A 57,530-nucleotide genomic window follows, 5' to 3' on the forward strand; every position below is an offset into this window, starting at 1 on the left:
ATTATCTGGTTGGCTAAACCTTGGATAAACCGGAATCCCACCGGCTTGACTACACACCCTTAGCTGGGCGCACAACTTGAATTTTCAAATTAGTCTTTGCAAATAACCTTTGAATCTTCACCATCAATTACAATTCCCTGACGGTTGTTAATTGGGGATAGATTCAAATCCGAAAATTCAGTCATTATTTTCTCGGTAACTTTCTTAAATGGTGCTGTAAGATAATGCGGAAGAACATAGAAATCAATCAAATCAAGCCCTGCATCATCTTCTTGTGAGTAGTCCTCCGGCTTTTCATCCATTTGTTCAATATATTGGATAGTTGGAGCGCATATAATCGCACCTGCCGATTCACCGATCATCAGTTTTCCCTTTTCCAATTCCTTCTTCAATAGCTCATCCGTTCCCGTTTTACGGAGCTGGTCCATAAGAAAGAAAGAATTTCCACCAGTAAAATATATCACATCCGCATCTTCAAAAACAGACTGTATCGTTAAATAAGCCTCCGTTGAAATATCAATTTCCGTTACGGTTGCTCCCAGTTTATTGAATAGCTTTCGAGCCGAGCCGACATAACCGGTATAGCCTTCACGCAGCGAAGCTGTGGGAATAAATGCGACTTTCTTGTTATCAATTTCTTCTTTTATCAAACTTCCTACACTTGAAAAGTGCGAACATAAAAACAGTTTCATCCATATCCTCCTTAATAAATTCCGATTTGTATTTCTGTTTGTTTTAAAAATGGGCAACTCCGATTGGAATTGCCCACTCATTGCACTAATTATGCGATTTTTTCTTGCTTGCACCGATTTCTGCATCAATTGATGTAAATCGCTGTTTTTTTAGTTTTTTATCAAATGAAGTACGTCCCGTCTATTTGGTAAAACGGTACATCTTTACATCATCTTAATAGAGCTTTGCACCTGCTGGAATGTGATCATCAACCATCAGAAGATGGAGCTTTTCTTCGCCTTCTTCTTCGTGAATAGCACTGAGGAGCATACCGCAAGAGTCAATGCCCATCATCGCTCTCGGTGGAAGATTTGTGATAGCGATAAGAGTCTTTCCAACCAGTTTTTCCGGCTCATAATAAGCGTGAATACCGCTTAAAATGGTTCTGTCTGTGCCTGTTCCATCATCAAGAGTGAACTGTAACAGTTTCTTTGACTTCGGTACTGCAACACACTCTTTAACTTTTACTGCACGGAAATCTGACTTGCTGAATGTATCAAAGTCTACCATTTCCTCAAACAAAGGCTCGACTTTTACCTTAGAAAAATCAATCTTTTCAACCGGTTTTTCAGCCTCTGCCGGAGCTGCTTCAGAAGTCTTGGAAGCTTTCTTATCAGCGTCCAGGGACTTCATCGTCGGGACGATTTAGGACATCGTTTCAATTCTTGCTATAACCCAACATAGTTCAAAATAAGTCGCAAATCAGATTTTTTCAAAATCCTACTTTACTTTATTTTCGATTAGTTTCGTGGGGGCTTTGTGTAAGAATTGATGTAAATGATGTAAATGCTTTTATCCACCAACTATGAAGTCCGTATCAATTTAATCTGTCAAACCGACACTTTATTATACTCATTTTTGAAGTAGGAGTCAAGACCTTCAAATTCGGACTTCCTCAGCTCCTTTGTTACATCGGTATAGATGTTGAGCGTAGTTGAAATATCCTTATGACCGAGCGTGTCCTGAATGACCTTAACATTTACCCCTGCTTCGCACATTCTTGTTGTGAAAGTATGCCTTAAAGAATGGCAGCTAAAATGCGGGAGCAATACTTCTGCATTTTCATCTTTCAACAACTGCTCATCGTTACAGTCACGAATAATACGGCGAATTGCTTTGTTGAGGGTTGCCTGATGTTGCGGCTGTCCGAAACGGTTGATGAAGATAAAATCGGTGTATCCGTCAACAGTCGCTTCACAATGAAGGTCAAGTAATTCCTGTCTTTCTTTTTCCATTAAAAATGCTTCTTTGACGAAACCGAGCATAGGCACTTTTCTTCTTCCTGCCGGGGTTTTGGTCGTATTAACATTGAAGTAACAGCCACGCTTACTGCCCTCGGTACGATGGTCATAGTAAACCAGCGTGTGGTTCACATCAATGATACCTTCTTCCAAATCAATATCGCACCATCTTAACCCTGTAACCTCTCCAACACGAAGTCCCGTACCAATCATAACCGCAAACACCGGATACCAATACTTTGATGTCGGAGAGTTTTTCAAATAGTCAAGAAACAACTCTTGCTCCGGCTTTGTTAAGGCTCTACGCTTCTCGGTCTGAAAACAATGGGACTGTTTCAACTCTTTGAGCACATTGTTTGACGGGTTATTCCTGATGTAGTCATCATCGACCGCCATATCCAAAATCTGATGGAGAACCGTATGAATATTATCAATGGTCGCCGGCTTCAGATGGCGTTCGTCTGCAAGGTAATTATAGAACCTCTTTATATCTGTTTTTCTCAGAGAAGATACAGTCTTTGAACCTATCTGATGACGGACAAAGGTCTCATACATATACTTATAGTTTTCAAAGGTGTTGTTTTTCAGACCTCGCTTCAAATCCTTCCAAAGCTCATAAATGTCATTGACCGTTGTGTATCGAGCTTCTGCCTTAATGCCATCGCTCTTGTCTTTTGCGATTTGTTCCTCTTTGTATCGCAGTTCATCAAGTGTCTTGGCATACACATAACGCCTTTTGTGGTTGGCGTCCGTCCAACTGAAATGGTATGTACCATCGGCTCTCTGTGATTCGCCTGTACGAAGCACTACTCTTGATTTGTCTTTTCTTTTTGTTCTTGGCATAACTTTTTCCTCCCTTAAATACTAAATTGCTTATCAAGATAATCAATAAATTTGTCTCGGATTACACAGACCTGAACACCGTTAGTGACAGCAAAGGGACAATCGCCCCTCATTATGATTTGCCTGATTTTTGTCCTGCCGATACCGGTGTACTCGGCTGCTTCCTCAACCGTTAAAACCTTCTTCTCCCAAAAGGGAGCATTTTCTTTTCGCTTTTCGAGTAAGACTCTGTAAGCTAAAACATCGTTGTCCATAAGCCCTCCTTCCTATATTGAGTACATTTTCTCAATGTACTCATCAAAAACTCGTCTCTTAATCATTCGTCTGTTTCCTACCCACAGAACAAACGGACATTTTTCTCGGCTTGTCATCTCATAGAGTTTGTCTCTGCCTATGCCTGTGTAAGCGGTCGCTTCATCAATCGTAAGGTAAGGCTTTACCCAAACCGGCACGGTTTCCACCTGATTACCTGAATTATTCAATTCAGTCTGCTTATTTCCCATAACACCACCTCCATCAGAGGGAATACTGCGATGACAGGTATTCCTCAAATTGTTTCCTTTTAATCAATCGCTTTGCCCCGTTCCAAAGAACGAAAGGACAATCTTCGCAATTCGATAGTTCTTTTATCTTTGATGTGCCAATGCCCGAATATTCCGAAGCTTCTTCAACCGTAAGGTTCATCTTCTTCCAAATTGGGACACTCGACATATTGGATTTAAGTTGTTTGTCAGACATACGCTGTAACCTCCTTGCCTTTGGTGATTACAGCATACTCAAAAGTCTGCGGTAAGCCAATTATGCGAATCGGCTCATCGCAGACTTGACTTTTTCCTTAAATCGAGTATTGCCTTTCGATAAACTCGTCAAAGACTTTCCTTTTAATCATTCTTCTGCTACCAATCCAAAGAACAAAAGGACAATCCTGACTTTCCGTCATTTCATAAAGCTTTCCCATTCCAATACCGGAATAAGCTGCCGCCTCCTCAATAGACAGGTTTGGTTTACACCAAAGAGGAATGTTGTAACGCTTCTTTTTTTCACTGCTATTTGACATTCCTGCACCCCTTTCCTTTGACCGAGGTGCGTTTGTCATAAACGATGTAATCCCAACCGCTGTTATTGCACTTATCGCAGTGGTCTTTGCTTTTCGCAAACGGGTCAAGACGCCTGACAACATAGTTTGGGTCGTGGATATAGTCGCTCAGACACTTGGGGCATAAGCAACGAACATCTCCGTTTCTGTCTGTGTTGTAAATCCATAAACCGAAAGTCTTTTTAAGAGCTGCGTTAATTTGCTTCCAAAGCCTTTCATCGTTTACCGAACCAATGTAGTCTGTCAGTTCATCCTTATTGACGGTCTGTATCTGTTCAAGAAGAACCATTGACGGCTTCTTCAGACCGAAGTCCTCACCCAAAATGATGTGTGAAGGAAGATACTTCTTTTTCATCACAGCTGTAACAGCCGCAACAATAATTGTCGGAGCGTTTGCATTAAAGTTGTCCGCCTGAATTACCATTACAGGTCTCTCTCCCGACTGGACAGACCCCTCCCTTTTTCCAAAATCGTAGTAGAATAAATCTCCACGCTGAATTTCTTTTCTCTGCATATATGTATAACCTCTCTGTTCATTTAGTCTTGAAAGTGCATTTCGTATCCGGAATTGAAATAACCCCTTCACTCATTTGGACAAAGGGGGTCAAAATGCACACCCAAAATCAGAGGTTTTCATAAAATTTCTTGAAATTTTTTCTTGCGGCGGCAATCGACTTATCTACAACGCTGTAATATACGCCTTCTTCCTTTGCGATTTTTCTTGAACTCATACCTAACAAAATCGCTTTAATCATTCTTTCTCTCTGAACGGGTTTCAGCATTTCCAATACCTTTCTGACTTTTGCAATTTCTAACTGTCGAAGCTGTTCCTTTTCTTCCTCAATCCGTTCTTCCTCCGCCTGCTCAAACGGGTCAACAAACGGAGTAATCAGTTCCCGGTGGAACTGTTCAGAGATGTCATCTTCATAGCCGTACACATCGATTGTTCTTTTTGCTCGCTTTTCGTACTTATCATTGTTTCTGTATGACTCGTCAATCACTTCGCCCTGAGCCATAGAAAGCAGAATGAACGGGGTGTACCGGCGGATAACATCAGGGTATTTAACCCACAATTCTTCTTCCGCCAGTTCTGTTACAATCGCCCATTTCTCCGTGCCGGTGTAACCGTGGTATTCATACCGCAGATTGATGAGTTTGCAGTCGTTCGCAAATAATAATTCCTGTTGTTCTAATGTAAGTTTTGTCATTGTCGTAATCTCCTTAAATTTGAATTTTTGAATTTGGTTGAAATCAAAAATTCGGAGATTACGGATACTTGGCGATATATGCCAGCCACTTATATGTCACGGTCTTGCTCCTTTCGGGAGCGACAAAAAAGCCGGACACCAAGAACATTAGGATATTTCTATCCCTTAATTCTCAGCGTCCGGCAATTTGATGACTCAGGAGCTTTCGCTCAAGGACTCGTGGCTCGGTACATCTGCCCGATATTTAATTGTTCGCTCTGTTATTACTTCTTGTTAATCTGTACTTGACCGTTCCCTTGCGTAGGGACAGGTCAACCTCTACTACTCTGTGGCAGTTCGGACATTTCAGTTCAATAACACCTGTTGTCATTGTTACCTTGTCGAAAATACGCCAGCCACAGTTTTTGCACCTTACGATTATCTTTTGTTCCAACGATTTCATAGCTCGCTCACCTCCGGATAAACCGTAACCAAATCAAAAGGATTATCAAGATACTCCTTTTTCAGTAGTCCGAGCTGTTTCATTCGTATGGCAAGTGCTTTTTTGGAACACCCTAAAAAATCGGCAAGTGCGTCAAACCTTTTATATACGCTCGGATAGTATATCTTGTTCAGGCATTCAATCTTTTCGCCGAGACTGAACAGATACATTCCTTGTTTTATGAGGTTTTCAGGAAGAAGAATAGCAGCTCCAAGCGTGTTTGCCTGCCATTCCTCCCAATCGGATATTGGCTTATTCCTCTCGGAATTTGCCTTGCAATAATGTACTCCGGCAGATTTCTGTGTTACACCGTAATCATGCGGGAACAACATCTTGAATATCTGATGGCTGCCCTCGTGCATTAAGGTAAAGTTCTTTCTGCCTTTCAGCTTGCTGTCAAAGTTCAAGTCCTTTTCCACAAGAACGGTTTTCCCGTCCAAAAAGAAAAAGGCTTCGTTATCATCATCTTCAAATACCTGAACACCCATTTCCGTAAATGAGGTCATTCCGAGAATACTACCGTCATAGGATAGGTGCTGGTATTCGACATTCAATCCGAGAACCTTCTCCAAGAGAAGCTCCGGGTCAATTCTGTATATTTGTGTGTTACGGACATCAGGAAGTGCCATATATGCCTGAACATACTTGTCGGCAATCGCTTCGATGTCAAATCTCGATAAATGTTTCAAGTTACAAAACCTCCTACCATTAGGATTTTGCTTCTACAAACCACTTTCCGTTTTCTTCGTCGAACAGAAATGTGGGCTTGCCGCAAATCTGTACCGTGTAGCGGATACCGGTTCCTCCGACTTTGGTGGAAGCCGCACGGCATTTCTGAATTACACGGTCTATCTCATATTTTTCATCATTCTCAAACTTGATGAAATTCGGACGAGCCGTCCCATCAGGTCTGTGTGTTACATTTACTTCAACATAAACTTTTCTTCTATCGGATTCCATTTCTATACCTCGTAATTTCTCAAAGTCAAAACCAATCTTCCCAAGTGCTTGTATCCGTCGATGTTCTTATCCGACACCCTGTACTTAGGTCGGTCATCTCCGGCAGTATTGATGTAACAGGAAAGCCTTCCTTTCTTAAAGCGTTTTTTCCGGTCAAAGAACAGGAACATTCCCTCATATATACCGTAGTCGGTAAAATGGTTTCCGCCGTCCGCACGGAAGATAACAATATCTTCGCTGCACCCCTGCAAAAAGCAGTCGGGTATCGTAACATAAGCCGTAACCTCTTTTTCGTCAATCACATTAAGCCCTCCTTAACCGACCATACCTGTCGGCATAGTGATTTCAGCTTTTTTCGGTGGTAGCCGCAGGTTCTGACACAGAACCCCATTCCTTATGCTGTCCTTTCCGAAACGCCGTCTGATTTCTTCAACACACTTTTCCATTCGCTCCAATTTGTCCTGCTTGGCGGCGTCCATAAACATATCTATTTGACGGGGCGTGTCTTGTGGAACAAGATTTATGGCTTGTACCGTCACAGAACGGATAGGGTTATTCCACCCATATCTTTTTTCAAACAACTGAAAAGCGGTCTTTGCAATAATCATCGGAGACTGTGTAGGAAGTGCAATCTTCGTCTGCCATTGCCTTGTATTGAGTGTGTTGTCTCTAATATGTATTGCGACACCTTCTGCACTCAGTCCGTGAACACGGAGCTTGTGTCCGATGTCTTGGGTTAACTCGAGAAACACGGGCCACACCTGCTCCGGTTTCTCTAAGTCTGCTACCGTTGTTATACCGTGTCCTACGCTTTTTATAGGAGAAACGAAGTCTTTCTTGGCAACAAGGGAAAGGTCGTTACCATTGGCATAGTTCCATAAAACTACTCCGTTCTTTCCTAATCTTCTGCGTAAGAACTCAGGGTCGGTATTCGCTAAATCCCCGATGGTACGAATACAATAGCTGTCAAGCACTCGCTGGGTTGCCCGTCCTACACCGAGCAGGTCAGCGGCAGGAAGTCCCCAAATCTTTTCTTTGAATGTGTCCTTTGGAATTACGGTTACTGCGTCCGGTTTCTTCATATCCGAGCCGAGCTTCGCAAATATCTTATTAAAGGAAACACCCACAGAAATCGTCAAGCCGAGTTCAAACTTCATAGTCTCACGAATTTCATTTGCCACCTTTTCCGGCGAACCGAAAAGGCTTTCTGTCCCGCTAATATCCAGCCAACACTCGTCCATACCATACGGTTCAACTTGGTCGGTATATCGCTCATAAACGCTTCTCGCAAGCTTTGAGTATTTGATATACTCCTCATAATGGGGCGGCACTACAACCAAGTCCTTGCACTTCTGTTTAGCCTGCCATACTGCGTCCCCGGTTTTCACATCAAAAGCCTTTGCTTTGTAGTTCTTTGCAAGCACGATACCGTGTCGTTCCTCCACAGAGCCGCAGACAGCAATCGGATATTTCTTCAATGCGGGGTCGAGCATACATTCGACGCTGGCATAGAAGTTATTCATATCACAATGAAGTATGCTTCGTAACATTTTTAGAACCCCCTTGACATTTTGGGTAGTTTGGTGTACACTATGTGTAGTTCAACTTCCCAATTCATATTATATACACTTCAACTGTACTTGTCAAGAGCAAATGGGTAGTTCAACTGTAAATATTCTTTTAAGGAGTGAAATCACAATGACATTCGGTGAAAAAGTCAAGGCTGAAAGAACAAAGCTTGGTATGAGTCAAGATGAGTTGGCAGCTAAAATCGGCGTAACCCGACGCATAATTGGTTCTTATGAAAATGATAAATCCCGTCCGAGAGGAATGGAAAGATATAAGAAGCTGGCAGAATCCTTAAATGTAAATGTGAATTATCTGCTGTCTGAGGACGACGCTTTCATCGCCGATGTAGAGGATAAGTACGGACGCAGAGGAGCAAGACAGGCTCAGGAGTTGCTTGCAGAAGTTACCGGTCTGTTTGCCGGCGGCGAAATGGCTGACGAGGATATGCGTGAAATGGTTGACGCCATTCAGGAAGCCTATCTTATTGCAAAGAAAAACAATAAAAAATACACCCCGAAGAAATACCGCAAAGACGAGTAATCCTCGAAGTGAACTAAGTCCAATATATGGGACATATAATAGTTTATAATTTATTATAGGGTTAATATCCGATATACTATAATATGGGAGGTGAGCCGGATTGGGGTATTACACTACGGCTGAGATTGTGAAAATCGTAAACAAGCTCATTGACCGCTGCGGTACTCGTGACCCATACAAGGTCGCAAAAGAGCTTGGTATCAATATAATCTACCGAAATTTTGACAAGCAGCGTGGAGCATATAAAGTTATTCTGAAGAACCGCTTTGTTTTTCTTAAAAACGGTATGCACCCGGTCGTGGAGCAGATAGTGCTATGGCACGAAATCGGACACGATGTTCTCCACAGGCAAGAAGCGGTTGCTGTCGGCGGGTTCAAAGAGTTCAACATCTTTGATATGAGAGAGAACCGTATGGAGTATGAAGCAAATATCTTCGCTTCTCAGGCTTCGCTCCCGGACGACACCATTTTGGAATACATTGAAAACGGCTATGACATTCAGCAGATTGCACGGGCAATGTGTTCTGACATAAACCTGATTGCTCTGAAAGTGGATACGCTGATTGCACAGGGCTATCAACTTCGCAAACAGGAACACCAAAACGATTTTCTTAAATACAATCACAAAATGTAAGACCGTCAAGTCTCGAATGTTGAGATTTGACGGTCTTTTCGTTATTTATTACATTTTTCTTTATAATCTTCGCCCCAACTCCACATAGCGTCGAGAATAGGTTTCAAGCTTTGTCCCAATTCTGTCAGAGAGTATTCTACTCTCGGCGGAACTTCAGCATACACTTTTCGATTAACGAGTCCGTTTTCTTCCATATCACGAAGCTGAGCAGTCAAAACCTTTTGAGAAACGCTGCCGATTGATTTTTTTAATTCACCGAAACGCTTTGTACCCGGCAGTAATGCTCATGTACGGTAAAGAAGCAAGCAACCGAAAACAATAGATAGACCGCCAGCACTACACTATTCCGAACCAAAGACCAAAAGATAAGCATTTTGAGAAAATCTAAACTTTTGGATTTTCCTACAATGCCGACTACGGCGGAATCCCTCCCACTCCTTATATATTTCTTTCTGTATACATTGAATTTGTATTTAGTAAAATGCAGACAACACCACGGATCGGCTTTTGGCTGGACAATTCCAACCAAACACCGCAGCAGACAGTAGAAACCATTCTGAACGTTAGGAAGCCGGTATGATTGTTACATATAAGGGGAAGAAAAATTTCTTTTAGATACTTGTTTTCCTAAAACTGATGTGATATAATAATTCTATTACAGAAAAGGAGTAAAAAATATGCGGCAAGGTATTCTTAAATAAAACTATAATCAAATAGTGGGAACAAAGGATTATGATAGTCCCTTTTGTAGGGGCTGAGTTTTTTGTACCCAATTTAAGAATACTTTTGCCTTATCAATTTTGACATATCCCCAAAAACAGCACTCACAAACAGGTGTATGCTGTATATGTGTATGTCCGCAACTTATAATCCCCAGTGGTAAAAGTATTTTACTGCTGGGGATTTTTATGCCCTTTGGGGCTGTAAAGGGAGGACAATCACATGAAAATAATCAATATTGGAATTCTTGCCCATGTAGACGCTGGAAAGACGACCTTGACGGAGAGCCTGCTATATGCCAGCGGAGCCATTTCAGAACCGGGGAGCGTCGAAAAAGGGACAACGAGGACGGACACCATGTTTTTGGAGCGGCAGCGTGGGATTACCATTCAAGCGGCAGTCACTTCCTTCCAGTGGCACAGATGTAAAGTTAACATTGTGGATACGCCCGGCCACATGGATTTTTTGGCGGAGGTGTACCGCTCTTTGGCTGTTTTAGATGGGGCCATCTTGGTGATCTCCGCTAAAGATGGCGTGCAGGCCCAGACCCGTATTCTGTTCCATGCCCTGCGGAAAATGAACATTCCCACCGTTATCTTTATCAACAAGATCGACCAGGCTGGCGTTGATTTGCAGAGCGTGGTTCAGTCTGTTCGGGATAAGCTCTCCGCCGATATTATCATCAAGCAGACGGTGTCGCTGTCCCCGGAAATAGTCCTGGAGGAAAATACCGACATAGAAGCATGGGATGCGGTCATCGAAAATAACGATGAATTATTGGAAAAGTATATCGCAGGAGAACCAATCAGCCGGGAAAAACTTGCGCGGGAGGAACAGCAGCGGGTTCAAGACGCCTCCCTGTTCCCGGTCTATTATGGCAGCGCCAAAAATGGCCTTGGCATTCAACCGTTGATGGATGCGGTGACAGGGCTGTTCCAACCGATTGGGGAACAGGGGGGCGCCGCCCTATGCGGCAGCGTTTTCAAGGTTGAGTACACCGATTGCGGCCAGCGGCGTGTCTATCTACGGTTATACAGCGGAACGCTGCGCCTGCGGGATACGGTGGCCCTGGCCGGGAGAGAAAAGCTGAAAATCACAGAGATGCGTATTCCATCCAAAGGGGAAATTGTTCGGACAGACACCGCGTATCAGGGTGAAATTGTTATCCTTCCCAGCGACAGCGTGAGGTTAAACGATGTATTAGGGGACCAAACCCGGCTCCCTCGTAAAAGGTGGCGCGAGGACCCCCTCCCCATGCTGCGGACGACGATTGCGCCGAAAACGGCAGCGCAAAGAGAACGGCTGCTGGACGCTCTTACGCAACTTGCGGATACTGACCCGCTTTTGCGTTGCGAAGTGGATTCCATCACCCATGAGATCATTCTTTCTTTTTTGGGCCGGGTGCAGTTGGAGGTTGTTTCCGCTTTGCTGTCGGAAAAATACAAGCTTGAAACAGTGGTAAAGGAACCCACCGTCATTTATATGGAGCGGCCGCTCAAAGCAGCCAGCCACACCATCCATATCGAGGTGCCGCCCAACCCGTTTTGGGCATCCATCGGACTGTCTGTTACACCACTCCCGCTTGGCTCCGGTGTACAATACGAGAGCCGGGTTTCGCTGGGATACTTGAACCAGAGTTTTCAAAACGCTGTCAGGGATGGTATCCGTTACGGGCTGGAGCAGGGCTTGTTCGGCTGGAACGTAACGGACTGTAAGATTTGCTTTGAATACGGGCTTTATTACAGTCCGGTCAGCACGCCGGCGGACTTCCGCTCATTGGCCCCGATTGTATTGGAACAGGCATTGAAGGAATCAGGGACGCAACTGCTGGAACCTTATCTCTCCTTCACCCTCTATGCGCCCCGGGAATATCTTTCCAGGGCTTATCATGATGCACCGAAATACTGTGCCACCATCGAAACGGTCCAGGTAAAAAAGGATGAAGTTGTCTTTACTGGCGAGATTCCCGCCCGCTGTATACAGGCATACCGTACTGATCTGGCCTTTTACACCAACGGGCAGAGCGTATGCCTTACAGAACTGAAAGGGTATCAGGCCGCTGTCGGCAAGCCAGTCATCCAGCCCCGCCGTCCAAACAGCCGCCTGGACAAGGTGCGCTATATGTTTCAGAAGATAATGTAACGTCTTGCGCAATGCAAGCGTTCATTGCTGGCTATTGCGAAATATCATTGATAAAATCAGTATCAGAGAGGAGAAACTATTTTGAACCAGGAACAGACGAATATTACAACAGGAAAGCAAATACGTCATCTGCGAACACAATTGGGAATGACACAGGAAGAACTAGCCGGGGAATTGAATGTTACCCGGCAGGCACTATCGAATTGGGAGAGAGATGTTAATGAACCCGATTTAAATATGTTGAAAAAAATTTGCTTTCTTTTTGGAGTCAACATGGACGATTTTGCGAAGGAGGTAATAACAAAGATGGAAACATATGAAAAAAAGGAGAAACGACAATTTAATAAGTACGATATGGCAATTGGACTTTTTTATGGTGTTGGTATATTTCTTGGCATTGGTATTTTCTTTGTTGGCGGTTTTATGACAATGTCAGGTGCAGGGTGGGGAGCATCACTATTTGGCGGTGGCTGTTTTTCTCTTGTATTTGGCTTGATATGCCATGCAGTTATTACATTGAGAAGAAATGAAAAACGAGAATTATGACGATAACGAAAACTCGATGACAGCGGAAGAATTTCTTGATTTTATACGGAAGAACAGAAGGACTGTCCCCAATGAAAAGCGTATAGCTAATAAAGATAAATTTATATGGGCAGTCAGTGAGTTATCGGAAACCTATGAAATTGACGCAGATTTGATAGAGGACGATGACGGATATACCGCATCTCTCTATATGAACTATGCTTCATATAACGGATATATAAAGAAACTGCTTGGACTTATTTTTATCCTGTCCGATGACTTTTCTGTGTTCGAAGCGAAAGATAATAGAGACAGCGATTTGTTGATGTGTTTTACTTATCACACGCACAATGTCTATCTGAAAGATAGAGAAATAACAGATTTTGAATAATGTACTTGATGGCTACTCGAACGAGCAGCCATCTTTTTTTAATATGCCGGAATACCGTATCCGTAGATAACAGAACTTCCAACCGGGTATGTTTTGGTTCTGCAAGTATCGCCTGAGTTGCCCTCAACGGTATAGACTGTACCGTTCTCGCATTTCTGAACAATACCGGTGTGGTCTGTTACACCGTCGCCCTCCCAATCAAAGAAGATGATTGTACCAGGCGAAGGCTCATACGAACCGTCTGCCCATTGTCCTCGGTCTCTGAACCATTGTACGCCGTTTACACAACCGGCATACTTCGGGATAATACCGGCGTCGATATATCCGCACTCGTTGGCACACCAAGAAACGAAGCAGGCACACCATTCTACACGGGAGTCAAATCCGTACCAAGACCAGTAAGGCTGACCGCCTACATTACCTACCTGAGACAAGGCAACCGTTACGATTTGGTCGTCGCTGTATCCGATACCGTAAAGCACCTGTGACCATAGCTGATTGTTTTCGTCCTGCAATAGCTCGGCAAGATAATCTTTCTGCTCTTGATTAAAGCCATACATAGCCGCCATTTCATCAACAGTCTTGTGCGTTACCGTGATATACAGAAATGTTTCGGTTACTGTGGTTTCGGTCTGTACGATATTGCCGTGTCCGTCGTCGCTTTCTTCGATTTCGGTATGGGTTTTCGTTTCCGTTCGGGAAGAAATGTCGTTCATTTCCCAAAAAATATCCGACAGTAGCTGCTTCTTGGTTTCATCAACCGTAGCAACTTCCATCGGATTGTCGGGGTCGGTATTCACTTTAACAGAATAGACCGCAAGAACCTCTTTCCACACAGCTCGGCTGCCGCTCATTTCAAGGACATCATAGCTTACGGAGTTCTTTTCCTGCTCCAACCGGTCATCATATTCCTGATTGATTTCCTGAACGACTGTCTGCATTGACATTCCCGTGCCGGAATCCTCTCCTGAAAAGAAGATACCAAACACTGAACCCGCAATCAGAGCAACAAGGCATAGAACAATAATAACAACCACCGCAACCCAACCGCCGGCAGCGATAGCGGCAATAATACCTTTTACCGCCGCTATGATTGCTTTGACTGCGGCAACGGTGGCTTTGGCTGCGGCTTTAATCGTAGCGGCTGTTGCTTTGGCGGTGGCTTTTGCCGCCTGTGCCGCTTTCTGCGAAGCCTTAACTGTCGCCTGAGCTGTTTTCTGTGCCGCTTTTGCCGCTTGCTGACTGGTTTTTATCGCTGTCTTTGCAGTCTGTTCAGCCGTCTTAACTGATTTCTGTGCAGTTTTCGTTGCTTCTTTCCCGGCAAACTTAATGGTTTTCTTTCCGGAGGAAGTAGCCGACTGCTTAATGGTCTTTTCAGCCTTATCGACAGTCTTAATTGCAGAGCTTGTATTCTGCGAAGCCTGTTTTCTCAACAACTGCTCGGCTCGCTGTTGCTTAAAACGCTGAATACCGTCTTTTGCAGTGCGGATATTCTCTTTTGTGGTTTCAAGTCCTTTTCGTCCCGCTTTGTCAAACGCATAAGCACCATCGTGAACCACCTCGTCAATGCCGCTTTCCAGTTTATCGGAAGCATATTCCTCGGCAGAGCTGCTGTTGGCATTTACCGACCGCTCCGCCTTTTCTTTTGTTGCGATATACGCCTGCTTCATTCGTTGGGTTGCAACGGCAGCCTTATCTATGGTTCGTATCGTACCTTTTGCATTGTCTTTCGTTTTAATATCAGCCATACAATCCCTCCTTCCTATGCAGGCTGAACCACCTGTTGCGTTATTCGTTAATGAGCTTTGCCACTACAACAAGTCTGCCGTTTGTCCGGGAATACTCACAGGTGGAAAGGGTCAGGAGCTTGTCGCCGTATTTAGCGGTTACACCCGTATCGTAAAGTGACAGTTCCTTGCACTTCTCAACATAGGCTGTGAAATCCTCATCGGTCTCCGCATTGATAAAATGATAGTATTTGAAGCTGTCGGGGCTGTCCGTATATACTACGGTTTTGAACACGGCAATCACTTCGTAGGTCTGTCTGTCAGTCAACGTATCAAAGGACACCGTTTTGTGCTTTTCCCAAAAGTTCTTGTCCTTGAATTTCATAAGACCGGCGAACATCGAGCCATCGTTCATATGATGACCGTAGATAATGATATTGTCGCTTGGCAGCTCCATATCGCAGTTTTCCTGAACATAGGGACAGCCGTAGTCGGTGTACGCTTTATCAAAGCCGTGCTTCAGATAGAAGTTCGGGTTGTCCTTTGACTGCATAACGGGATAATTGATTTTTGTGTCCTCAATCTTTATCCAGCCGACCATATCGTTGTTTTGTAAATAAAGCTCCTGATACTCTGGGATAAAGGTCTTTTCTTTGGAGTAGTTCATCGGCTCTTGGGTATCTTCAGGCTCGGTCTCCACAACCTCAATCAGATTGTCGTACATTTCCGCCTGCTTTGCAGAGTCATAATAGTGCTTGATGAGAAAACCTGAACTGACGGCAAATACAATGCTGAAAGCACAGATTATGGCAATATAGATTTTGTTTTTCATAGGTGTTTCCTTTCTCATTTACAGAATAGGGCAAGGGTTATGCACCCTCGCCCGGTTTGGTTGTCATCAGCTTATACAGCTTCGTATTCTTCGGGAACTTATTTGCAAACGGTACAAGCGAACTGCCGACCTTAATCAGTCCGTGTCCTGCGTCAACATTCGTGATATACGAAAGCTGAAGGTCAGAAATGTTAAGGAGCTTTGCAAGCTCAATTCTGTCGGTTGACGCCTGATTGAGCATAATCAAAAACTCGCTGTTTGCAAGCATAGTTCTCGCCGTATGGCTCTGCAAAAGGTCGTCCACATTCTGCGTAATGCCAGTAGCATAAGCACCGTACTTTCTTACACGCTTCCAAAGAGTAAACAGGAAGTTTGCGGAGTATTCGTGCTGGAAAAGGAGATAGATTTCATCAATAAAGATGAATGTCTGCTTACCTTTAGCACGGTTCTGTGTAATACGGTTCAGAATAGAGTCGAGGACGACAAGCATACCGATAGGCATAAGCTGTTTGCCGAGGTCAAGAATGTCATAGCAGATAAGGCGGTTATCTGTATCCACATTGGTCGGCTTTGCAAAGGTATTCAAAGAACCGTGAGTAAACAACTCAATAGCAAGGGCGATTTCCTTTGCTTCCGGCTCGTCCTGTTTCAAAAGCTCCGCACGAAAATCCTGCAAGGTAGGAACAGTACCGGTATATCCTCTCTGCTGATAGTCTCTGTAAACGCTCGCCGTACAACGGTCGATGATAGATTTCTGCTTTGCTCCGAGGTTTGTGCCGCCGATAAGCTGTTCGCAGAGGGACATTATAAACTCGGATTTCAAAATAACCGGGTTTGCACCGTCGCCGTATTCTTTGTTCATATCCATTGCATTGATATGACTCGGAGAAGTTGCGGAAATATTGATGATTTCACCACCGAGAGCCTTTACAAGTTGCGAATACTCTCGCTCAGGGTCGATGATAATAACATCTGCGTTGGAGGAAAGAATGATGTTTTCAATCTCTCCCTTAGCCGCAAAGGATTTACCGCCGCCGGATACACCGAGGATAAAAGAGTTACCGTTGAGTAGCTGTCTGCGGTCGGCGATAATCATATTTTTGCTGATGACATTCTGACCGTAGTAAATGCCGTTTTCGTGGTAAATATCCTGAACCCTGAACGGGATAAATACTGCAAGGCTTTCTGTGGTAAGGGTTCTGAATGCGTCAATCTTGCGAGTTCCGAACGGCATAGCCGTATTCAGTCCGTCCATCTGCTGATATTTGAGAACGGCAAACTGGCACAAATGCTTTCTTGCAGTCGTAAGCAGAGCTTCGGTGTCGTTATCAAGCTGTTCTTTGGAGTCCGCAGTATGAACCATAGTGAGTACAGCGAACATCATTCGCTGATCACGAGTGGTGAGGTCATCAAGGAACTCTTTCATTTCCTTTTTCTGCTGTTCCATATCATAAGGAACGGTGGCGGAAAAGTTGTTGTTCTGATTCTGTTTTCTCTGCCAGTTGGTAATGTTCGTCTCAACACCGAGCAGTCTGCTCTCTGCTTCTCGCACGGCTTCATCGGTCGGAACGGGTACAATGTCAATGGACATCATAAGGTTGCGGTTCAGGTCGGTAAGCTCGGCTACCATACTGTCCTTGATATAGGAAGCGTACTCACGAAGAAAAAGGACTCTCCCGTAACGGTTTCCCATTTTGAAGTAGTCCTTTTCAAATTCCATTGTATCCGGGCAAACATAATCTTTGAAATCGTGTCCCTTTTTTCTCGTTTCCTTAATATTGAAGTGGTAGGCGGTTTCCTCACCGACACGGAAGAAATCGTGGACAATTCTCAGTCTCTCATCGGTTTCAAGCTCCACACATTTGCTTCCGAGTCTTGCAAAGTGGGCAATAAGGTCAGCGCCGACACGGGCAAAATAGGTTCTTGCGTCCTCTACGCTCTTTTTGTTGATAGAGATAGTAACATACTTATCCTGAACGATTGCATTTGCACCGGTTGCCTTGTCGAGAAGCATTTTGTTATATTCCTCTCGGTAAACATCAAGCTCATCGCCGGTTTCGGGGATAAGAATGGTTTTCTCAAAGTCAAGACGGTTAAGCCGTCTGTTGTTGATAGTCAGCTTTGTAGTAGCTCCGCTGTCAAGAGAGTTGAGAAGCTCGGAATATTCAAGGAACATCGCTTCCTTATCCTCACGGCTTGCTACGGCAAAGTTAATATCCGTGAACTTAAAGCTCTTGGAATACTTGTCCTTGCCTACACGGAAAATGCCGTCGTCATAAATTGCGGTAATGGGAATACAATCCTGTACGCCCTTTGGTACTACAAACTTTTCTTTGTCCTGCTTTAACAGGTTCGTAAGGGTTTTAATCATTGTTCTTGTATGCCTCCTTTTGCATAAAAAAATCGCCACTTAATTAAGTGACGATAAAAATTAGTGTTGTTAAGTTTTAATCCCAGTGCTTTCTTGAGTTATAAACATTGTTTACAGCTTCAATATAACAAATAAACGAAGAATGGTTATAGTCATTTGAGGTCAAATACTTGTTTTTTATTCTTTTGTACTGTTCTCTGACTAATGCCCATTTGCCTTTGCTTTTAATATAATCAGCCTTTTCTTTGAGTCGCCTTGAATTAGGTGCTTGATTCCAAAAATACTTATCATAATAAGAAAAGCCTGTTTTTTCGTGAATTAAGCGGTGATAATTGCCGTCAACATCCTCACAGACAATACAGACATCTATTGAAAAATCTGTATCATTGCCCTGAGTGAAACAGCGCTTCTCCGTAGTTAGTGATGATGTTGAATCTTCACAGTCATTCCATCCGTGTTTCCGAAGAACCGTATTAAAAGCCTTTCTGACACACTCCTTGATGTTTCTACAATCCTCCCAGTCATCTATTCTCGTGATTTCAAGGTTATAGTCCAAGTCAATAGGTCTGTTGGCATTTTGCATTATTAGATTTTTTGCACCGCTCCCCACAAGGTAGAATGAAGCACCAATGTCATATTCTTCTTTCAATGTGTGACAAAGGTCTTGCATTATATCTCCACAAAGAGAACGCATACGGCTCAGAAATTGTTTGTCATTTACATACTCGTACATAGTAAAACTCCTTTCTTCCCAAGCCGTCCATTCAGCTAATGCTAAATCATATTATTATAATTAAACAATGCTTACTTGTCAATCCCGAAAAACTGTTCAATTTTCCTTTTTGATTTTTTGTTTTTGTTCGATTGTCGATTTCATCAATTCGTAATAGGTGTTGGTGGAATGAAAAACCAGCTTTTTCGGCATAAGGAACTCGGACTTAATCCACGCCCATATAAATTTCTCAGCTGTCATTCCGTTGTATTTCACAAAGCCTAGAGCCGCAAAAGGGGCAGCTCCCAAAATGCACACCCACGATACGGTTTCTGTTCCAAGGTACGGTTTTAAGAGAAAGTAAAGTCCTACCGCTACCGCACAGGCGAGAACAGAAAAAATGAACTGTCTGAGCGACAGTCCAAAAAACATTGACTCTGTATAGTTTCGTATCTCTCGGTTAATTTTGACTTCCATCAAAAGCTCCTTTCTCTGCGATATGCCTGTTTTGCGTGACGGATTTCATCAGAGCAGACGCAGGCGTCCGCAAGGCAAATTACATTGCCGTTTTTCTTTCCTCCGTAGTACACACAATATTTGCAGTCGCAGTCGGCAGGCGTATAGCCCTGCCATCTATCGTTATTTTTCTTGTTTTTCTTCATCAGAGAACCTCCCGTTATAAGCCCATCATTTCACGGATAATTCGGTCGCTCATCTTTACTGCACCGACAAGCACAAGCATATTGAATACCAGTTCGCCGATATATGCCCATACCTGAGTAACGGCTGCTGCGTCAGGGTTTACTACCGGCGGCGTAGAAGCAAATAGGGAGAAGATGATACAAGCAAGTACAATTACTGCTCCCTCAAGCAAAACGGCACAATAGCTCTTTATAAAGCTCTTACCCACATTCTGCGACGGCTCTCCGGCAAAAGTGGAAAGCGGTATCGGAGCGAGAGCCGTGTACATATACAGCTTGAAAAATCGTCCGTACACCGTCATTATCATAATGAACGACAAGACCGTGATAAACAGTCCGCCGATAAGAGTAACCGCCCACAATGGGATACTCTCAAAAAATCCGCAGCTTTCAATGGTTGTTACCATTTCAGCAGGCAAGGTTGTTTGATTGGGCGTACCGAATCCCGCAGATGTCATTATGGTTGAAATCGTACCTTGTACGATGTCGAACAGGGCAAGCATAAGCTCCAGCCCGTAGGTAATCACACCTTTGGCAATGGCAAATCGAATGAACAGCTTTAATGCGTGTTCCGGTTTCTTTACATCGGTAAAACTGCCGCAGGTGCGAACCACACCGACAACAAAAAACAGAACAAGCAGGGCAAGACCGATAGCCTGAACTGCACCGTTGATATTCACCATTACCGACCAAATACTGCCGCCTTTGAACTGCTGCGGTGAAGTGGTTAGTAACTGCCATATTTCCGATAGCTTGCTGTTCCAAGTTTCAAGGGCATTTTCGAGGTTCTGAACCACCCAGTTATCACTCATCTGTTTGCACCTCCTTTAAGATTAGGGGCATACCTGAAACGCCAGGTATGCCCCGTTTGATAACTGTGTTCTTTTAGCCGGTAATAAGGGTCAGGATTTCCTTGGCAAAGGTGATGATGATACCTCCCGCAAGGGTCAGGAAGCCGTTGGCTCTCTGAGACGGGTCGTGAGACTTCAAAGAGAGACCGACCTGAACGATACCGAAGCCAAGCAGGATAAGACCGATGGCACGGATAAGTCCGAAGATGAAATCGGACAGATTGTTGACTACGGTAATCGGGTCGCTTGCGGCAAAAGCGGTAACGCTCATGCCGCAGACAAGAGTTGCTGCTGCGATTACGGCGCAGTAAGCACGGAAGCCTTTCTTAACCTTTCCGGTCATAGGCAGCTTCTGAGTAGTTTTCTTTTCGTTGTTCTTCTTAAAAATAGTCATTGTGTTTTCCTCCGTTAAAATAAGTTTTTATTTACTTCAAAATCCTCATCGGACAGAAGCTCGTAATTGGTTTCTCCGTAGCTTTCCTCCGGAAGTTCTTCCGGGTCAATAGAAAGAACGGAAATTGATGAGTGTTTGATGGTAACTTCGCCGTGCTTATAGGCAGAAGCCTTTCCATCGGTTGTAAGTGCCACATTCGGGTGCTTCAAGATGTCATACTTGAAATCCATAACGGGGCGTTCTCCACGAATAAACAGAATTGCATATTGGTTATCAAGCATACGAACTTCATCGGGGGTAAGAAGCTCTCGACCGCTAATCTGATAATTGGTGGAGTAGTTACCGCTTCGCCCGGTACTTTTTCCGAAAGTGTTGGTATCAATGGTTTCCTTGCCGAGAAGCTCGGACACATATTTGTGAGTGCTTTGCTCGTTACCGCCGAGATATAAAAACTCGTCGCAGTTGCCGACAATACTTTCCCATTGCTTTTCAAACAAGGCTTTTAACTGAGCCAAGTTCTGCAAGATAATACTTACCGACACTCCACGGGAACGCATAACCGACAGTATCTTGTCAAAGTCATCGGGCAGGCTCACATTTGCAAACTCGTCCATCAGGAAATGGACGGGAACGGGAAGCGAGCCACCGTGAATATGGTCGGCAGCATAAAACAACTGCTGAAAAAGCTGTGTGTAAAGGATAGATACCAAGAAGTTAAAGCTGGAATCGTTATCCGGTATCAAAGCGAACAGAGCGACCTTTTTCTCTCCGAGTGATGGGAGGTCAAGCTCGTCTGTGGTGGTTAAAGAAGCAAGACTTTCAAGGTTGAACTTTTCCAGTCTTGCCGCAAGGGTTATCTGTATGGACTTTAAGGTTTTCGCCGCACCCGAATGATAGGAACGGTAATACTTCAAAGCGATGTGGTCGGGATTTGACATTTCCAGTTCCGCAAACAGTTCATCAAGAGGAGAAGGTCTTGTGTCCTCCTCGTCCTCAATCGAACCGGCTCTGAGCATTTCCATTACCATTGCAAAGTTCTGTTCATCTTCGGGTGCTTCGTAATGAAGATAAAATACAAGTGCAAGCAGAAGCATTGAAGCCGAGGTGTCCCAAAAAGGGTCTTGTGCCTGACTGCCTTTCGGAGTGGTACTCTTAAAAAGGTTCGTCACGAGCTTTTGCACATCGTTGTCATTCTGCAAATAGACAAACGGGTTATAGCAATGGCTTTTCTCCATTGAAATCAAATCGAGAACACGAACTTCATAGCCTTTGCTTTCAAGCAGCTTTCCGGTGTCTCTGAGTATTTCGCCCTTTGGGTCAAGAATGACAAATGATGTGTTGCACTGCATAAGATTCGGCTTGCAGTAAAACCTTGTCTTACCGGCTCCCGAACCGCCGCACACAAGAGTGTTTAAGTTTCTTCGGTGCTTCTTCGCATTGAGTCCGATACAGACATTTTGCGTCATCAGCTTATTCTCTGAAGCCGGAGACTGTCTGTATTTTTTATTTACGGCTCTTGCGTTGCCCCATTTCGCAGAGCCGTGTTCTTCACGCCTTCGATAATTCTTCTGTGTCGAGAAGTAAATCCCGATACCCATTGCATAGCAGAGAAGCAAAACGAGGACAGTTTTTAGGCTGTCCTCGCATAGCTCAATATGAAATGGGTTGTTGAACGCTGTTAATAGGCTTGGCAGTATTTCCGGCAATCCTCCTTTTACAGAAGGTGCAATCAGAAGTGCCAGCCATACGACCGGGATAATACCGATGACGGAAAGAATAATAGCAGACTGCCTTTCGTTATCTCGATTCACAGGAGCGTTCCTTTTCGATAACTCTGAACTTTTTCTTTGGGGCAGTTCCGACCTTGATGATAAGGTCGTCCACCGCATCGGTAGATTTCCCTTCGTTCATCAAATCTGTTTTCTCATCGTTGAGAGAACGGATTATAATGCCGTGTTCATAATCGTCCAATGCGATATGATACATTTCTTCCTTCGCCATAGTCTCACCTTATCTTTCGTAGTCTTTGCTTCGTTCCTGCTTTTTCTTGTAAAGCTCATCGGAAACACGGGAGTGAATATCCGCCATCGCATTTCTCGTTTTGGAAAGCTCATAGCGAATGTCCTTCGGCTCTTTGCCGGCAAGCTTCTCAGGAATACGGTTGATAGCAAAATTCTGTGTATCGACGCCGTACTTCTTGCAAAGCATATAACCGATACATACCGCTTGAAAGCCCATATCCGCTCTGCTGTAACTGTCGCTGTTGATGGAGAGCTGTGCGTGGCCAAGTTCCTGTGCTACGCACTGAGCGACCGCAACGCTGTCTCCCACATCACGCTTCACATACAAGGTCTGCTCCTCGTTGTTGTAAAACGCCGCCATATTGGGATACGGAAGTTCATTTGTGGCTTCCACTTCAACCGGGGAAGAATCCAGCATAACGGTAATGAGAGCTTTCGGGTCACGGTTTACAGTAGGTGCAGGCGGTCTCTTGCCATTGGTCTGCGAAACATCAAAGACCTTTTTCACATTGTAGGAAATGCCGGTCGTACCGTCTCTCTTGGCATACTCGACAGGTTCAAGAATGGAAATGCTTTTCGCACCTTTCTGAATTTTCACATTGTCTTTGCTCCAGTCGTCAAAGTTTTTGAGCTGGCTTGCTTCGGGAAGCTGCTTGAAAATCAGAAGTGCGTTGACCGCAGAATATCGGTCAAGACGGCTCTGCGTATCAAGGAACGCTTTGAACTTCTCCGGGTCGGAAACGATAGCCTTTGCGGTTTCGTCCGCCATCTGATATACGGCTTCCTTTTCTGCCTTCATCTTATCGGCGTATTCCTCTTTGGAAAGTCTGTTTCTCTGCTGTCCTGCCTTAGCAGGGGTAAAATTGTTTGTCATTGTGATTACCTCTCTTTCACATTTTTGCTTTTGGGTTTCGGCTGCTGGTGTACGGTCTGTGCCGGGGCGTTCTTAACCTCCGGCTTTGATACCTCCGGCTCTTTGCGTTCTGCTTCTTTCTGCTGCTTGGACTGTGCCTTATATCGGTCGAGCTTTGCTTTCACCGACGGCTTTCTCTGTCTGTCGCTGACAGTACCCTTATCAGTTTGCATATCTACCGGCTCTGAGTTTTGCCTTGACGGAGGGTTTTTGTCCGTTTTGGCGACTGTGGGGTTTGACTGGGAGTACCCCTCTTTCTGAATAGGCTTTCTGACTGCTTCCTCTGTGATGATTTCGTTCTTGGATTTTGTCGGCTTGTCTTTTTCCAAAGCATCACGATTTTCGACAGCCTTCTGAGACTCGGTAACAATAGCAGCCTTATCAACCTTGCCGAGTTCAAATCTCTCAACGATTCTCTGAATTTTGGAAGCGTCCTCAGCACGGGCGATAATATCAATCGGTACATTATCGCCCTTTGTGTTTTTATCTCTGAGTACGCAGTAGAGAACGCCGTAGCGTTTTGCCTGCTCGGTAAACTTCTTCAAGTCCTTGTTGGGGATAGAAAACACTTTCAGCTCCTTGCCCGATTTAATCATATTGGTAAGTCGAGCCTTGCCTTTTGTTTTTTGTTCCTGTTTGAGAACAGAGACTAAAAGAACGGCAATATTCTTTGCTGCCGCTCCGCTTAATTTTGCGGCTACTTCAAAGCCCTCAAGCGATAGCCTGACGACCTGTTCTGCCGCATCACCTCCGTTTGTCATTACGGTTCTGCTCCTTTCGTTCTTGTTTTTCTTCGTAAGCTCTTACCGTTTCAAGGTTGGCTTCAATGACCTTTGACCTTTCGGCTATGTCATCACAAAGACCGACCTCTTTTCGGAGAGTCCACAGCTTGCTCGTGATTGCCGTAATCTGCTCTTTGACATTTGATAGCTCATCGTCACTCAAATTTCTTCTTAACTGTTTTCGCAGGTGCGTTCTATCGTCAGTCAGGGATTTGATTTGCGACAATACGGACTCTTTATATGAGAAAAGCTGCTCGTCGGTAGAAATGTTCTCCCGTCCAAGCAGCCTTGTCTCCTGAGTGATTTTGTCCAGCTTCAGTAAATCTTCTTTCAAAAGATAGTGAAGCCTTGCGGTATTCTGTTTTTTATATTTCGGCAGATAACCGAGTTTATAGCAGTAATGCAGATACAGCCCATACAGTCCGCCGACCTTTTTGATTTTGTGTTCTCTTGTGGGCAATCGGTACTGTGTGACTCTTACCGTTTCCTTTACAAAAGGAACGATGAGAACCTTTTGATTTTCCGTCAGCCTACGCTTGATTGCGTCCTCGGTATAATTCTCTCCGAGGGATTTAAGTCGTATCGCCTTCTTGTATCCTTTCGGAACAATCGTCCAATACTTTCGGCTGTCGCTGAGACAATGCTCATAGCCCATCTGCGTCAGGATATAATCAAAGGTCTTTAAGTTAGTGCTGTGTGCAATCGCTTCATCAATGGCGTCACGGGTAATGGAGTATCGGCTCGGCATACCGGCTTGTTCCTGCTTGTAGTAATATGAGGATTGCTTACTGCGGTTCGGGTTCGGATTGTAATACAGTCCGTACTTTTCACAGAGACGGTCGGCAACCAAGCGGAACTTGAACCACGCTTTTTCGTCTCCCCATAATCGCTTACCGTCCACAAAGGAAACGGAATTGATTACATAGTGGCAGTGCAGGTGCTTTGTGTTCAGATGAGTAGTAACCACCACCTGAAATCTTTTGCCCCACACTTCGTTTGCAAATTCCATTCCGATTTTCTGTGCAAGCTCCGGGGAAATATCCTGTTCCTTAAAGCTCAGGTATCCGTGATAGGCTTGAATGCCATCGTCTTTGCCGTATGCTTTTTTCACAGACACAAACTGGTCTCTTGCGGTCGCCGGATTGCAGTTGATACCCTCAACGAAAAACTCACGCTCAGTTTTTTCTTCGTCCTTTGCATAGCTGAGAACATCACGGAGAGCCTGATACTGTTCCTCGGTGTAAATGTCTGTCGCAGTCTTTTCGGGATTGGCGGCATAGTCGATTACCTGACCGAGCCTTGATGTGACCGACCACAATTTACTTACTGCCATTTCATATCGCTCTTATCGGGTCTTAAAAAAGTACGCTCCACATCAGCCTGAAACTTGTGCCAACGCTCGGCTTCCTTTTTGAGCTGCGGTGCGTCAACAAATCCGAGGGAATTTGCTTTTACCGCAAGCTGATTGATGTTGTTCCCGATAGCAGATAACTCACGCATAACATCGTAAAATCTTTCGTCGGGCTTTTCTCTCGGCTCGTATCCTTTGAGAAGCAAACGGATAAGACCGCCTTCGGAAAGACACGCCCGCTTTGCTTTTTTCTGCAAATCCTGAGCTTCTGCCTTGTTCATCAGAATGTGCTTTTCAATGTTTCTCTTGCTCATTTTTATCGCTGTCCTTTCTGTTAATATAGTGCCTGTCCCGGTTTATCTGAAACAGGCACATTGTTGTTACTCCGAAAAAGCCGCCGATGATTAACCCGGCGGCAACCAATACTATCTCCCGCATTGCTTTACTCCTTTCTTGCTTGGGGTATTAGGGGCAACCCCTAACGAGTGTACCGTTTTGGACATTCCTGTCCATAAATGGTCTGCTCGCTAAGATTATGCAGACACTCAGGGTTGCCCCATAGATTGACTCTTATCTCTCCATATCCTTTGAGACAGGCTTATACGGCTTTGCTTCAATACCGTCCATAGACTTGTAAAATCTCTCCGGGTATTTGAACTTTTCCTCGTACTTACGAGCCAGTTCTTTCGGCATACTGAGAAACTTTTCCGACTCAATCGGTGCGTATGCAATGAAAAACTTGCCGGCAATAATGTCGAGCATTTCACGGTTGCTGTCATCTTTCACATAACATTTTTCAATCTTCCAACCGTCCTTGCCGCCGTGTTCATCAGCCATATACGCTTCCAGTCGCACACATTTATCCGAGCCGTCGAGGGAAGAAGCATAGATAGAATATCCGCCCATACCCTCAATGAAAGCCTTATTGTTACTGCTGACAACATAGGTTCTTTGTTCCTCTGTGTATGGCTTGTCAAAGCTGTCTGCCGTAAAAACAATATATCCGGTCGTGTGGTTTCTTTCTTTTTCTGCCTGCCGGAAATGAGCTTTCAACTGCGGATAACTCATCTCAACATTCTCAGGTTCGGAATAAACAGCCCTGTTCAACGGCAAACCGTTCATCTTTCCTTCCTCGTTGCAGATGATGGCAACCTCGTCCTCAAAGGGCATATATTCTTCAATATCTCCCTCCACAAGAGACTGCATTGCTTCCAGCGTATCCTCAATCTCAATGAGCTTCGGATACCTGCCCGGCTCAACAAGAATGACAGAAATCTTCTCAGGTGCTTCGACCTTTTCAAAGGTATCCTCGTGAATATTCAAAGCAAGAGAGCTGCCGTTTTCCCAACTCATATGAATCTGTCCGGCGTCGTCAACGAACTTAACTGTTCCTTTCAGACCGTAGGGCATTTGACTTTCGCCAGCCATTTCAGTGAGTACAATCTGCGTACCCTCCGGGTACATTTCTCTGATTTCTTTTAGTTTCATCGTGCGAAACTCCTTTCGGTTTTATCCTTTATCCCTAAGCGTTTACAAAGAAAATCGTTGACATCTTTCCCGTATTGGGGAGGGTCGTCAACGACTTCATACTTATCTGAGAGAATAGTCTGCAACGCTTTGGTAGCTTTTCTTCCGGCAATATCATTGTCCAAATGAAGAACAATTCGCCTGATTGTTTTGTCCTTTTCAAGCAGCCTGCCGAGTGTAACAGGCACTTTCGAGTCCTCAATTTTCTGCTTTGGGGAATACACTCCCGCAAGAGAAACAAGGTTAAACTGTCGCCAGTCTTTGCCCTCCAGCTTCATCAAAGTTGCATAGGAAAGCAGGTCAATGGCACACTCAAAAAGATGAACCTCTCCGGTGTTCTCGGCAGTCAGGCGGAAAGAATATTGCTTTTTACTGCCGGTGCAGTCGCCCATAATCCTTGATTGATTTGTTGCTCTGTAAGCGGCGTATTTAGGTTCTTTGCTTTCGTCATAGCCAATAAAAACAGCATTGTGATATGGAAGCGACTCAATGATTAGTTCCTGTTCCAAGCAGTGGTTGATGATTTCATAATCAATCCCACGCCCGAAAAGATAATCAAATACCACATCGGTAGTGGGGCTTTTTTCAGGCAGAAGCAAAGGCTGTTCCTCATAGCTCTTGATGTTTTCGCAAGTCGGAAAGTTGACTGAACCGTTTCCCATAATGGTCTGAACCGCCTGCACAAAATCCATTCCACGGACTTTGATAAGGTAATCGAGGGCGGATTTGCCCCCGATACCTCTCGACCACCACATCCATTTTCCGTTGGATATCTTCAAGCTGTCGTGGGTTCTTGTGGTGTAGGTGTTACTTGAAAACTTGACAAGCTCGCCCGGTTCATACTCTCTGAGATAGGTTAATAAGTCCATTCGCTTGGCTTCTGTTATGACTTCCGGTGCTATATACGGCATAGGTATCACCGCCGTTCTACATCAGCAAATCGGCAACAGCTTTCTGTATCGGTTCGTTGATACTGAGCTTTGCAATGATGATAAGTATCTTGTCAACAGGGCAGCCGATGTCATTCCAAACAGTCCAAGCATCTTCCGCAAGGTCGTCATTTTCATACAAAGCAATGATTTCTTCCGGCGAAAATACCGTTTCAATGCTCTGTCGAACCAACTCTCCATAGAAAGAAAGCTTTGCATTTCTAAGAGCAAATTCTGCTTCCTTTGCGGGTGGTTTGCTTCTTTTCAATTCGAGATATGCTTTATCAAGTCTCCTGACCACAACCATCATCATTGCGTCAAAAGGGTTGATGATTGCTTTTCTGCAAGGGCAGTTTTCTCTTTCCTTATCGGGTGTCATTTTATCTTTCATAGGTTTTCTCCTTTCGTGTGTTCGGCACTTCGCCCTCATCGGGTTCGCCGCCGACAATTTCGTTTTCTCGCTTATCCATATTGAGCAGAATATTCAGCTCGTCCAGTCGGGCAAGCTTTGTCTTGAGTTCTTCCTCTTGGATAAATGGTTTTTGGACTTCTTTCTTTGCGGTTTCCAACTGATTTTTGGTGTTCTCAAGGTCATTTTCCGCAAGCGACAAGCTCTCGGCAAATCTATCAATACCGTTATCGAGACGGATAATATTGCCGTGTGCGTCATCGCCGAGAGAAACATTTCTGCTTGTCTCACCTTTCAGTCGAACCTCATAATTTCGCTCTGCGGTATTAAAAAGCAGCTCCGTTTCAAACCCTCGGTACTTGCCGAGAGGAATAGGGTCGGGGCTGTTCATCTGCTTGCAGGCTTCAATGATTGCTTTGCCGGCGTCGGCTTTTTCGGAATAAAAAACACCCTTAACCTCCATACCGACAAATCGGTCATCCGTTGGTTTCGGGTGCTGTTTCGCAGTTTCTACATCTTGCTTCAAGCCTTCAATACGGTTTTCCAAAGCTGTAATTCTCTGCGGATAATATTTGATTATCTTATCCTCCAAAGCGTATTTTTCTGATAGAAAGTTGGATTTTAAGAGCTTCAGCTTTTGGACTTGAATATCCAAATCCATCTTTTCCTTAATATACGGATTGCCGGTGGCAAGCATTTTAATCTCTGCATAGGACAGGGCGGTTTCATCAATATCCTCGGCAGAACGCACCGGGGATTTGCTCGTCATAATCTGACTGGCGAACTTTTGCTTTCCCTCTACAAGCTGATAGAGATATGCGTCAAAGGTCTGCTCCGTTACATAGCGGTAAATATCTACATCAGGGTTTGAGTTACCCTGACGGATAATTCGACCGGAACGCTGCTCCAAGTCTGACGGTCTCCACGGGCAATCCACATCGTGAAGTGCGATAAGTCTGTCCTGAACATTCGTGCCGGCTCCCATCTTTTGCGTAGAACCGAGAAGCACTCTGACCTCGCCTTTACGGGTCTTTTGGAACAGTTCTTTCTTCTTCACATCGGTATCTGCTTCGTGGATAAAACGGACTTCGCTTTCGGGGACACCACGCTCTATGAGCTTCTTTCTGATGTCGTTATATACCGAGAATGTGCCGTCGTTTTTTGGCGTTGAGAGGTCACAGAACACAAGCTGTGCTGATTTTTTATTGGCTGTTTCCTCCCAAATACGGTAGATGTTATCGACGCAGGCGTTGATTTTACTGCCCTCAAAATCAGGCAGCATATCGTTGAGCATACGCTGGTCAAGAGCCAACTTTCTGCCGTCGTTTGTGATTTTGAGCATATTATCTATACTCGAATCCACACCGCCGCCACGGACTTTCTCGGCTCGCTCCGCAAGGGAAGCAACCATTTCTTTCTGCATTTCAGACGGCTTGACTGCAACATTGTGGAAGTGTGCATCCGGCACAGGCAATTCCAACATATCCGCCGTCTTAATGTCGGCGACCTCCTTAAACATCGCCATAAGCTCCGGAAGGTTATAGAATTTTGCAAAGCGGGTTTTCGCTCTGTAACCCGTTCCCTCGGGGTCGAGTTTGTCAAGATACTTTTTGTGGATTTTCTAAATTAAATGATTTGTCCATAAAGAAATCGCCCAAAACCTCGTGCTTGCAGATGTCTTGAAACACCGTATTCAAAGGCTTTTTGGCACTTTCGGACTGCTTTACATTTACGATGAATGTTGTCTTTCCAATTCGCTGTGAATAAGAATATTTCTGTTCTTTCATATAGTCAGTTCCTCTCTTTCATAAAATTTGATTGCTGGGCATTCACATTAGAGCACCCAGTAACCGCAGATTTTCAATATATCAAGAAGTCATTAAGTCGTGAGTATAATGGAAATGCTTATCTTTCCATACCACGCTTGTTTCTTCGAGCCTTGATACGCTCCTGTCGTTCTTTTTCCCTTGCTTCTTTTTCGGCTCGTTCCTGTGCTTCCTTAAAAGAAAAAAGTTGCTTCACTTTTTCGGTAAAAAGTTTAGCAACTTCGGGGAAATGCTCCAACGCTTGAAGAAAAGGTCTGCACTTTTCTTTCAGTTCGTTGTATTTAGTTTTCATTCTTTCGAGCGCGTTTGCACAGTCAAAATATTTCTGTCGGTAATAGTTGACACTCTGTTCTAATTCGCTAATTTCCGCACGACTTGTAATGCCCTCTTTGGCAAGGGCAGTAAGCTCAGAATAATCCTCTTTGGAGATTGCCATTTTACCTGTGATTGTTTTCTGCCCCATACGGTCAATCTCGTTATAGGTTTTAGAAACATTACGGGCAGGCTCATATTTTATCTGTTCACGCTGAATGCGCTTCTGCAACTTCTCCAAGCGTTCCTTGTCCTGCTTGATTTGATATTGCAGGGAAGTCAGGTGTTCTGCTGTACTTCCGTATTCGCCACGCTGAAAGCCTTTGAAGCCTTGCTCCGTCATATGGTTAAACAATTCATCTTGCAGAATACTGTATGAAGCTCGGAACATCGGTTTTCCGTTCTTTCTGAGAAGCGGATTGCCTTTTTCGTCGGTCAGCGGAATATCCGATTTCCATTTCTTTGAATGGCTGATTTGATGAACAACTTCCTTAACCGTTCCTCGCAGTTTTTCATCTTTGCAACGCTTGCTCCATAGGATTTCTTTCTCCACCACAGGCAAAACCATAGCGTGAAGATGATAGTGGTAAACCTCTTTTCCAAGTTCCTCGGTTGCCGCTACATTGATTTCATCAGCGTGCATAACAGCCGATATGACATTATCAGCACCGAATTTTTCCTCGATAAAATGGAATGCTTCTTCGTAAAACTGCTTTGCATATTCGTAGCCGCCGTTACGCTCGAAGTACATTGTGTTCACATCAATCACAATCTCATTGAACAGCGTTGCGTCTTTCCTCAGCCCTCGAAGCGACACCATACCGTCAGTTTCCATCTGCTTTAATTGTTCCATATAGGTCGGGGCAAAAGGCTTTTTGAAATGCACATTATAGGGTATGCGTTCCTCAATCACATTCATATTTTCATAGGTTTCATTCTTGCGTTCGTTGTGCCTTTCTGCCTTGCTCACATCAGAAGCGGTATACTTTTTAACCCTTGCACAACTCATATCCGCCTTGTTGTTTTTCGCCATTTTTGCTCTCCTTTCTCGGCAGGGCGAAGCCATTACACAACATTCTTTGAATGTGTGTAACCCACTATGACACTTTCAGACTTCGTCTGCAAAGATGTCGTGGGCAAGGGTGTTCCCCCTTGACCTCCTTTGATACCTCAATCATAAAAACAGACTGTCCCATCAGCAGACAGCCTGCATTTATTCTCTCGGTATATCGCCCATCGGCAAAGACCAGTACCACAGAAAACCTTTCTTTCGGGAGATAACTCCTGCGTTCTTCTTTGCCTTTTTAATGGTCGATTTCCTGAACCCTGCGGCTTCAAGTTTTTCTTCACAATCTGAAGAAAGCATTTCTCCGTCTTTCAGCATTTCCATCAGAAATGCTTTCGCCTTGACTTCCTTATCGTTGGGTCTGCCAATTTTCGGGGCAAGGGACTGGAACGCTTCTTCCGCTGTCATTTCCATTTCGGAAATAAAGTCCACACCTTTCTCAGATACTTCAAACAGAATGGCAGAGCCTGTCGGGGCAAGGTTGGATTTTACCTGCACCAAATATCTTTCCGCAGGTACTTCCTTGTTCGGTGTGCGTGTGATTGCAAGAATACTTCTCGCAGCGCCCGCAATGTCGATAGAACCGTTGGTACGGTAAAGGGGATTGGTATCTCTCATCTTGTTCATATGAGCGATAATCACAATCGCACAGCCTGTATCTTTCGCAACCGCTATCAGATGATTAAACTCGGCTCGTGTTTCGTTGGCATTGTTCATCGAACAACTTTCTCCGATATAGGAACTCATCGGGTCAAGAATTAAAAGTTTTGCGTGGTACATCTCAATCGCTTCACGAATACGGTTATCCCCAAAGGACAAAGATTTTTCATCTTCCCTGATGAAGATAAGGTTCTCTCCGTTGCCACCGGCAGAGTTAAAGCGAGGTACTACCGTATCGTCTGCGTCATCTTCCGTTGTCTGATAGATGATAGTCACAGGCTCGTTTTCTTCCGTTTCGGTAAAGGGCAGAGGTTCGCCCTTTGAGAGCAGGGCGGCAACGGAAAGCATTAGCTTGCTTTTTCCATCGCCCGGATCGCCCTGCAACAGCGTAACCTTGCCAAACGGAATATACGGATACCACAGCCATTTCACTTCTTTCGGCTCGATTTCGCTTGCCTTGACAACTTCAAGAGGTACGCTGACAGTCATTTCATTTTCAATCATTTTTATTTGTTCTCCTTTTCGATAAATATTTCGGGCAAAGCACCACGATACAGCGGAAACTCTGCTTACAGTCATTCCTGCATTTTCTGCAAAGTTCGTTGTAGGTAATGCGATTACGGTCATTCAGAAACAATGCCCATTCTTGTTTCCGTTTCTTGCTCATTCTTGGCATATCAATCCACCTTTCCGTTTGAAAATAAAAAAACCACAGGAAAGATACTTGAAACCTTTTTGTGTATCTTTTAGGGGCGAAAATCGGAGAAAATCCCCGTTCTAAGCCTTTCAAAAAATCACACAAGGTATTTGTACTAACCTGTGGTTATGTATGAATTTGTTGGTTTTAGGTAACAAAAAAACACCGTATTGCTACGATGTTTTTCGTTGTTCATATTCTGTCTAAGATACTGGCAAACTGGAATTTGTAGTTATCTATACTCATTTGGAATTTCGATATGAAATGTCTCACACAATAACTTCACATCATGCACATCATTCTCATCAAATTCGTATCCCAAATGGAACATTACTTGACTATATGGTTCAATACAGGAAACCTCTATCTCCTCAATTTTTCCTTTGCCCGAAAAAGTTTCTATCGGAAAACAATCCCCCTCATAAAGAATTTCACCTTCGCCCGTATATTCAAAACAATGCAAATCAACAATTCTGTTTTTCGCATCTTCCCATACAGTATGGTTCAATGTTGTATATTCCATCTTAATCTCATAAAAGTCATTAGCTTTCATCATCTCTATAAAGTTCTGATAATCTTTCTTTTCTACAAAAATATCAATATCGTTATGGGCTCTTGACTGATATCCAAGAAGAGCATCTACACCCCAGCCGCCATCAAGAAAGACTTTAATCTCCGCATCTATTGCAAATTGAAGAATCTGTTTTACATCTGTTATATTGACCATCTTATCATCTCCGCAAATTTCGATTTGTCGCTCACAAGCAAAAGTATTGTACCACATCTTTACGAATTTTTCAACCACTTCGATTATACTCACGACTTAATGACTTCTTGAATACTTGCCGAAAAAGAAAAACTGCCATCGGTTTGACAGCAGTTCTTCTTCGGTTGGTATCCGTTAGGAATACACAATATCATTCAATACAATCTCATCGGCACAGGTTCGAATGTTATTCATCAATCCTATCCATCTCATCATATCCGTTGCTTTCAGTTCTTCCGTTACACCCTGCTTCTTTGCCATTTCCTTTATCAGATATTCCGCCATATCACGAGCCGAAGTATCAATTTCGGCAAGGTGTTCATATAACTTTCCGCTTGTCAGCAGATTAAAATATAGCACACGCTTATGTTCCCTCAAATATCGTTGCCGCAATCGACCATATTTTGAAAGGGGAGGACTTTTCTCTACTGTCAGGCAGGGATAATAGTAATCTCCGATGAGTTCGTATCGGATACCTGTTCTTTCGTCTGTAATAAATCTTTGCATAGTTCTTTCTCCTTTTGCTTCTTGTAGTAAAACTCCAAGGTTTTCTTATTGTGATTTACCTTTTTACATTCCTCGGAACAGAATTTCTGCTGACTGTGTGTAGGCCAGTAAGTACTGCCACACACAGCACATACACGCTGACGATAATAATGACTTCCTTTTTCCGCTTCTCTATCGGCTTTTGTCTTATCCTGCCTTGCCTGATAGCAGCAATCCTTTGAACAGAAAATCTGTCGGTTGCTTGTAGGGGTAAACTCTTTCCCACAATGAGGACATACCTTTGTTTTGACGATTTCGCCACCGTTTTCAGCAAGTTTTTTTGCCTTTCGCTTCTCTCGATAGGCTTTTTCACGCTGACGCTGTTTCTCCAATCGCTTCTTTTCTTCCTGTTCTTCCTGCTCTTTTATCTCGGCAAGTTCTTCCTCGGTGTAGGCAATATCGACCTGTCCGACATAATTGAAGTAAATATCAACCTTTTGTGTCTTTGCTTTTCCCACACCCTCGGCTTCATACACCACAATCTTGTCAATGAGTTCGGTAAACATCAAATCAGAAACTTCCGTAGGATTTTTGTACTTGCGTATCAGCGATATAAAATGCTGAATATCCATAGTGCTGTCTTTTTCTTCAGAAAGTTCCTTTTTCATCGTTTCCATTTTCGCTTCCAATTCAGCCTGTTCATCGTCATACTGCTTCATCAGTTGCTTGTATTGTCTTTCGGGTAGCAATCCCGATATAAGATTTTCATACAAGCCACGAATGAGCGTAGAGAGTTCGTCATAGCGTTTCTGACAGCGTTTCAACTCCGATTGATTGTGCTTCGGCTTTTCCTCTTGCTTATCTTTCCAAAGGGATTGCAGTTCCAAAGCAAAGGCTTTTTCATCATTCAGAACAAATCTTGAAAAGCGTTTAACTGCCGATAATATCAAGGCTTCAACATTATCAGCACTAATCGTATGGGAAGTACAGGAATTAACCCTGCTTGCATACCCGCCGCAACGGTAAGAATACTGAACAGAACCGTCTTTCTTGCTGTAATGCGTTTGCAAAGTCATTCTCCTGCCACAGTCGGCACAGTACAGATAACCGCTTAATCGGTTGGTATGTGTACCTCTTGCCGCAGCTCTGTTCACTCGTTTCTTTCGCTTCTGAACGCTGTCCCAAAGTTCCTGCGATATGATAGGCTCGTGGGTGTTATAAAACACATACTGCTCATCTTCATCGGTAGTCTTTCTCTTATGCAATTTAAAATTGGTGCTGACCGACTTTCTCAAAACAGTATGTCCAAGATATTCCTGCCTGCTTAAAATCGTTCTAATGGCAGATATGCCCCAAATATAAGGGTCTGCAAACTTAATCCCGTTGTACTGTTCTGGGTGATATTCCTTTGCATATGCGGCAGGAATTAAAACCTTTTCTTCGGTCAGTATTTCCGCTATGGCTCGTGGACTTTTGCCCTCATTGGCAAGCAGAAAGATACGCTTTACCACCTCAGAAGCCACAGGGTCAACAACAAGCGTCTGCTTATCGCTCGGCAATCGGTTATATCCATAAGGGATTGAACCGCTACAACGCTTTCCGTCTTTCATTCGGGCATCAAATACAGCCTTGATTTTATTGCTCGTGTCTTTGGCATAAAATTCGTTCATAATATTCAAAAACGGAGCAAAATCATTATCCGAAGCATTGTTGCTGTCAATGCTGTTGTTGATTGCAAGAAAACGGACATCTTTCTGCGGAAACAGAATTTCCGTATAAAATCCGACTTGCAGATAGTTTCGCCCTAATCGGCTCATATCCTTAACAATCAATGTTCCGACATTGCCTGCTTCAACTTCTTTTATCAAAGACTGAAAGCCTGGGCGATTGAAATTTACACCCGAAAAACCATCGTCAGTAAAATGGCGGATGTTCTCAAAGCCATTTCTACGGGCATAATCTTCGAGGTATTTTTTCTGATTGGTAATGGAATTACTCTCGCCATTCAGGTCATCATCTCTTGATAATCTCTCATAAAGTGCTGTAATCTTTGAAGTCCTTGACATTCTCTTAACCTCCTTCCTTATGTATTTTCAATTTAGGACAGTTAATTTTATCGTCCTATTAAAGTATAGCCCTCAGGTGTCAGTTCAATCGCTGTGACTGTTTCTCCAAAGGTAGAAGCCCATGCATCAAAATGCTGCAAGTTATTCTTCACAAGCGTGTTATACTGCAAGTATCGCTGTATCGTATAAAGCTCCACCATACTATTTGAGATAGGCGTACCTGTTGCAAACACCGTTCCCCTTCCTCCGGTAATCTCATCCAGATAGCGGCATTTCATAAACAGATCAGAAGATTTCTGTGCTTCTGTCTGAGCGATTCCGCCCACATTCCTCATTTTTGTATAAAGAAAAAGATTCTTATAATAATGACTTTCATCAATAAACAGTCTATCTACACCTAGTTCTTCAAAGGTAACAACATCATCTTTTCTGCTCTGATCATTCAGTTTTGCGAGTTTCTGCGTGACTGCTTTTCTTGACCTTTCAAGCTGTTTGATTGAGAACCTTTCTCCTCTATTTTCTTTTAATTCAGCAATGCCATTCGTCAGTTCCTCAATCTGCTGTTCCAGTATCGCCCTCTGTCGCTCAATCGACATCGGTATCTTCTCGAACTGGCTATGACCGATAATAACCGCATCATAGTCGCCTGTTGCGATACGACCGCAGAACCTTTTACGGTTCTTGGTTTCAAAATCTTTCTTGGTTGCTACAAGGATATTGGCTGACGGATAAAGCTGCAAATACTCTGCCGCCCACTGTTCCGTCAGATGGTTGGGTACCACAAACAAAGACTTATTACAAAGTCCGAGTCTTTTCAGCTCCTGTGAAGCAGCCACCATTTCAAAGGTTTTTCCCGCCCCAACTGCGTGTGCAAGCAGCGTATTTCCTCCGTATAAAATGTGTGCAACTGCATTTCTCTGATGCTCCCTGAGTGTAATTTCCGGATTCATACCACTGAAAATGATATGGCTTCCATCATATTCTCTCGGTCGAACACTATTAAACTTTTCGTTATACAGTCTCGTGAGTTTCTCCCTTCGTTCGGGGTCTGCCCATACCCAATCCTGAAATCCCTGCTTGATCAATTCCTGCTTTGCCTGTGCGATGGCTGTCTCTTTTTTATTTAGCACCGGTTTTCTTTTGCCCTCATCATCTTCAATATAATCAAAGATACGGACATCTTTCAGGTTCAATGTTTCCTCGATAATCTTATATGCATTGATACGTCCTGTACCATAGGTGCTGTTTGCTTTCACATTGCCCCGGTCATAAGATTTCTCCTCGATATTCCAACCTCCGGTGTAAGGGGAGTAGTGGACTTTAATCCTCCACTGAGCATAATTCGGTGTATTTAAAAACTCAAACATAAACTGCTGATAGATTTCTGGAGGTACCCATGTTGCTCCGAGTCTTACAGATATTTCACTGGCAGTCAGGTCTTTTGGCTGTATCTTTTCCAATGCTTCTACATTGATTTTATAATCTTCCGGATAAAGCATTGCGGTTCTCTTTGCTAGTACCAGTTTCTCCCGGACATTGCCAGAAAGATACTCATCCGCCATCAAATACTTCGGCTCTGTAACATTTCCATAGCCATAATGCGGATTTAAAAAGATCACACCTTTCAAATCCTGATACAGCGTTTCTTCTGATTTTCCTGAGAGTTCCTGCATATATTCCATGTCGATTCCGGCTTTCTCTCCCATAGAAATAGCAAGTGCTTCACTGGCAGTGTCCACCTTCGTCACTGGTTTGTGTGGCTGGATCGTCCGCTTAAAGAACATATCCGCCTTACGTTCCAACTCTCCATTTTCATTGAGCACTTCCAACGCAGATAGCAGTGCAAAGGAACTGTCATCACTAAAAGCAGAGATATTTGCCCTGCTGTTGATCAGCCCATATTTCTTTGTATAATTATCATAAAGTGTATTCAGTCTAGCCTGTTCTGCCCGAATATCTTCATCCGGGTAATCCTCTGTCTGCAATTCAATCAGATTACGGACACAATCACGAACTGCAATCAATCCTTTGATACGGTTCTCTGCGGTTGCCGATACTTCCACCGGATTCATACGTGAATTTTCCCGGAAATAGATTTTATCTTCCACCACCGTATAGGAAAAGTTCCTTACCTCCGGATTGGCAGGAATGGAGTTATCTTCTTCCTCCAGTTCATTCTCAACCTCATACGCTCTGATTTCTCCATGAATATTTGCCACTGCTTCAGATAACAGTTCTGACAGGTCCGCATTTTCAAACGGTACGCAAGTTGCTTCTTCTCCGAAGCGACCACTGACCATTTTCATTTCTCCGAGTATCATTTCGGGATGCTGCACAAAATATGCGTTCATCGTAAGACCATCATCGTTTGTGCGAAGCTGTACCCAATCTGGCTCAATATCAATGAGCCTGTCCCGCTTTTGCAGGAACAATATATCCGACACAACTTCCGTACCGGCATTATCTTTAAACGTATTGTTTGGAAGCCTGATTGCTCCCAAAAGGTCTGCTCTCTGTGCGATATATTTTCTGACCGACGAGTTTGCTTTATCCATTGTCCCCTTACTGGTTACAAGAGCCATCACACCACCTGGACGTAATTTATCCAAAGATTTGGCAAAGAAATAATCATGGATCAGGAAGTTATATTTATCATATCGCTTATCAAGCACCTTAAAATCTCCAAAAGGCACATTTCCGACAACGCCATCAAAGAAGCTGTCTGGTACATTGACTTCCTCAAATCCCTGTGCTGCGATGGAAGATTTCTGATATAACTGCTGTGCTATTCCTGCCGAAATCGTATCTAACTCAACACCATAAATTTTTGTGTTTGCCATTGACTCCGGCAGCATACCGATAAAGTTACCAATGCCACAGGACGGTTCCAACAGATTCCCTTCCTTAAATCCCATCTGCTCCATTGCCTTGTAGATAGCAGTTATCACTTCGGGTGGTGTATAAAAAGCTGTCAGTGTGCTTTCTCTTGCTGCGGCATATTCGTCAGGCGAAAGCGCCCTGCGAAGTTCCAAAAACTCATCTGCCCACGCTGAGTTACGCTCATCAAATGCTTCAGACAAACCACCCCAACCAACATATTTCGACAAGATAATCTGTTCGGCAGGTGTGGCAAAGCGGTTCTCAGCTTCACACTCTTTTAGCACCCTGATTGCTTCCATATTTCTGTGAAAGCGTTCCTTTTTTCCGGCTGGTTCGACCGGATGATTTCTAAGATCAAACGTATTTCTCTCCGCAAGCGGAATATCTGGGTGCAAGTCAAAGCTTCTGACTTTGCTCCTTTTTTTCTCCCACTGTGGTTTGATTGGTTCCGGTTCAACCGTCATGGCACTGAGTTCATTGATCAGTCCCTCTAATTCTTTTCCCTGCTCGGCTGTAACTTCTTCTCTGTCTATTTCCTTTAAGTAATCAAGAATGTTACTTACCTCATCCGGACTTTGGAGTAAATCTCTTGTATTTTCGATGACTTCCTCATCCGTCTCATTGACTTCTACGTTATCCTGATATCCAAAATAATCATAATCTTTCATAAACAGCGTAAGTCTTGTCGCTAAGTCCGGTAAGCCATCAAACTGTGCTGCTTCCCTCGGTGTTTTAGATTCCAACACCCTCTCAAGCTGTTTATCCGTAATGGAAGTCAGATCATCAAAGTCCAGATATACAAGTGCAGATTCAATCATATCCTCCAACGAGCTATATCTTGTACTTTCAATCAACTTTCCATCAAGATATTGGTCTATACTAAAATCTACAAGATTGGCATTTACCTGTATCGGTATCTCATCATCTGTGATCGTCGTAAACGCAACACCAACTTCTTTCGGGTTGCTAAAATCTGCATTTGAGCCATACTCATGCTGACAAAACTCATTGATGATTTCCTTTGCCTGTGCCAACATTTCTAATGGCACCGTATTCTGATCTGGCACTTTCAGATGGTCATTCATCGGATTTTCCCGTACTTTCTCATCAAATTCTGTACGGTTAAATTCCTTATTAAACAATGGCATTTCCGTATCATACAGCATGACTCTCTCATCATCAAAAGATAAGATTTCATATTCAGAAGCTCCAATATACACAGTATCGCCAAGATGATACTCATAATGTTCTGCTGAAACCTCCTCTACCTCCTGTTCCAGTGTTTCCTTTGGAGCAGTCGAAAGGATTTGACGATTCTTTCTTTTCTCCTCCAATTCTGCCCGTCTGGCTTCCTGTTCTTCAAGCCACTTAGGATAACGCTCTTTTTCCTTTGGATTTAAGTATCTGTCCATCCGTATCAGTTCCCCGATACGTTTTTCTACCAGCGTCCATTTGAGTGTCATTTTCTCAGCATCTTCGCCATACCCTCTGGAAAGATTGATACCTTTTCCATCATGCAATTCTTGTATGCCTGTGCCGATAATAATCGGATAAGAACCTCCCCAGCCATATTCATTTTTCAGAAACGTAACATTTTCTTTTGCAGATAAGCTCTTTTCAAACTGCTCATAAATCCGCATTTTTCCATTAGAGATACCACTTCCATGCGTCAGGACTGTATCTATAATCTCCTGTGAAAAAGAAAAGGCAGAGGTTTTTTCTGCCCCTGCCTGTCCGTCTAAAATAAAACTTAGCTGCCCATCCATTGACGGTAGCGGTTTGATTCTATCATTTAATTCTCCGAGCAATCGCATTGCTTCAAAATGCTGTGCAATCACGCCCCAGTCATAATAACTCTGCTTTGTCCGATTCTCGTAATGCCCTTCCCAAAGATGCAATACATTCTGAAATGTCTTGTATCCAACAGTTCTTCCATCTTCCAATGTCAGCTCCGTGTAGTCATGATTAAAAATGTTCTTAATAAACTCCGTCCGTTCCGCATTATCCAGTGTCCTCTCATAAAAATCTTTGATTTCATCAAGAGATGCTGACAAATGCGGTGTTGTCCGGAGTATCTCGTTAATATCTTTATCACTGCCGAAGAAAGGAAGGCTCTTATCTTCATGGCTTCGGTCATAATACTCTAAACGTAAATGACCTGTGCTTTCACGATCTCCTGAGCCGAGTTCCTGATGTTGTTCATCAGCCGAACCCAGTTCATCATGTCGTCCGCTTTCATCTGTTCGGTCAGTCCCTCCCTGGCTGCCATCTCCCGCACCAGTGTTTCCTCCAGTTCGCTCGCCCTCTGCTGTACTTCCGACAAATGCTTTGTCAAGATTCCTTTCGTCAGGAGATTGTAATACTGGACTCTGTGCTGTTCCTTGAGAAATGTTCTCCTCATCTGTGACCATTTGCCCACCACCGGCTCCGGCTGTTCTGGCAAGATCAGATCCGGAAGGTTGTAATCCCCGACCATCGTGTATGTGATCTCGTTCATTCTTACCGCTCCTTTCGGTTGTATTTTCATCCCTATTGTATTCAGATTTTCTATCCGCTTCAATGATGCGATTGTTCCGGCTGAGTGCCCGAATGGTTTTGGATATTTCCGAAAGTCCCATCTCTGAAATATCACTTGTAGCAAAACCGAGAGCGTTTAACGTTTCCTGCGTATTAAAGTTTGTGACATCTCTGAAATCTTCCGCTTCAAAATATTCTCCCACATTGATTCCCAGTCGTGTCATCATCATATATGCCACACTGTTTGTCACAAGTTTTTTATAGATGGTAGTAATCATACCCTCATCCAGTCCTGCAAGAAAACTGTTATCTGCAACATAAAGCAAATCCTGCAAATAATCCGGGAGATTATCTTCTGCGGCATTCTGTGCAGCACTCATGACTGCGTCCGAAAGAACACTTTTGTAAGTCAGTTGTCCAAACGTATTTTCCAGTGTTTCAATGACTTCTTCTGTATATTCCTCCTGCATATCCCAAAGTGGAACCGGACGGGAATATCTTCCCTCATGTGTATCGGAAATATCAAAGTAATGAGTTAATCTCTGTGTCTTTCGGTCCTCATCAGCAAAAACTGCAATACCTCTCGCTCCACGATTTACCCATCGACCAAAATTTCTGTTCCAACGCTCGATCTCAAGTACCGCAGTAGCGTCAGGACGCTGTGCATAGATCAGCAACTGCTCATCATATCGCAGCTTATAATTCCGGCAGGCAGACTGCAAAAAGTTCTGCCAGTTCTGTGGATTCGCAACTACTGTTTTGCAAGTCCGGTCATAGAGTTCCGAGATCAGATTGTATTTTCTTGCCACTTACCTTGCACCTCCTGTCGTTTCTGTATCTTCTGATCGGCTGGCATCGTTACTGCGAAGCCTGCTGTTCATCAGCACCACCTCCCAAATAAGAAAACAGCTTATTAGCTTTGGTTTCTTTCTGAAATTCAATGATCAATGCCATATCCGGTATCGTAATCCCTGGGATTTTCAAAATGCTTTCCATGTCGAGCTGTTGTAACTTCTTTTCCGTATTACAGCCGAAATCGAAAAGTTTGGTCAGAAGTTTGATCTTCTGCTGAAATGCTGATTTATCTTTCATGGTCCATCCTCCTCGCTACTTTCTTGCGTAATCGGTATATAACTTCTGCATTTTCTTCCTGTTTCTCCGATATTCAGGCAGACACCCTAACTCTGGATGCGTTGCCTGTATCTTCTGTCTTATTCTTCTGACGCTTTCAAAATGTGGCAATTTCAACTCTCTGTAATGTTTCATGACCACTTCAAAAGGCATCTTTCCTATTGGATTTTCATTATTGGAATAACTGTTGCAGACAAGAAGATAAAGCACCATGTCGTCACTACGGGACTGTGTATTTGACTCAAGCACAGAGAGAACTCTGTCCTCAATCTTCTCTAACTGGTTCATTTTGACCTCCTTGCTCAAAAGCAAAGGGCGGATTGCTCCGCCCCCGCTTCAAGTTATTTATTTTTTCTGTTTTTCTTCTGTAAGAAAAGAAAGCCGCCGATGATAAAGGCGACCAATACGACTGCTACGATTGTCTTTGCGTCCATTATTCATTGCCCTCCTTTTTCTTCTTTCTCTTGGAAGCAATGACTGTTGCCGCAATTCCCGCTGCGGAAAGACCTGCAAGAACCATCCAAAGACCGGTTCTGCTGTCATCGCCTGTTTTTGGTGTATCACGAAGTTCATTGTGCATTTCAATCTCTACTGTTGAGTCTGCCTGCACAGTAATCTTCTTATCGGCTGGTAAGATATATCCGGCAGATACATTGTCACTGACCTCAGAAACGGTGTATTCTCCGATACGAAGTCCGTCCACAAAGATTTCTCCGTTCTTGTCAGTAGTAAATGTGCTGTCATAACCATTAACACCTGTGATACGGAATGTGAAACCTTCTACTTTACCGTCAGAAGATGTCTTTTTGATTTTCAGATTACCTTTCATCGCCTGATTGATAAAGCCAACACCTGCTTTATTTTCCACGTCATAAGTCTTTTCATCCTCAGTAATGGATACGGAATAAACACCCTCATCAAGAACAAATCCTTCTGGGGCTTTTGTCTCTTTTACAAGATATTTTCCGTAAAGCAGCTCCTGGATTTCATAAATGCCGACAGAAGTTTCTTCCAGATTTCCAACAAGCTCATCTTTGTCGTCCAGTTTTCCGTCGCCATTGACATCTTTGTAGACTTCAAAAGTGGCTCCTGTCAGCTTATTATCCGGATAATCTGCATCCACCTTTGTGAGTCGGATATTGCCATGGATATATTCATTTGTGATTTCCGCTTCAATGACCTGCTCATTCCAATCAATAGTGACTGCATGAGCTGTTCCATCAAGGACAAATCCTTCCGGTGCTTCGATTTCTTTGACAATCCAGTTACCATATGGCACTTTCTTAAATGCGAAGCTGCCATCTTCTCCGGATTTCACAGTCATAAAAGCATGTTCTGCTGTAAATTCTGTTTCATCAGCTTTAAAGATTCCGATTACTGCACCTGCAAGTGCTTCTCCGTTTTCATCCACTTTCTTACCTGATACAGAACCATAGATCAGTTTGTTTTCAATCGGTTTCCCGTCATTGACTTTGATTTCAACTGTTTCCGTATCCTGTCCGGCATAATCAAATGTGAATGCATACTGCTCATCATTCAGGATATAATGTTCATCCGTTGTCATCTCTTTGATATAGTAGCTGCCAAACGGAAGGTCTGTCGCTACTGTCGCAGTACCATCCTCCGCAAGTCCGATGATTTCGATCAGTCCGTCTGCCGGGATTACCGTACCGCTTTCTGATACAATGTCCTCTTTTGCATAAAGTCCGAAGCTGATATTTTTCAGTTCATCATTCTTGCCGATTCCGAATGTTTCATCCTGTTCAAGCATTTTTTCAAGAGAAATCTTGACTTTCTGTCTTTCGTTATAGAAGCTTGTGGCAGTTTCTGTTACTGCAACCTCCTGTCCGGCATAAGTGAGTTCTACCTGATGTCCATCTTTATTGATGACCATGCCTTCCGGTGCTTTTGTTTCTGTTACGGTATATTTACCCAGATAAAGCTCCTTGCTCTTTGCAGTGCCTTCTTCATCTGTTGTGATCGTATCCACAACATCGCCTTTGTGGTAGCGGAGTGTTCCATCCGGTGTTACCACATCTTCGTCTGCTGTGATTTTATAGGTTGCACCCGCAAGACCTTTCACTTTGTATACCGGCTGATAGATCACATCTTTGCCTTCCTCGCCGGATACGTTCACACCAAAGAATACCTCTCCTGTTTTTTCCACAGAAATCGAACCTTTCTGAGCCATGTTCGGCTTCTCAACCTTAACCAATTTAATCGTGCCCTCCTGTGTTGCATTTTCTTCTGTCACATCGAATGATACCGGTGTACTGTCAAGCACATAACCATAAGGAGCCTGAACCTCAACCAGTGAATATCCCTTGCCATACTCCAGTTTCTCCGGTGTTACAAGCTGACCGTCTGCATCTGTATAGAAGGTGTCGATGGTTGTCGGTGTCGGATAAGTAAAGGTCATAGTTACCTTATTTCCTGATGGATCGTAAATCTGAAATCCTGCACCTGCATATGGAATGGTTTTACCTGTTTCCGCATCCTTTTTGACCACTTTGATAAAGCTTTCAAAGTTTGCATTGTTGATGAGGTAACGATAAGTCTGTCCATCTTTAGAAATGAACACATCAAAATCACTCATCAGTTCTCTGCCTTCCCAGCCTTTTGTCTGATGGACGGTATAAACGCCGTATGGCATATCTTTTGACTGGGCAAATCCATTCTCATCGCATACAAGTGTATCTCTCTCATCTTCTTCGGCTGCGTCATAGTTTCCGGAAGATTTCAGATAAACTTCAAACTCTGCACCTTTTTCCGGTGTTTCAATCTTGGTTTCTCCGTCATCAGTATGCTTGATGATAGCGATATTTCCTTTCATGACCTGTTCAGTTACATCATTGGCAGTCAGATTGTGTTCCACTTCATAGAGTTTCGGGTCCGCTCCAACTTTGTGAATAGTCTTATCAAGCAAATATCCTTCAGATGGTGTGATTTCTCTGACTGTCCAATCGGTATCGCAGATATATTCTTTCGTTGTAAACTGCCCATTCGCATCGGTCACATATTTATCTACCAGTGTTTCGCCTTTGTAGATACCATAAACTGCACCTGCAAGTGTCGCATCGCCCTGTGCTGTGCCTTCCTCCTTGTCACTCTTAGTTACAGTCACTGTAAATTTCTTCAAAATGTTACTGAAATCACGCTTTGTCACAGACTTCCACTGAATAGGGGCTGTCTGGTTCTCCGGTACAACATAGCGTACCTCGGTATCCACTTCTTCTACGGTATACGGTTCACTTCCACTGATCAGCACATCTTTGAAAGTTGCTACTCCGTTTGCGTCTGTCACTGCATACTGGTCGACTGCAATGCCTGCAAGGGAAGTACCATAAAGATGGAATTTCACACCCTCAACAAGGTTATCTTCTGAGGATTTGACCACCTGAAGGTCGCCCCTTTTCAGAACGTTGTTAAAGTTTACAGTTGCTACCTGTCCTGCTACGACTGTGACTCTGTGTGTTTCCTGTGGCACATATTTGTCAATAGACTGCTCTGTTACGGTATAGACACCCGGCATCAGATTATCAAGTTGGAACTTACCGCCATTCGCTGTCGTTACTGTCTGATTGATACCATTACCGGAAATTGTGAAGTTGATACCGTCCACCTTTCCGTCCTCACTGGTCTTGACAATCTGGCAGGAACCATAGCTGACTTTCATTTTCACATAGCCACTGACCGGATCGCCAACTTCCTGTGCATAAGAAACAACGTCCTGCACACTGGAACCTGTGCCATGTTTCCCCTCGGACCACACAACCACACCTCTGCGGACAGAGTTTTTCTTGCTGGCAGTGATCGTAAAGGCATCGCTTGGTGCTTTCTCCATGGATACCGTCAGCTTATTCCCATTTGTGGAAAAGGATACCCCACTGATAGTTGCACTGAAGCTGTAATTAGAGAGTACGTTGTTCGTATCTGTCAGTGTTGTTGTATATTTGCTTCCATCCCACTCCAGTTCCAGTGTTTTTGCTGAACCGGCAGAACGGTTACAGAAACTCGGCACAACCGTATGTTTCTGAATGCTCGCTACCATCGAGTCATAGTAGCTGAAAATCTTACTGCGAAGTGGATGTGCGGCATTGACCACATCTTTGACATTGCTACAACCACTCGCTGCTTTGTGATTAAAGTTTGCGTCACGTTCTCCGACGATGGTTTCCCAGATCAGAAGCTGTGTCGCATAGGCATGGGCAATACTGTTTGCGGCAGCTTCATTCTGTGAACGCCAGCTTGTGGAAATCGTTCCACGATAACCGTACTGTAAGATTCGACCGATATACTGTCTGATCTCATCTCCGGAAATAACGCCATTTGCCTGAATGTTATTGAAATAGTTTTCATCGTACTGGGTCATAGACTGCCCCATACTCAGATGCACACCCGGTTCAATACAATAGCCAACATTGCCTGAAAAAGAACCGATTGCCTTCAGGTTGGTATGTGTGGCACTGCCTGTATGCCATCCATTTTTCAGCGTCAGGTTATTGTGTCCCCATACGCCATCGTAATTCGCATCGCCATCACGAGGGAAATCGACCATATACACGTTGGTCTTTTCCCCGGCTGCGGCAAAAGCGGTATTCGCTCCTACGCCCATGAAGGCGGTAAGGCTGAGAACTGTTGCCATCACAAACGACACAGCCCTCTTGATTTTTAATTTTGCCATTCGTTTTTCCTCCTTAAACGAAACGAACGCATCAGTTATCCACAGTGCGTCCAACTTTTATTGCATCTTTATCCCTGTTACTACTCCAATACCTGCCGAAGAAGAAATCTGAACTTTTCATCGTATCAAAACCTCCTGCACTTTTCCAACTGTGCGACTGGTTCTTATAGATAACCATAACATTATGAGATAGTTATAAATATGGAGATAGAATATATATTTTCAGCAGGTAAACTGTAGGTTATAGGGGGTAGAGTGTGAGAAGGGGGAACGATAAAAGCGTTATCTGCTGTCACGGTCTGCCCTCTGCCTGAGATACTTGTTATAATGCTCCAATGCCTTACAGATAAAGTCCTCCCTCTGGCTGATCTTGATATTTTTCGGAATAAACTTCTCTACCCTGTCCATACTCAGCGTAATCTTTTCTTTTTGGTTCGGCTTCTCCTCCGACATAATTGCCTGAATAACTTCGGTCGTGAGTTTCCCTTCCTCAAAAAACTTCCGCATACGGATAGTCTGGTCGTGAGAGGGAGTTGCGTCGTTCATGTCGATTTCATCCACGATGTCCCTCTGACAGTCCTCATCAAGATAAGACAATTCCACTGCCGGACGCATTTTGATTCGCCCTTGATCGACAAACTCAAGCAGTTCAGGAACGAGATTTGTTAGACGGACATACCTACGAATTTGGTCTTTGCTCTCTCCTACTTGTTCAGCAAGTTCAACATCTGAACGCCCCTTAGATAACTTAGTCGCCACTGGCGACGAAGTTAAATCTGTTCGCTGTCCCTGTCTTTTCATGGCATCCAAACGCATTTTGTACGCAAAAGCTTTTTCAGAAGGCAGTATCTGTGACCTTTGAAAATTGCTCTCCACCATCAAAATCGTGGCTTCATCTCTGCTCAAATCCACAACTTCACAGCGAAGTGTTTGAAAACCTGCCAGCTCACAGGCTCGTTTTCTTCTATGACCAGATATGAGTTCGTATCTCCCATCTTCCTTCTGTCTGACTGTTGCCGGAGTAATAACCCCTCTGTCCCTGATACTCTCTATAAGCTGTAACATATCTTCATCATCCCTGACTTTAAAAGGATGATCTGGGAAATCGTCAATCAGCCCCAATGGAATATCCCGGATTTTGGAAAGCTTTTCTTCTTCTCTCTGAGCCTGCGTGGTAAACAGGTCATCGAGCTTCGTGAGCGTGAAGTCGCTCTTTCTTCCTGCCATCTGCTAACACCTCCTTCGTGAATGCGGTGTAAGCCTTTGACACCGTACTGCGTGGCTCATAACCATAAATGCTCTTGCCTTTTGAAGAAGCTTCTGCGGCTTTTACTCCGATTGGGATAGATGTCCGGTACATCTTAATATGATTCCCGAAGTTTTCCCTCAGAGCTTCCACCGTACTTTTAGCAAGATTAGTCCGACTGTCTACGAGAGTCAGAAGTATTCCATCAATCTTAATATCCGGATTGATATACTTCTTTACCCTTGAAATCGTCTGCACGAGCTGCGTCATTCCTTTTGCTGGCAGATATTGAGCCTGAACCGGAATAATCACACTGTCTGCCGCCGAAAGAGCATTGAGCGTTACCATACTAAGCGATGGCATACAGTCGATCACAACAAAATCATATCTGTCTTTAATCTGATTCAAGTAATTTTTCATCGTGGTTTCTCTGCTCATGGCATTCATCAGGTTATACTCCATTGCTGAAAGCTCAAGGTTTGCTGGAATAAGATCAACTCCTTCATCATGGTGCAGGATTCCAACCATCGGGTCATTCATCGTTTCATTCATCACATCTGTTAATTTCGTTGCAAGCGTGATACCCAGACTGTCCGTATCCTGCCACCCCAGACAAGTGGTTAAATCTCCCTGTGGATCTGCATCAACAAGTAATACTTTCTTTCCCTGCATTGCAAGACCGATTCCGAGATTGACCGAAGTGGTGGTCTTTCCTACTCCGCCTTTCTGATTGCAGATGGCAATCGTTTTGCAGTTTGACACTTCTTGCGTCCTCCTTTCCTGAATATTCATAGCCATTGTAGAATGACTATGTACCTGACCGTTTCATTTCCTAAACGGTCGTGGCAACATTTGTTCTCAACACCCCTTGCCGAGCGTATCGCTCATGGGAAGCCACTAAGGAACAGACTGCTGATCTGTATCATAGGATTCTAACCTCTGCCGGGTACTCCGCCAGCTCCTTAGAGAAGTATCATTATCTTTCTGACTGTCATCGCCATGTCAGGAGCAACCTGACACTCATACCGGGAGTTCTCGCTGTTCTGCATCCACAAAAGTTATGGCGTACCCGATAAGGTGGCTATCATCAGAATTAACGTCTTAGTGACCTGTATATTCAGTTCTAAATTTCAAAGGAAGGCGTTCCATTTTTGTTGATTGGAATTACTCCCTTCACTTATTTGGAATTGCTCAGGCTTTTGACACCCTATTTTTTATAAATTTTTTTAATTATTTTTTTGAGAGAGATTTTAGAACAATAGATAAGTAGAAAAAGCTTCAAATCCCGTGTATAATTAAGAAATAAAGATAGAAACAAATCGGGATTTTTCGGAGGGGCGAATGTAGATGAGTTTTATAGATGATGCATTATCAGAAATTAGTAATGGTGAGGACTTTGTTCAGGCAATGGCAGATATTTATGAATATCCAGAAGTAAGAAGTGAGTTATATAAATTACCATCTTGGATTAGAAATATCATAACAGTCATTGATTATGACACGGAATTAGCTATGAATGGTTTAGATTTTAAATCTTATGGGAATATTATTGATGCTTTGACTAATATGGGATTGACGGAAGAAGCAGAAGTACTAATTACTTTTGAAAAGAAACCTTCACAAGAGGAGGCAGATATTTGCTATTCAAAACTTGCTATTAATAATGATTATGACGCATTTTGGAATAAAGTATATTCGTATGCTGACGAAAATATAAAGAGATAACTTCAAGTTTGAAAGGAGTGTTAAATATGAAATTCCCATTTTATGACGCACCAAATACAGCTACAATAACCTGTTGCCACATATTAGAGAATGGAGAACCTATTTTGTATGTATCACATGATGAAGATGATGGAATGTGGCAATTTCTATGTGGAAAAGCACATGAAACAGACGAAGCAAAGTTAGTATCCTTAAAATCAGTATTCGACTTAGATAATTCTGTTGGTATTCTAAAGGATATGCCTTGCGGTTACTATGCTGAAAGAAAAGCTCAAGATGATGAATGGAGTGTTAGAAAACGGTAACTATCAGCTCGGTCAATTCAAGTTTGCCGAAATATCTTTCTAACTTTCCCTATTTTACAGGCTTTTCAGCCCATTCATTAGTGAAATGATATGTATTTTCCCTTATTTTTGCCCTTATGAGATAATCGTAAGGGAAATAAGGGAAAGTTTTATTTAGTCGTTGCCTGCCACTTTATCAAGTAACTTTGCGGATTCCCGCTTGGCTTTTCTTGTGGAATGGGCGTAGACATTCATTGTGGTACTGACATCTGAGTGTCCTAACAGTTCCTGTACATCTTTCGGAGCTGCTCCATTTGCCAGAAGGTTGCTTGTGTAGGTGTGTCGCAACTGGTGAAAATGAAATCCTTCAAATCCATCCAGTTTCTGAGCAATCTTCCTGCAAACAATTCCTAACGTGCTTGGCAGTTCCAAACTTCCATCCGGTCTTAAGCAGACAAAGGATATTTCCTTATAATCTTCTGGAACATTCTCTGTTCCGTCCAGATGATAGAACTCATAGTAAACTCTGTTTTTGTCTTTTACTTCTCTGTAGTAGTTTTTGTGGTAAAGTTCTCCGTACTGCATTCGGTTTTTAAGTTGTTCCTTTCGGGCATTGCGAAGAATCTCTGCCAGTGTATCTCCAAAATCAACAATCCTTACCTTTTTTCGTTTGGTTGGTCCGATGATATTCTTGTGCCTTGAACCATCATATCGGATACTTCGTCTGATCGTAAGGCACTGTTCTTCAAGATTTACATCCTGCCATGCCAGACCACAGGCTTCACCGATACGAAGTCCTGCATAATAAGCTATCTGGATTGGAAGTATTGCCGGTGGATTGTAATCCTGTAGAAATTCAATCAGTCTTTCATAATCCTCTCGTGGAATTGGCTGTATATCGCCATCCATGTCATCATCAGAAAACAGGTCAACCTCATCCGTCTGGTATTTCAGCTTAATATACTGCATCGGATTGAAAGTGATATATTGCTTTGGTGATACTGCAAACCGGAATGACTGCTGTAATACTGCCGAGAAAGAACGAATGTAATCTTTGCTGTAACCTTTTCTTTCTGAACCATCTGGATAAGTGCCACCAAAGGAAAGCAGATCGAAGAAGGCTTGTAAATGCTCAGATGTTACATTTTTCAACTTTCTCTCTGAAATTGGATGCTTCTTGATGTTGGTAATAGCACCAAGGTAATTCTGGACTGTCCCATTACTGAGAGTACCGGTCTTTAATTCTTCCTCTGCCCATATATCAAGTAATTCTCCAACTGTAATATTTTCCGACTTTGCAATGAATTTCTTGCTTTCGTAATCGTCCATTGCCTGACGGAGCAGTTTTTCCGTTTCACTTTTGCTTTCTGTTCCAGCGTATTCTTTCTGAACCAGATTGCCGCTTGCATCTTCTACATAGAAGCGGTAGTACCATTTCTTTCCTTTTTTTCTTACAGATCCTTTTGCCATAATCGTGTGTCTCCTTTCGATATCAGACAATCGGAACTGATGAAATGCTTCTTGCGTGTAGGCATCTTATGGACAAGTCCATAAGCCAATTCGCCGCTCGTCAAATCTGTAAACAGCCTGACTTGCTCGTGCTCATTGTATCATAACTCCGGTTGTCGTTCTATACCGAATCGGAATCCTCATACAAAACTTCTGATAAAAGATTTTCAAGCCTTTGTTCTGCCATTTCCGGTTTCTTGGAATAAAGCCTTACGATATCTGCCATATCATTAAAGGCATTAACAGTGTGGGTGATCTCCCGGAGAAACATAATCTCGTTATATTCATCATTCGATTCAAACCCCATTACTTTTGCAATATCAGCTTCATTCGTGTTGCCCTTGTAATTCTTGCAGGCAAACTGGAATGATTCCAGAAACAGGTTATATTGCTTTAACATCAACAGCAGTAAATCTTTGGAAAAAGCATCTTCCGTTTTACTAAGGTCGAGAGGTAACTGTTTGAGAATATCGCCCATTGCATCACGAATCTGTAATTCTTTCTTATCCGTAATATCGGTTTCGTATTCATCGGTTTCCCCTCTGAGCCATTCAATAGATACATGAAGTGCTTCCGAAAGACCTTCCAGCACCATCTTTTTGGTATTGTCAATCGAACCATTCTCATAACGCAGGATTGTGGAAGCGGTAACTCCCATCTTCTCTGCAACATAAGGCTGTGTCAGATTTAATTCCAGACGACGCTGTTTTGCCCTGCTGCCTATCAGCTTGCGTAGTTCTTTATCTTTCATGCTGATTGCCTCCTTTTTCGGTATGTATGAATTATAGCATGTACCTCACATAATTGCAATATGCAATATAATAATTATTTTTAAAATTTCATAACGCTTGACAACGCAATATAAAACCGCTATACTAACAGCACAACAAAAATTGCATAATGCAATTTAATGGGAGGTGACAAGATGACGGAAAGAAAGATTGCATTATCCATCGAGGAAGCAGCCGACTATACAGGAATTGGCAGAAACACTTTGAGAAAGCTGGTTGAATGGAAGAAGCTTCCGGTATTAAAAGTCGGAAGAAAAGTCCTTATTAAAACTGACATTCTGGAAAAGTTCATGGAAGCCAACGAGGGGCGAGATCTGAGGGATAAAGGAAATGTAAAAGCTGTCACAAGAAATGTGGCAACTTAAAAAGGCGGCTTCCTACGAAACCGCCAAAGGTTCTATCAGACCGAAGCCATGATATACCTACACGCAAGAGGATTATACCATGTGCTTCTCCTGATATGCAACCGGGAACTGTTGTTTACCGGAAAAAGAAAGGATGAAGACGATATGGCGAAATCAACAAAGACTTATGAAGAAAGAATACGTGCATTAGAGAAAAAGGAACAGGAAAGCATTGAAGCTACAAAAAAGCTGATAGCACAGCGGAAGGAACTGGAAAAGAGAAAGAAAGCGGAAGAAAGTAAAAAACGAACCCACAGGCTCTGTCAGATTGGAGGAGCGGTGGAATCAGTTCTTGGCTGTCCGATTGAGGAGGAAGATTTACCAAAGTTGATAGGCTTCTTAAAAAGGCAGGAAACAAACGGGAAGTTTTTCTCAAAAGCGATGCAGAAAGAATTAGTTACAGACATGGAGGAAGTGTAATGGCGGAGGGAGTGGGTTTTCCATTCCCTTCATTGCCTTTGAATGAAGGGCGCACTTATGGACAACCAGAGGTCGTCCTTATAAGTTTGCCACAAGTGGCAACCGGTCTGCGCTTACGCTTGCCGGGCTCGTTCCGTCGGCGGGGCTTTCAGCCAGACCTGCTCATGCCGCAGGGGGCACTCTTGCGCAGAGGGCGTTCCGACAGCTTCACTCCTGTCAAACCAGAAGAAGATGCTGTCGGAAATCAATGCCGGATACGGCAGAAAGGGGGAATCGTATCATGGCGATATTTCATTTTACAGTAAAGATTGTCGGACGCAGTAAAGGAAAATCTGTCATATCCACATCGGCATATCTTAATGGAGATGTGATGAAGAATGAGGAAACAGGCAGGATCAGTTACTATACTTCCAAAAAGGAAGTTGTCTACACCAGTCTGATGATGTGCGAAAATGCACCTCCTGAATGGCTGCATGTACCAGAAGAAAATATAAAAAGGTTTCAACAGTCTATCCGTTATAAAAGAGCGGACGATAAGGAAGCCGCACTGGAAAAGTTTAAAATCACATTTCAGAAACAGCGGCTATGGAATGAGGTCTTGAAGATAGAAAAAAATGCAGATGCACAGCTTGGACGCTCATTTGAATTTTCCTTACCGAAAGAATGGAGCAGACAGGAAAAGATTGATTATACAACCGAATATATTCAAAAGACTTTCGTGGACAAGGGAATGTGTGCCGACTGGAGCATACACGACAAGGGCGATGGAAACCCACATGTGCATTTACTTGTAACCATGCGATCATTCAATCCGGATCACTCATGGGGCAACAAAGAAGTCAAGGACTGGGATTTTGTCAGAGATACTGACGGAAATATCGTGGTTGATGAATCCCACCCTGACTGGTGGCAGGATAAGAAAAATCTTGACCGGCATGGAATCCGTATTCCGGTACTTGATGAAAACGGAGTACAGAAAGTCGGGGCAAGAAACAGAAAACAATGGAAACGGGTTCTGACCGATGCTACCGGCTGGAACAATCCAAAAAATTGTGAGTTATGGCGAAGCGAATGGGCAAAGATGTGTAACCGACATTTATCCATAGACAATCAGATTGACCACCGCTCTTATGAAAGACAGGGAAAATTAAAAGTCCCTACTATCCATGAGGGTGCAGATGCAAGGAAGATTGAGAAAAAATATCTCACCGGACAGATAAGGAAAGGTTCATGGAAGGTAGAGGAAAACCAGATGATTAAAAAACAAAATGCACTACTGAAAAAGGTAATCGCAACCTTTGGTAAGGTGTCCGGTGCATTGTCGATGTGGAGGGAGTGGTTGAATGACATTAGAAGAAAGCAAAGAAGTAATTCCCATGATGGAAGCAATGATTACACAGATCGAGGAACAGCAGAATATCATGGCAGAGATGCTTCAGGAGATACAGGAAAAGGACGAGAAGCTGATGTGCTTTCAGGAGCAGGAAGAACGATTGCAGCAATTAGAGAAAGAATTGTCAGAGCTGCTACAAATCTTACCGGATACAGAAGAACTGTTGATGCTTCTGGAAGAAAAGACAGACCAGATACAGAAGCTTACAGACGAGAATCAGCAATGGCAGGAATTAGCACAGAGATTAAACAGCGAGAATCGGCTATTGCAGAAACAGAACAGCGAATTACTGACCTTGAACAGCAGATAGAGAAAGCGAGGGATATAGATGACAGAATACGAAAACTCAAAGAGCGACGATCAACTGGAAGAGTTGCTGCTGCTGACGGAGCAGATGCAGGACGAACTCGAACAGAAAGATCGGACTATCAGGGAACTGAAAGTGCAGCTCGACGAATCGCTGACCTTGAACGAGAGGTTAAACAGCGAGAACAGAGCAGGGAACATTCAAGCCTTAAAGAACGACTTGAGGAAAACAAAAGAATTATTGCAGAGCGAGAAAAAGAAAACGCACGCTGCCGAAATCATGACAGAGGAATGTCAAGATAAGCTAAGGCAGGCAGAACAGGAACGGGACTATGCACTCTCTCATCAGAAAAAAGTAGAGATACCGGTTGAAAAGCCGGTACTCTATCAAAAGTGTGGGAACTGTAACCAGACAGCTTATCTGAAAGCCAAGGAAAAGTATGATACGCAGAGAGAAAAACTGGAAGGCAGATATAAAACAAAAACAGCCATGTATGAAGCATTGATGTTTCTGCTGATATGGTATTCCGTATCAACTACTCTTTTTCAGATGATACGGTCAAAAATATTTATTTCTGATTGCGTGGTATTCTTTGATACAATCGCCACTTTTATACAGAACATTGCAGGATTGACTATACTGGCAGGGAAGAATGTGGCACAGGTTAGCAATGGAATATCCAATCCTGTCGTTGCCGGAATTATATACTGGATGATAAGAATACTGATTTCCGGTGGATGTCTGGTGGGTGTGGGAATACTTTTGGCATTCATCGAAATAAAGATTGCAGGGCTATATAAGAAATACTGTTGGGATATGATTACCATAATGGTGATACTCGTAAGTATGGCAATAGCAATCTATTTCGCAGATTGGATAAGGACAATATTACCAGTCAATCTACTGTTTCTATTGTTATTGGTACAGGTAATATATGTCGTGATAAGATGGTATGTGAAAGGCTGGCGGGAAACAAGGGGATATTGCGTTGAGTAATCAGAAACTGGCAGTGCCTCTTTTGCAGAATGTTTTCCCGTTAGTCCCAATGCCGCTTTTGTCAGAAGTGCCGTTAGACAAAGAGATTGAGACGGACGAGTACCGCAAAGAACTGAAAGAATTGCAGAACCGGCTCGGTGAGCTGCACAATCGTCTTTACCGGAAAAAAGTGCCGGTCATCATTGCCTATGAGGGCTGGGATGCAGCAGGAAAAGGCGGCAATATCAAGCGGATCGCAGGAGCGCTCGACCCGCGCGGTTACGAAGTTCATCCGATCGCAAGCCCGGAACCTCATGAGAAAGCAAGACATTACCTGTGGCGTTTCTGGACGAGACTGCCGAAAACAGGACATATCGCTATTTTTGACCGCACCTGGTACGGAAGAGTGATGGTGGAGCGTCTGGAGGGATTTTGCAGTGAAAATGACTGGATGCGCGCCTACAATGAGATCAACGAATTTGAAAAAGAACTTCACGACTGGGGCGCTGTGATCATCAAATTCTGGGTGCAGATTGACAAAGATACGCAGCTTGAGCGTTTTAATGAGAGACAGAATACACCGGAAAAACAGTGGAAGATCACAGACGATGACTGGCGCAACCGTGACAAATGGGATGCGTATGAGACAGCGGTCAATGAGATGATCCAAAAGACCAGCACCTCCTATGCTCCGTGGCATATTTTAGAGTCTGTCGACAAGAAATATGCCCGGATCAAAGCTCTTAAGATCGTTGTGGAGGAGCTGGAGAAGGTGTTGGGGTA

Annotated in this window: 60 protein-coding genes and 3 pseudogenes (1 of these 63 running past the window's edge); 13 read left to right on the top strand and 50 right to left on the bottom strand. The window is 43.5% G+C overall.

Features of this window, described 5'->3' with window-relative positions; genetic code table 11:
* Positions 1 to 89: 89 nt before the first annotated feature.
* The 14 genes and pseudogenes from AB5916_RS13965 to AB5916_RS14030 all read right to left on the bottom strand — a co-directional run bounded on the left by AB5916_RS13965 (position 90) and on the right by AB5916_RS14030 (position 8,111).
* Positions 90 to 692 carry a Type 1 glutamine amidotransferase-like domain-containing protein gene (locus tag AB5916_RS13965; protein ID WP_368191514.1) on the bottom strand — a complete coding sequence of 201 codons (603 nt, stop codon included), beginning with the start codon at positions 690 to 692 and terminating at the stop codon, positions 90 to 92.
* A gap of 214 nt (positions 693 to 906) precedes the next feature.
* Positions 907 to 1,290 (bottom strand): annotated as a pseudogene (locus AB5916_RS13970) (lysine--tRNA ligase); the annotation flags it as partial.
* Between the two features lie 272 nt (positions 1,291 to 1,562).
* A complete protein-coding gene (locus AB5916_RS13975; RefSeq protein WP_022117667.1) occupies positions 1,563 to 2,816 on the bottom strand; it encodes a site-specific integrase in 1,254 nt (417 codons plus the stop codon).
* A 14-nt stretch (positions 2,817 to 2,830) separates the two neighbouring features.
* A complete protein-coding gene (locus AB5916_RS13980) occupies positions 2,831 to 3,070 on the bottom strand; it encodes an excisionase (RefSeq protein WP_050618052.1) in 240 nt (79 codons plus the stop codon).
* Positions 3,071 to 3,082: 12 nt separating this feature from the next.
* The gene (locus AB5916_RS13985; protein ID WP_050618051.1) at positions 3,083 to 3,319 is read right to left on the bottom strand and encodes an excisionase; all 237 of its coding nucleotides are present in this window, start codon (positions 3,317 to 3,319) and stop codon (positions 3,083 to 3,085) included.
* A gap of 13 nt (positions 3,320 to 3,332) precedes the next feature.
* The gene (locus tag AB5916_RS13990) at positions 3,333 to 3,554 is read right to left on the bottom strand and encodes an excisionase (protein ID WP_079844853.1); all 222 of its coding nucleotides are present in this window, start codon (positions 3,552 to 3,554) and stop codon (positions 3,333 to 3,335) included.
* Between the two features lie 97 nt (positions 3,555 to 3,651).
* Positions 3,652 to 3,873, bottom strand: coding sequence for an excisionase (locus AB5916_RS13995; RefSeq protein ID WP_041179095.1), 222 nt, complete (start codon positions 3,871 to 3,873; stop codon positions 3,652 to 3,654).
* Positions 3,863 to 4,426, bottom strand: a complete 564-nt coding sequence (locus tag AB5916_RS14000; RefSeq protein ID WP_050618050.1) for a type II toxin-antitoxin system PemK/MazF family toxin — start codon at positions 4,424 to 4,426, stop codon at positions 3,863 to 3,865. Before AB5916_RS14000 ends, AB5916_RS13995 begins: the two co-directional genes overlap by 11 nt.
* A gap of 109 nt (positions 4,427 to 4,535) precedes the next feature.
* Positions 4,536 to 5,120 carry a chromatin SPT2 gene (locus AB5916_RS14005; RefSeq protein ID WP_050618049.1) on the bottom strand — a complete coding sequence of 195 codons (585 nt, stop codon included), beginning with the start codon at positions 5,118 to 5,120 and terminating at the stop codon, positions 4,536 to 4,538.
* 244 nt (positions 5,121 to 5,364) lie between these two features.
* Positions 5,365 to 5,562 carry a hypothetical protein gene (locus AB5916_RS14010; RefSeq protein WP_003525176.1) on the bottom strand — a complete coding sequence of 66 codons (198 nt, stop codon included), beginning with the start codon at positions 5,560 to 5,562 and terminating at the stop codon, positions 5,365 to 5,367.
* Entirely contained in the window at positions 5,559 to 6,290 is a 732-nt protein-coding gene (locus AB5916_RS14015) for an ImmA/IrrE family metallo-endopeptidase (protein WP_050618048.1), read from the bottom strand. The genes AB5916_RS14010 and AB5916_RS14015 overlap by 4 nt, the downstream gene beginning before the upstream one ends.
* Before the next feature lie 19 nt (positions 6,291 to 6,309).
* Positions 6,310 to 6,561, bottom strand: a complete 252-nt coding sequence (locus tag AB5916_RS14020; RefSeq protein WP_014635881.1) for a hypothetical protein — start codon at positions 6,559 to 6,561, stop codon at positions 6,310 to 6,312.
* A gap of 2 nt (positions 6,562 to 6,563) precedes the next feature.
* Positions 6,564 to 6,863, bottom strand: coding sequence for a hypothetical protein (locus AB5916_RS14025; protein ID WP_003525179.1), 300 nt, complete (start codon positions 6,861 to 6,863; stop codon positions 6,564 to 6,566).
* Positions 6,864 to 6,875: 12 nt separating this feature from the next.
* Complete coding sequence (locus AB5916_RS14030; protein ID WP_050618047.1) at positions 6,876 to 8,111, bottom strand: DNA polymerase IV; 1,236 nt, start codon at positions 8,109 to 8,111, stop codon at positions 6,876 to 6,878.
* A 148-nt stretch (positions 8,112 to 8,259) separates the two neighbouring features.
* Here AB5916_RS14030 and AB5916_RS14035 point away from each other — a divergent pair, with 148 nt between their 5' ends.
* Positions 8,260 to 8,670: a helix-turn-helix domain-containing protein gene (locus AB5916_RS14035; RefSeq protein WP_003525181.1), complete on the top strand. Its 411-nt coding sequence runs from the start codon at positions 8,260 to 8,262 to the stop codon at positions 8,668 to 8,670.
* Between the two features lie 100 nt (positions 8,671 to 8,770).
* On the top strand, positions 8,771 to 9,304 hold the full coding sequence (locus AB5916_RS14040; RefSeq protein ID WP_024532699.1) for an ImmA/IrrE family metallo-endopeptidase: 534 nt from the start codon (positions 8,771 to 8,773) through the stop codon (positions 9,302 to 9,304).
* A gap of 41 nt (positions 9,305 to 9,345) precedes the next feature.
* Here the strand turns inward: AB5916_RS14040 and AB5916_RS14045 are convergent.
* Positions 9,346 to 9,624 (bottom strand): annotated as a pseudogene (locus AB5916_RS14045) (winged helix-turn-helix transcriptional regulator).
* A gap of 622 nt (positions 9,625 to 10,246) precedes the next feature.
* On the opposite strand from AB5916_RS14045, the gene tet(W) reads away from it, so the two are divergent.
* The 3 genes from tet(W) (at position 10,247) to AB5916_RS14060 (ending at position 13,082) form a co-directional block, all read left to right on the top strand.
* Positions 10,247 to 12,166, top strand: coding sequence for a tetracycline resistance ribosomal protection protein Tet(W) (tet(W), locus tag AB5916_RS14050; RefSeq protein WP_050618045.1), 1,920 nt, complete (start codon positions 10,247 to 10,249; stop codon positions 12,164 to 12,166).
* A gap of 81 nt (positions 12,167 to 12,247) precedes the next feature.
* Positions 12,248 to 12,712 carry a helix-turn-helix domain-containing protein gene (locus AB5916_RS14055; protein WP_074410843.1) on the top strand — a complete coding sequence of 155 codons (465 nt, stop codon included), beginning with the start codon at positions 12,248 to 12,250 and terminating at the stop codon, positions 12,710 to 12,712.
* Positions 12,693 to 13,082: a hypothetical protein gene (locus AB5916_RS14060; RefSeq protein WP_368191515.1), complete on the top strand. Its 390-nt coding sequence runs from the start codon at positions 12,693 to 12,695 to the stop codon at positions 13,080 to 13,082. Before AB5916_RS14055 ends, AB5916_RS14060 begins: the two co-directional genes overlap by 20 nt.
* Before the next feature lie 38 nt (positions 13,083 to 13,120).
* On the opposite strand, the gene AB5916_RS14065 is transcribed toward AB5916_RS14060, so the two are convergent.
* From AB5916_RS14065 to AB5916_RS14225, 33 genes are all read right to left on the bottom strand, one after another.
* Entirely contained in the window at positions 13,121 to 14,830 is a 1,710-nt protein-coding gene (locus AB5916_RS14065; RefSeq protein ID WP_115716333.1) for a CHAP domain-containing protein, read from the bottom strand.
* A gap of 40 nt (positions 14,831 to 14,870) precedes the next feature.
* A complete protein-coding gene (gene srtB / locus AB5916_RS14070) occupies positions 14,871 to 15,641 on the bottom strand; it encodes a class B sortase (RefSeq protein WP_050618042.1) in 771 nt (256 codons plus the stop codon).
* A gap of 37 nt (positions 15,642 to 15,678) precedes the next feature.
* Positions 15,679 to 18,012 (bottom strand): VirB4-like conjugal transfer ATPase, CD1110 family, encoded by a 2,334-nt coding sequence (locus AB5916_RS14075; protein ID WP_050618041.1) that lies wholly within the window; start codon positions 18,010 to 18,012, stop codon positions 15,679 to 15,681.
* 76 nt (positions 18,013 to 18,088) lie between these two features.
* Positions 18,089 to 18,745 carry a hypothetical protein gene (locus tag AB5916_RS14080; RefSeq protein WP_003525205.1) on the bottom strand — a complete coding sequence of 219 codons (657 nt, stop codon included), beginning with the start codon at positions 18,743 to 18,745 and terminating at the stop codon, positions 18,089 to 18,091.
* Positions 18,746 to 18,841: 96 nt separating this feature from the next.
* Positions 18,842 to 19,201: a PrgI family protein gene (locus AB5916_RS14085; RefSeq protein ID WP_003525207.1), complete on the bottom strand. Its 360-nt coding sequence runs from the start codon at positions 19,199 to 19,201 to the stop codon at positions 18,842 to 18,844.
* Complete coding sequence (locus AB5916_RS14090; protein WP_003525213.1) at positions 19,201 to 19,386, bottom strand: hypothetical protein; 186 nt, start codon at positions 19,384 to 19,386, stop codon at positions 19,201 to 19,203. Before AB5916_RS14090 ends, AB5916_RS14085 begins: the two co-directional genes overlap by 1 nt.
* Before the next feature lie 14 nt (positions 19,387 to 19,400).
* Positions 19,401 to 20,237 (bottom strand): hypothetical protein, encoded by an 837-nt coding sequence (locus tag AB5916_RS14095; RefSeq protein ID WP_003525214.1) that lies wholly within the window; start codon positions 20,235 to 20,237, stop codon positions 19,401 to 19,403.
* Between the two features lie 73 nt (positions 20,238 to 20,310).
* Entirely contained in the window at positions 20,311 to 20,670 is a 360-nt protein-coding gene (locus AB5916_RS14100) for a hypothetical protein (RefSeq protein ID WP_003525215.1), read from the bottom strand.
* Positions 20,671 to 20,684: 14 nt separating this feature from the next.
* Entirely contained in the window at positions 20,685 to 22,481 is a 1,797-nt protein-coding gene (locus AB5916_RS14105) for a VirD4-like conjugal transfer protein, CD1115 family (protein WP_050618040.1), read from the bottom strand.
* Complete coding sequence (locus AB5916_RS14110; protein WP_003525217.1) at positions 22,468 to 22,671, bottom strand: hypothetical protein; 204 nt, start codon at positions 22,669 to 22,671, stop codon at positions 22,468 to 22,470. The genes AB5916_RS14105 and AB5916_RS14110 overlap by 14 nt, the downstream gene beginning before the upstream one ends.
* A gap of 9 nt (positions 22,672 to 22,680) precedes the next feature.
* On the bottom strand, positions 22,681 to 23,565 hold the full coding sequence (locus AB5916_RS14115) for a hypothetical protein (protein WP_050618039.1): 885 nt from the start codon (positions 23,563 to 23,565) through the stop codon (positions 22,681 to 22,683).
* Positions 23,566 to 23,570: 5 nt separating this feature from the next.
* The gene (locus tag AB5916_RS14120; RefSeq protein WP_368191516.1) at positions 23,571 to 24,365 is read right to left on the bottom strand and encodes a PcfB family protein; all 795 of its coding nucleotides are present in this window, start codon (positions 24,363 to 24,365) and stop codon (positions 23,571 to 23,573) included.
* Entirely contained in the window at positions 24,349 to 25,719 is a 1,371-nt protein-coding gene (locus tag AB5916_RS14125; protein ID WP_368191517.1) for a relaxase/mobilization nuclease domain-containing protein, read from the bottom strand. Before AB5916_RS14125 ends, AB5916_RS14120 begins: the two co-directional genes overlap by 17 nt.
* Positions 25,710 to 26,051: a plasmid mobilization relaxosome protein MobC gene (mobC, locus tag AB5916_RS14130; protein WP_050618036.1), complete on the bottom strand. Its 342-nt coding sequence runs from the start codon at positions 26,049 to 26,051 to the stop codon at positions 25,710 to 25,712. The genes AB5916_RS14125 and mobC overlap by 10 nt, the downstream gene beginning before the upstream one ends.
* On the bottom strand, positions 26,032 to 26,175 hold the full coding sequence (locus AB5916_RS14135) for a DUF3789 domain-containing protein (RefSeq protein WP_074403911.1): 144 nt from the start codon (positions 26,173 to 26,175) through the stop codon (positions 26,032 to 26,034). Before AB5916_RS14135 ends, mobC begins: the two co-directional genes overlap by 20 nt.
* 132 nt (positions 26,176 to 26,307) lie before the next feature.
* A complete protein-coding gene (locus tag AB5916_RS14140; protein ID WP_368191518.1) occupies positions 26,308 to 27,225 on the bottom strand; it encodes a DUF3846 domain-containing protein in 918 nt (305 codons plus the stop codon).
* Entirely contained in the window at positions 27,222 to 28,175 is a 954-nt protein-coding gene (locus tag AB5916_RS14145) for a DUF3991 domain-containing protein (protein ID WP_368191519.1), read from the bottom strand. The genes AB5916_RS14140 and AB5916_RS14145 overlap by 4 nt, the downstream gene beginning before the upstream one ends.
* Before the next feature lie 16 nt (positions 28,176 to 28,191).
* Positions 28,192 to 28,584 carry a hypothetical protein gene (locus AB5916_RS14150; RefSeq protein ID WP_368191520.1) on the bottom strand — a complete coding sequence of 131 codons (393 nt, stop codon included), beginning with the start codon at positions 28,582 to 28,584 and terminating at the stop codon, positions 28,192 to 28,194.
* The gene (locus tag AB5916_RS14155) at positions 28,574 to 30,127 is read right to left on the bottom strand and encodes a helicase-related protein (protein ID WP_368191521.1); all 1,554 of its coding nucleotides are present in this window, start codon (positions 30,125 to 30,127) and stop codon (positions 28,574 to 28,576) included. The genes AB5916_RS14150 and AB5916_RS14155 overlap by 11 nt, the downstream gene beginning before the upstream one ends.
* Before the next feature lie 73 nt (positions 30,128 to 30,200).
* Positions 30,201 to 30,389 (bottom strand): transposase, encoded by a 189-nt coding sequence (locus tag AB5916_RS14160; protein ID WP_368191522.1) that lies wholly within the window; start codon positions 30,387 to 30,389, stop codon positions 30,201 to 30,203.
* A gap of 118 nt (positions 30,390 to 30,507) precedes the next feature.
* On the bottom strand, positions 30,508 to 31,773 hold the full coding sequence (locus tag AB5916_RS14165) for a plasmid recombination protein (protein ID WP_368191523.1): 1,266 nt from the start codon (positions 31,771 to 31,773) through the stop codon (positions 30,508 to 30,510).
* A 180-nt stretch (positions 31,774 to 31,953) separates the two neighbouring features.
* A complete protein-coding gene (locus AB5916_RS14170) occupies positions 31,954 to 33,045 on the bottom strand; it encodes an AAA family ATPase (RefSeq protein WP_368191524.1) in 1,092 nt (363 codons plus the stop codon).
* Positions 32,963 to 33,142, bottom strand: a complete 180-nt coding sequence (locus tag AB5916_RS14175) for a hypothetical protein (RefSeq protein WP_226845240.1) — start codon at positions 33,140 to 33,142, stop codon at positions 32,963 to 32,965. Before AB5916_RS14175 ends, AB5916_RS14170 begins: the two co-directional genes overlap by 83 nt.
* A gap of 253 nt (positions 33,143 to 33,395) precedes the next feature.
* A complete protein-coding gene (gene lnu(C), locus AB5916_RS14180; RefSeq protein WP_016147248.1) occupies positions 33,396 to 33,890 on the bottom strand; it encodes a lincosamide nucleotidyltransferase Lnu(C) in 495 nt (164 codons plus the stop codon).
* 174 nt (positions 33,891 to 34,064) lie between these two features.
* The gene (locus tag AB5916_RS14185) at positions 34,065 to 34,436 is read right to left on the bottom strand and encodes a TnpV protein (protein WP_004612398.1); all 372 of its coding nucleotides are present in this window, start codon (positions 34,434 to 34,436) and stop codon (positions 34,065 to 34,067) included.
* Entirely contained in the window at positions 34,361 to 36,481 is a 2,121-nt protein-coding gene (locus tag AB5916_RS14190; protein ID WP_055173296.1) for a recombinase family protein, read from the bottom strand. Before AB5916_RS14190 ends, AB5916_RS14185 begins: the two co-directional genes overlap by 76 nt.
* A gap of 47 nt (positions 36,482 to 36,528) precedes the next feature.
* Entirely contained in the window at positions 36,529 to 41,175 is a 4,647-nt protein-coding gene (locus AB5916_RS14195) for a DEAD/DEAH box helicase family protein (protein WP_368191531.1), read from the bottom strand.
* A 329-nt stretch (positions 41,176 to 41,504) separates the two neighbouring features.
* Entirely contained in the window at positions 41,505 to 41,888 is a 384-nt protein-coding gene (locus AB5916_RS14200) for a TnpV protein (RefSeq protein ID WP_368191525.1), read from the bottom strand.
* A gap of 848 nt (positions 41,889 to 42,736) precedes the next feature.
* Entirely contained in the window at positions 42,737 to 42,970 is a 234-nt protein-coding gene (locus tag AB5916_RS14205) for a hypothetical protein (RefSeq protein WP_368191526.1), read from the bottom strand.
* Positions 42,971 to 42,985: 15 nt separating this feature from the next.
* Positions 42,986 to 43,297: a hypothetical protein gene (locus tag AB5916_RS14210; RefSeq protein ID WP_368191527.1), complete on the bottom strand. Its 312-nt coding sequence runs from the start codon at positions 43,295 to 43,297 to the stop codon at positions 42,986 to 42,988.
* 145 nt (positions 43,298 to 43,442) lie between these two features.
* Positions 43,443 to 47,693, bottom strand: a complete 4,251-nt coding sequence (locus tag AB5916_RS14215) for a SpaA isopeptide-forming pilin-related protein (RefSeq protein WP_368191528.1) — start codon at positions 47,691 to 47,693, stop codon at positions 43,443 to 43,445.
* A 282-nt stretch (positions 47,694 to 47,975) separates the two neighbouring features.
* Positions 47,976 to 48,920, bottom strand: coding sequence for a ParB/RepB/Spo0J family partition protein (locus AB5916_RS14220; RefSeq protein WP_368191529.1), 945 nt, complete (start codon positions 48,918 to 48,920; stop codon positions 47,976 to 47,978).
* Positions 48,877 to 49,701, bottom strand: a complete 825-nt coding sequence (locus tag AB5916_RS14225) for a ParA family protein (RefSeq protein ID WP_055156136.1) — start codon at positions 49,699 to 49,701, stop codon at positions 48,877 to 48,879. Before AB5916_RS14225 ends, AB5916_RS14220 begins: the two co-directional genes overlap by 44 nt.
* A 585-nt stretch (positions 49,702 to 50,286) precedes the next feature.
* On the opposite strand from AB5916_RS14225, the gene AB5916_RS14230 reads away from it, so the two are divergent.
* On the top strand, positions 50,287 to 50,664 hold the full coding sequence (locus tag AB5916_RS14230; RefSeq protein ID WP_117460232.1) for a hypothetical protein: 378 nt from the start codon (positions 50,287 to 50,289) through the stop codon (positions 50,662 to 50,664).
* 26 nt (positions 50,665 to 50,690) lie between these two features.
* A complete protein-coding gene (locus tag AB5916_RS14235; protein WP_005342358.1) occupies positions 50,691 to 50,969 on the top strand; it encodes a hypothetical protein in 279 nt (92 codons plus the stop codon).
* Positions 50,970 to 51,122: 153 nt separating this feature from the next.
* Here AB5916_RS14235 and AB5916_RS14240 read toward each other — a convergent pair whose 3' ends face one another.
* Together AB5916_RS14240 and AB5916_RS14245 are read right to left on the bottom strand one after the other, a co-directional pair.
* On the bottom strand, positions 51,123 to 52,418 hold the full coding sequence (locus tag AB5916_RS14240; protein WP_015530038.1) for a tyrosine-type recombinase/integrase: 1,296 nt from the start codon (positions 52,416 to 52,418) through the stop codon (positions 51,123 to 51,125).
* A 160-nt stretch (positions 52,419 to 52,578) separates the two neighbouring features.
* Positions 52,579 to 53,208 (bottom strand): helix-turn-helix domain-containing protein, encoded by a 630-nt coding sequence (locus tag AB5916_RS14245; RefSeq protein WP_106789076.1) that lies wholly within the window; start codon positions 53,206 to 53,208, stop codon positions 52,579 to 52,581.
* Between the two features lie 174 nt (positions 53,209 to 53,382).
* On the opposite strand from AB5916_RS14245, the gene AB5916_RS14250 reads away from it, so the two are divergent.
* From AB5916_RS14250 to AB5916_RS14275, 6 genes and pseudogenes are all read left to right on the top strand, one after another.
* A complete protein-coding gene (locus AB5916_RS14250) occupies positions 53,383 to 53,613 on the top strand; it encodes a helix-turn-helix domain-containing protein (RefSeq protein WP_003505382.1) in 231 nt (76 codons plus the stop codon).
* 144 nt (positions 53,614 to 53,757) lie between these two features.
* Positions 53,758 to 54,072, top strand: a complete 315-nt coding sequence (locus tag AB5916_RS14255) for a hypothetical protein (protein ID WP_041254741.1) — start codon at positions 53,758 to 53,760, stop codon at positions 54,070 to 54,072.
* Entirely contained in the window at positions 54,072 to 54,377 is a 306-nt protein-coding gene (locus AB5916_RS14260) for a hypothetical protein (protein WP_106789075.1), read from the top strand. Before AB5916_RS14255 ends, AB5916_RS14260 begins: the two co-directional genes overlap by 1 nt.
* The gene (locus AB5916_RS14265) at positions 54,353 to 56,074 is read left to right on the top strand and encodes a MobA/MobL family protein (RefSeq protein WP_343019554.1); all 1,722 of its coding nucleotides are present in this window, start codon (positions 54,353 to 54,355) and stop codon (positions 56,072 to 56,074) included. Before AB5916_RS14260 ends, AB5916_RS14265 begins: the two co-directional genes overlap by 25 nt.
* Positions 56,052 to 56,768, top strand: coding sequence for a DUF6040 family protein (locus AB5916_RS14270; protein WP_106789073.1), 717 nt, complete (start codon positions 56,052 to 56,054; stop codon positions 56,766 to 56,768). The genes AB5916_RS14265 and AB5916_RS14270 overlap by 23 nt, the downstream gene beginning before the upstream one ends.
* Positions 56,752 to 57,530 (top strand): annotated as a pseudogene (locus AB5916_RS14275) (phosphate--AMP phosphotransferase); its annotated part runs 1 nt beyond the window's last position; the annotation flags it as partial. The gene AB5916_RS14270 and the pseudogene AB5916_RS14275, both read left to right, overlap by 17 nt.

Source organism: Blautia sp. 1033sp1_1033st1_G9_1033SCRN_220408 (assembly GCF_040929965.1).
GTDB lineage: Bacteria > Bacillota > Clostridia > Lachnospirales > Lachnospiraceae > Blautia_A > Blautia_A ammoniilytica.

Bases quoted from the DNA above. Each gene is read 5' to 3' on its own strand.
- AB5916_RS13965 (WP_368191514.1), bottom strand. From the start codon at position 692: ATGAAACTGTTTTTATGTTCGCACTTTTCAAGTGTAGGAAGTTTGATA.
- AB5916_RS13975 (WP_022117667.1), bottom strand. From the start codon at position 2,816: ATGCCAAGAACAAAAAGAAAAGACAAATCAAGAGTAGTGCTTCGTACA.
- AB5916_RS13980 (WP_050618052.1), bottom strand. From the start codon at position 3,070: ATGGACAACGATGTTTTAGCTTACAGAGTCTTACTCGAAAAGCGAAAA.
- AB5916_RS13985 (WP_050618051.1), bottom strand. From the start codon at position 3,319: ATGGGAAATAAGCAGACTGAATTGAATAATTCAGGTAATCAGGTGGAA.
- AB5916_RS13990 (WP_079844853.1), bottom strand. From the start codon at position 3,554: ATGTCTGACAAACAACTTAAATCCAATATGTCGAGTGTCCCAATTTGG.
- AB5916_RS13995 (WP_041179095.1), bottom strand. From the start codon at position 3,873: ATGTCAAATAGCAGTGAAAAAAAGAAGCGTTACAACATTCCTCTTTGG.
- AB5916_RS14000 (WP_050618050.1), bottom strand. From the start codon at position 4,426: ATGCAGAGAAAAGAAATTCAGCGTGGAGATTTATTCTACTACGATTTT.
- AB5916_RS14005 (WP_050618049.1), bottom strand. From the start codon at position 5,120: ATGACAAAACTTACATTAGAACAACAGGAATTATTATTTGCGAACGAC.
- AB5916_RS14010 (WP_003525176.1), bottom strand. From the start codon at position 5,562: ATGAAATCGTTGGAACAAAAGATAATCGTAAGGTGCAAAAACTGTGGC.
- AB5916_RS14020 (WP_014635881.1), bottom strand. From the start codon at position 6,561: ATGGAATCCGATAGAAGAAAAGTTTATGTTGAAGTAAATGTAACACAC.
- AB5916_RS14030 (WP_050618047.1), bottom strand. From the start codon at position 8,111: ATGTTACGAAGCATACTTCATTGTGATATGAATAACTTCTATGCCAGC.
- AB5916_RS14035 (WP_003525181.1), top strand. From the start codon at position 8,260: ATGACATTCGGTGAAAAAGTCAAGGCTGAAAGAACAAAGCTTGGTATG.
- AB5916_RS14060 (WP_368191515.1), top strand. From the start codon at position 12,693: ATGAAAAACGAGAATTATGACGATAACGAAAACTCGATGACAGCGGAA.
- AB5916_RS14065 (WP_115716333.1), bottom strand. From the start codon at position 14,830: ATGGCTGATATTAAAACGAAAGACAATGCAAAAGGTACGATACGAACC.
- srtB (WP_050618042.1), bottom strand. From the start codon at position 15,641: ATGAAAAACAAAATCTATATTGCCATAATCTGTGCTTTCAGCATTGTA.
- AB5916_RS14075 (WP_050618041.1), bottom strand. From the start codon at position 18,012: ATGATTAAAACCCTTACGAACCTGTTAAAGCAGGACAAAGAAAAGTTT.
- AB5916_RS14080 (WP_003525205.1), bottom strand. From the start codon at position 18,745: ATGTACGAGTATGTAAATGACAAACAATTTCTGAGCCGTATGCGTTCT.
- AB5916_RS14085 (WP_003525207.1), bottom strand. From the start codon at position 19,201: ATGGAAGTCAAAATTAACCGAGAGATACGAAACTATACAGAGTCAATG.
- AB5916_RS14090 (WP_003525213.1), bottom strand. From the start codon at position 19,386: ATGAAGAAAAACAAGAAAAATAACGATAGATGGCAGGGCTATACGCCT.
- AB5916_RS14095 (WP_003525214.1), bottom strand. From the start codon at position 20,237: ATGAGTGATAACTGGGTGGTTCAGAACCTCGAAAATGCCCTTGAAACT.
- AB5916_RS14100 (WP_003525215.1), bottom strand. From the start codon at position 20,670: ATGACTATTTTTAAGAAGAACAACGAAAAGAAAACTACTCAGAAGCTG.
- AB5916_RS14110 (WP_003525217.1), bottom strand. From the start codon at position 22,671: ATGGCGAAGGAAGAAATGTATCATATCGCATTGGACGATTATGAACAC.
- AB5916_RS14115 (WP_050618039.1), bottom strand. From the start codon at position 23,565: ATGACAAACAATTTTACCCCTGCTAAGGCAGGACAGCAGAGAAACAGA.
- AB5916_RS14120 (WP_368191516.1), bottom strand. From the start codon at position 24,365: ATGACAAACGGAGGTGATGCGGCAGAACAGGTCGTCAGGCTATCGCTT.
- AB5916_RS14125 (WP_368191517.1), bottom strand. From the start codon at position 25,719: ATGGCAGTAAGTAAATTGTGGTCGGTCACATCAAGGCTCGGTCAGGTA.
- mobC (WP_050618036.1), bottom strand. From the start codon at position 26,051: ATGAGCAAGAGAAACATTGAAAAGCACATTCTGATGAACAAGGCAGAA.
- AB5916_RS14135 (WP_074403911.1), bottom strand. From the start codon at position 26,175: ATGCGGGAGATAGTATTGGTTGCCGCCGGGTTAATCATCGGCGGCTTT.
- AB5916_RS14140 (WP_368191518.1), bottom strand. From the start codon at position 27,225: ATGAAACTAAAAGAAATCAGAGAAATGTACCCGGAGGGTACGCAGATT.
- AB5916_RS14145 (WP_368191519.1), bottom strand. From the start codon at position 28,175: ATGCCGTATATAGCACCGGAAGTCATAACAGAAGCCAAGCGAATGGAC.
- AB5916_RS14150 (WP_368191520.1), bottom strand. From the start codon at position 28,584: ATGAAAGATAAAATGACACCCGATAAGGAAAGAGAAAACTGCCCTTGC.
- AB5916_RS14155 (WP_368191521.1), bottom strand. From the start codon at position 30,127: ATGGCGATGTTTAAGGAGGTCGCCGACATTAAGACGGCGGATATGTTG.
- AB5916_RS14160 (WP_368191522.1), bottom strand. From the start codon at position 30,389: ATGAAAGAACAGAAATATTCTTATTCACAGCGAATTGGAAAGACAACA.
- AB5916_RS14165 (WP_368191523.1), bottom strand. From the start codon at position 31,773: ATGGCGAAAAACAACAAGGCGGATATGAGTTGTGCAAGGGTTAAAAAG.
- AB5916_RS14170 (WP_368191524.1), bottom strand. From the start codon at position 33,045: ATGACTGTAAGCAGAGTTTCCGCTGTATCGTGGTGCTTTGCCCGAAAT.
- AB5916_RS14175 (WP_226845240.1), bottom strand. From the start codon at position 33,142: ATGCCAAGAATGAGCAAGAAACGGAAACAAGAATGGGCATTGTTTCTG.
- AB5916_RS14185 (WP_004612398.1), bottom strand. From the start codon at position 34,436: ATGCAAAGATTTATTACAGACGAAAGAACAGGTATCCGATACGAACTC.
- AB5916_RS14190 (WP_055173296.1), bottom strand. From the start codon at position 36,481: ATGTCAAGGACTTCAAAGATTACAGCACTTTATGAGAGATTATCAAGA.
- AB5916_RS14195 (WP_368191531.1), bottom strand. From the start codon at position 41,175: ATGCGATTGCTCGGAGAATTAAATGATAGAATCAAACCGCTACCGTCA.
- AB5916_RS14200 (WP_368191525.1), bottom strand. From the start codon at position 41,888: ATGAAAATACAACCGAAAGGAGCGGTAAGAATGAACGAGATCACATAC.
- AB5916_RS14205 (WP_368191526.1), bottom strand. From the start codon at position 42,970: ATGAAAGATAAATCAGCATTTCAGCAGAAGATCAAACTTCTGACCAAA.
- AB5916_RS14210 (WP_368191527.1), bottom strand. From the start codon at position 43,297: ATGAACCAGTTAGAGAAGATTGAGGACAGAGTTCTCTCTGTGCTTGAG.
- AB5916_RS14215 (WP_368191528.1), bottom strand. From the start codon at position 47,693: ATGGCAAAATTAAAAATCAAGAGGGCTGTGTCGTTTGTGATGGCAACA.
- AB5916_RS14220 (WP_368191529.1), bottom strand. From the start codon at position 48,920: ATGGCAGGAAGAAAGAGCGACTTCACGCTCACGAAGCTCGATGACCTG.
- AB5916_RS14230 (WP_117460232.1), top strand. From the start codon at position 50,287: ATGAGTTTTATAGATGATGCATTATCAGAAATTAGTAATGGTGAGGAC.
- AB5916_RS14235 (WP_005342358.1), top strand. From the start codon at position 50,691: ATGAAATTCCCATTTTATGACGCACCAAATACAGCTACAATAACCTGT.
- AB5916_RS14240 (WP_015530038.1), bottom strand. From the start codon at position 52,418: ATGGCAAAAGGATCTGTAAGAAAAAAAGGAAAGAAATGGTACTACCGC.
- AB5916_RS14245 (WP_106789076.1), bottom strand. From the start codon at position 53,208: ATGAAAGATAAAGAACTACGCAAGCTGATAGGCAGCAGGGCAAAACAG.
- AB5916_RS14250 (WP_003505382.1), top strand. From the start codon at position 53,383: ATGACGGAAAGAAAGATTGCATTATCCATCGAGGAAGCAGCCGACTAT.
- AB5916_RS14255 (WP_041254741.1), top strand. From the start codon at position 53,758: ATGGCGAAATCAACAAAGACTTATGAAGAAAGAATACGTGCATTAGAG.
- AB5916_RS14260 (WP_106789075.1), top strand. From the start codon at position 54,072: ATGGCGGAGGGAGTGGGTTTTCCATTCCCTTCATTGCCTTTGAATGAA.
- AB5916_RS14265 (WP_343019554.1), top strand. From the start codon at position 54,353: ATGGCGATATTTCATTTTACAGTAAAGATTGTCGGACGCAGTAAAGGA.
- AB5916_RS14270 (WP_106789073.1), top strand. From the start codon at position 56,052: ATGACAGAGGAATGTCAAGATAAGCTAAGGCAGGCAGAACAGGAACGG.